General features: G+C 64.5%; 54 protein-coding genes, 2 tRNA genes and 1 pseudogene (2 of these 57 running past the window's edge). 16 read left to right on the top strand and 41 right to left on the bottom strand.

Annotated elements, in window-relative coordinates:
- Positions 1-544: the start of an ABC-F family ATP-binding cassette domain-containing protein gene (locus ACW9UR_RS12855; protein WP_458917389.1), read on the bottom strand. It extends 1313 nt beyond the left edge of the window; only the first 544 of its 1857 coding nucleotides appear in the window; the start codon lies at positions 542-544; the stop codon falls past the left edge of the window.
- Between the two features lie 133 nt (positions 545-677).
- Here ACW9UR_RS12855 and ndk point away from each other — a divergent pair, with 133 nt between their 5' ends.
- Complete coding sequence (gene ndk, locus ACW9UR_RS12850) at positions 678-1100, top strand: nucleoside-diphosphate kinase (RefSeq protein WP_458917388.1); 423 nt, start codon at positions 678-680, stop codon at positions 1098-1100.
- Here the strand turns inward: ndk and ACW9UR_RS12845 are convergent.
- Genes ACW9UR_RS12845 through purM form a run of 3 tightly spaced genes read right to left on the bottom strand, consistent with a single transcriptional unit; the run spans position 1097 to position 3061 of the window.
- On the bottom strand, positions 1097-1426 hold the full coding sequence (locus ACW9UR_RS12845) for a TfoX/Sxy family DNA transformation protein (protein WP_458917387.1): 330 nt from the start codon (positions 1424-1426) through the stop codon (positions 1097-1099). The genes ndk and ACW9UR_RS12845 overlap by 4 nt on opposite strands.
- A gap of 4 nt (positions 1427-1430) precedes the next feature.
- On the bottom strand, positions 1431-2024 hold the full coding sequence (gene purN, locus ACW9UR_RS12840; RefSeq protein WP_458917386.1) for a phosphoribosylglycinamide formyltransferase: 594 nt from the start codon (positions 2022-2024) through the stop codon (positions 1431-1433).
- Positions 2021-3061, bottom strand: coding sequence for a phosphoribosylformylglycinamidine cyclo-ligase (gene purM, locus ACW9UR_RS12835; protein WP_458917385.1), 1041 nt, complete (start codon positions 3059-3061; stop codon positions 2021-2023). Before purM ends, purN begins: the two co-directional genes overlap by 4 nt.
- Positions 3062-3195: 134 nt before the next feature.
- Between purM and ACW9UR_RS12830 the strand changes: the two genes are divergently transcribed.
- Positions 3196-3272: transfer RNA gene (locus ACW9UR_RS12830), tRNA-Ile, on the top strand.
- Positions 3273-3349: 77 nt separating this feature from the next.
- Here the strand turns inward: ACW9UR_RS12830 and ACW9UR_RS12825 are convergent.
- The 8 genes from ACW9UR_RS12825 to ACW9UR_RS12790 form a co-directional block, all read right to left on the bottom strand.
- Positions 3350-3682: a tyrosine-type recombinase/integrase gene (locus tag ACW9UR_RS12825; protein WP_458917384.1), complete on the bottom strand. Its 333-nt coding sequence runs from the start codon at positions 3680-3682 to the stop codon at positions 3350-3352.
- 205 nt (positions 3683-3887) lie between these two features.
- Positions 3888-4940, bottom strand: coding sequence for a glycosyltransferase family 4 protein (locus ACW9UR_RS12820; protein ID WP_458917383.1), 1053 nt, complete (start codon positions 4938-4940; stop codon positions 3888-3890).
- Positions 4937-6523, bottom strand: a complete 1587-nt coding sequence (locus ACW9UR_RS12815) for an ABC transporter permease (RefSeq protein WP_458917382.1) — start codon at positions 6521-6523, stop codon at positions 4937-4939. The genes ACW9UR_RS12820 and ACW9UR_RS12815 overlap by 4 nt, the downstream gene beginning before the upstream one ends.
- Positions 6520-7320 carry an ABC transporter ATP-binding protein gene (locus ACW9UR_RS12810; RefSeq protein ID WP_458917381.1) on the bottom strand — a complete coding sequence of 267 codons (801 nt, stop codon included), beginning with the start codon at positions 7318-7320 and terminating at the stop codon, positions 6520-6522. Before ACW9UR_RS12810 ends, ACW9UR_RS12815 begins: the two co-directional genes overlap by 4 nt.
- On the bottom strand, positions 7310-8308 hold the full coding sequence (locus ACW9UR_RS12805) for an ABC transporter substrate-binding protein (RefSeq protein WP_458917380.1): 999 nt from the start codon (positions 8306-8308) through the stop codon (positions 7310-7312). The genes ACW9UR_RS12810 and ACW9UR_RS12805 overlap by 11 nt, the downstream gene beginning before the upstream one ends.
- A gap of 26 nt (positions 8309-8334) precedes the next feature.
- Positions 8335-9264, bottom strand: coding sequence for a lysylphosphatidylglycerol synthase transmembrane domain-containing protein (locus ACW9UR_RS12800; protein ID WP_458917379.1), 930 nt, complete (start codon positions 9262-9264; stop codon positions 8335-8337).
- Complete coding sequence (locus ACW9UR_RS12795; protein WP_458917378.1) at positions 9264-10874, bottom strand: sulfatase-like hydrolase/transferase; 1611 nt, start codon at positions 10872-10874, stop codon at positions 9264-9266. Before ACW9UR_RS12795 ends, ACW9UR_RS12800 begins: the two co-directional genes overlap by 1 nt.
- 10 nt (positions 10875-10884) lie before the next feature.
- The gene (locus ACW9UR_RS12790; RefSeq protein ID WP_458917377.1) at positions 10885-11628 is read right to left on the bottom strand and encodes a CDP-alcohol phosphatidyltransferase family protein; all 744 of its coding nucleotides are present in this window, start codon (positions 11626-11628) and stop codon (positions 10885-10887) included.
- A 101-nt stretch (positions 11629-11729) separates the two neighbouring features.
- Between ACW9UR_RS12790 and ACW9UR_RS12785 the strand changes: the two genes are divergently transcribed.
- Positions 11730-12284 (top strand): cytochrome b, encoded by a 555-nt coding sequence (locus tag ACW9UR_RS12785; RefSeq protein WP_458917376.1) that lies wholly within the window; start codon positions 11730-11732, stop codon positions 12282-12284.
- A gap of 27 nt (positions 12285-12311) precedes the next feature.
- Here the strand turns inward: ACW9UR_RS12785 and ACW9UR_RS12780 are convergent, their stop codons facing one another.
- The 10 genes from ACW9UR_RS12780 to ACW9UR_RS12735 form a co-directional block, all read right to left on the bottom strand.
- The gene (locus ACW9UR_RS12780; RefSeq protein WP_458917375.1) at positions 12312-13049 is read right to left on the bottom strand and encodes an endonuclease/exonuclease/phosphatase family protein; all 738 of its coding nucleotides are present in this window, start codon (positions 13047-13049) and stop codon (positions 12312-12314) included.
- 141 nt (positions 13050-13190) lie between these two features.
- Positions 13191-13646 carry a CoxG family protein gene (locus tag ACW9UR_RS12775; RefSeq protein ID WP_458917374.1) on the bottom strand — a complete coding sequence of 152 codons (456 nt, stop codon included), beginning with the start codon at positions 13644-13646 and terminating at the stop codon, positions 13191-13193.
- Between the two features lie 52 nt (positions 13647-13698).
- Positions 13699-14511, bottom strand: a complete 813-nt coding sequence (locus ACW9UR_RS12770) for an XdhC family protein (RefSeq protein ID WP_458917373.1) — start codon at positions 14509-14511, stop codon at positions 13699-13701.
- A 14-nt stretch (positions 14512-14525) separates the two neighbouring features.
- Positions 14526-15716, bottom strand: coding sequence for a vWA domain-containing protein (locus ACW9UR_RS12765; protein ID WP_458917372.1), 1191 nt, complete (start codon positions 15714-15716; stop codon positions 14526-14528).
- Positions 15716-16582 (bottom strand): AAA family ATPase, encoded by an 867-nt coding sequence (locus ACW9UR_RS12760; RefSeq protein ID WP_458917371.1) that lies wholly within the window; start codon positions 16580-16582, stop codon positions 15716-15718. Before ACW9UR_RS12760 ends, ACW9UR_RS12765 begins: the two co-directional genes overlap by 1 nt.
- Positions 16583-16637: 55 nt before the next feature.
- Complete coding sequence (locus ACW9UR_RS12755; RefSeq protein ID WP_458917370.1) at positions 16638-19055, bottom strand: aerobic carbon-monoxide dehydrogenase large subunit; 2418 nt, start codon at positions 19053-19055, stop codon at positions 16638-16640.
- Positions 19052-19546, bottom strand: coding sequence for a (2Fe-2S)-binding protein (locus ACW9UR_RS12750; protein ID WP_458917369.1), 495 nt, complete (start codon positions 19544-19546; stop codon positions 19052-19054). The genes ACW9UR_RS12755 and ACW9UR_RS12750 overlap by 4 nt, the downstream gene beginning before the upstream one ends.
- A gap of 14 nt (positions 19547-19560) precedes the next feature.
- Positions 19561-20394 (bottom strand): FAD binding domain-containing protein, encoded by an 834-nt coding sequence (locus tag ACW9UR_RS12745; protein ID WP_458917368.1) that lies wholly within the window; start codon positions 20392-20394, stop codon positions 19561-19563.
- Positions 20395-20532: 138 nt separating this feature from the next.
- Complete coding sequence (locus ACW9UR_RS12740) at positions 20533-21687, bottom strand: MHYT domain-containing protein (RefSeq protein WP_458917367.1); 1155 nt, start codon at positions 21685-21687, stop codon at positions 20533-20535.
- A gap of 75 nt (positions 21688-21762) precedes the next feature.
- Complete coding sequence (locus ACW9UR_RS12735) at positions 21763-22356, bottom strand: DUF6512 family protein (protein WP_458917791.1); 594 nt, start codon at positions 22354-22356, stop codon at positions 21763-21765.
- Positions 22357-22570: 214 nt separating this feature from the next.
- Between ACW9UR_RS12735 and ACW9UR_RS12730 the strand changes: the two genes are divergently transcribed.
- On the top strand, positions 22571-24103 hold the full coding sequence (locus ACW9UR_RS12730) for a catalase (RefSeq protein WP_458917366.1): 1533 nt from the start codon (positions 22571-22573) through the stop codon (positions 24101-24103).
- A gap of 488 nt (positions 24104-24591) precedes the next feature.
- Here the strand turns inward: ACW9UR_RS12730 and ACW9UR_RS12725 are convergent, their stop codons facing one another.
- The 6 genes and pseudogenes from ACW9UR_RS12725 to ACW9UR_RS12700 all read right to left on the bottom strand — a co-directional run bounded on the left by ACW9UR_RS12725 (position 24592) and on the right by ACW9UR_RS12700 (position 28664).
- The gene (locus tag ACW9UR_RS12725) at positions 24592-24762 is read right to left on the bottom strand and encodes a hypothetical protein (protein WP_458917365.1); all 171 of its coding nucleotides are present in this window, start codon (positions 24760-24762) and stop codon (positions 24592-24594) included.
- Between the two features lie 815 nt (positions 24763-25577).
- Positions 25578-26507: a branched-chain amino acid ABC transporter permease gene (locus ACW9UR_RS12720; RefSeq protein WP_458917364.1), complete on the bottom strand. Its 930-nt coding sequence runs from the start codon at positions 26505-26507 to the stop codon at positions 25578-25580.
- A 1-nt stretch (position 26508) separates the two neighbouring features.
- Positions 26509-26853 (bottom strand): annotated as a pseudogene (locus tag ACW9UR_RS12715) (ABC transporter permease subunit); the annotation flags it as partial.
- 131 nt (positions 26854-26984) lie between these two features.
- Positions 26985-27176 (bottom strand): hypothetical protein, encoded by a 192-nt coding sequence (locus tag ACW9UR_RS12710; RefSeq protein ID WP_458917363.1) that lies wholly within the window; start codon positions 27174-27176, stop codon positions 26985-26987.
- 6 nt (positions 27177-27182) lie between these two features.
- Positions 27183-27395 carry a hypothetical protein gene (locus ACW9UR_RS12705; RefSeq protein ID WP_458917362.1) on the bottom strand — a complete coding sequence of 71 codons (213 nt, stop codon included), beginning with the start codon at positions 27393-27395 and terminating at the stop codon, positions 27183-27185.
- Positions 27396-27545: 150 nt separating this feature from the next.
- Positions 27546-28664: an alpha/beta hydrolase gene (locus ACW9UR_RS12700; protein WP_458917361.1), complete on the bottom strand. Its 1119-nt coding sequence runs from the start codon at positions 28662-28664 to the stop codon at positions 27546-27548.
- Between the two features lie 233 nt (positions 28665-28897).
- Between ACW9UR_RS12700 and ACW9UR_RS12695 the strand changes: the two genes are divergently transcribed.
- The gene (locus ACW9UR_RS12695) at positions 28898-30439 is read left to right on the top strand and encodes an OpgD/OpgG family glucan biosynthesis protein (protein WP_458917360.1); all 1542 of its coding nucleotides are present in this window, start codon (positions 28898-28900) and stop codon (positions 30437-30439) included.
- Positions 30440-30443: 4 nt separating this feature from the next.
- Here the strand turns inward: ACW9UR_RS12695 and ACW9UR_RS12690 are convergent, their stop codons facing one another.
- Both ACW9UR_RS12690 and ACW9UR_RS12685 read right to left on the bottom strand, forming a co-directional pair.
- Positions 30444-31511 carry a DUF389 domain-containing protein gene (locus ACW9UR_RS12690; protein ID WP_458917359.1) on the bottom strand — a complete coding sequence of 356 codons (1068 nt, stop codon included), beginning with the start codon at positions 31509-31511 and terminating at the stop codon, positions 30444-30446.
- A gap of 185 nt (positions 31512-31696) precedes the next feature.
- Entirely contained in the window at positions 31697-33358 is a 1662-nt protein-coding gene (locus ACW9UR_RS12685; protein ID WP_458917358.1) for an alpha/beta hydrolase, read from the bottom strand.
- Positions 33359-33454: 96 nt separating this feature from the next.
- On the opposite strand from ACW9UR_RS12685, the gene ACW9UR_RS12680 reads away from it, so the two are divergent.
- Together ACW9UR_RS12680 and ACW9UR_RS12675 are read left to right on the top strand one after the other, a co-directional pair.
- The gene (locus tag ACW9UR_RS12680) at positions 33455-34369 is read left to right on the top strand and encodes a dienelactone hydrolase family protein (RefSeq protein WP_458917357.1); all 915 of its coding nucleotides are present in this window, start codon (positions 33455-33457) and stop codon (positions 34367-34369) included.
- 60 nt (positions 34370-34429) lie between these two features.
- Positions 34430-35845 carry a cytochrome P450 gene (locus tag ACW9UR_RS12675; protein ID WP_458917356.1) on the top strand — a complete coding sequence of 472 codons (1416 nt, stop codon included), beginning with the start codon at positions 34430-34432 and terminating at the stop codon, positions 35843-35845.
- Positions 35846-35848: 3 nt separating this feature from the next.
- On the opposite strand, the gene ACW9UR_RS12670 is transcribed toward ACW9UR_RS12675, so the two are convergent.
- Positions 35849-36133: an ArsR/SmtB family transcription factor gene (locus ACW9UR_RS12670; protein WP_458917355.1), complete on the bottom strand. Its 285-nt coding sequence runs from the start codon at positions 36131-36133 to the stop codon at positions 35849-35851.
- 264 nt (positions 36134-36397) lie between these two features.
- Positions 36398-36471 (bottom strand) — tRNA-Gly (locus ACW9UR_RS12665).
- A gap of 168 nt (positions 36472-36639) precedes the next feature.
- Here ACW9UR_RS12665 and ACW9UR_RS12660 point away from each other — a divergent pair.
- Positions 36640-36906: a YMGG-like glycine zipper-containing protein gene (locus ACW9UR_RS12660; RefSeq protein ID WP_458917354.1), complete on the top strand. Its 267-nt coding sequence runs from the start codon at positions 36640-36642 to the stop codon at positions 36904-36906.
- A 93-nt stretch (positions 36907-36999) separates the two neighbouring features.
- On the opposite strand, the gene ACW9UR_RS12655 is transcribed toward ACW9UR_RS12660, so the two are convergent.
- Positions 37000-39036 carry an ASKHA domain-containing protein gene (locus ACW9UR_RS12655; protein ID WP_458917353.1) on the bottom strand — a complete coding sequence of 679 codons (2037 nt, stop codon included), beginning with the start codon at positions 39034-39036 and terminating at the stop codon, positions 37000-37002.
- Positions 39037-39210: 174 nt separating this feature from the next.
- On the opposite strand from ACW9UR_RS12655, the gene ACW9UR_RS12650 reads away from it, so the two are divergent.
- Positions 39211-40083, top strand: coding sequence for a sulfurtransferase (locus ACW9UR_RS12650; protein WP_458917352.1), 873 nt, complete (start codon positions 39211-39213; stop codon positions 40081-40083).
- A gap of 121 nt (positions 40084-40204) precedes the next feature.
- On the opposite strand, the gene ACW9UR_RS12645 is transcribed toward ACW9UR_RS12650, so the two are convergent.
- From ACW9UR_RS12645 to ACW9UR_RS12635, 3 genes are read right to left on the bottom strand one after another with little or no spacing between them, the layout of a single operon-like run.
- Positions 40205-41140 (bottom strand): methyltetrahydrofolate cobalamin methyltransferase, encoded by a 936-nt coding sequence (locus ACW9UR_RS12645; RefSeq protein ID WP_458917351.1) that lies wholly within the window; start codon positions 41138-41140, stop codon positions 40205-40207.
- A gap of 7 nt (positions 41141-41147) precedes the next feature.
- A complete protein-coding gene (locus tag ACW9UR_RS12640) occupies positions 41148-42086 on the bottom strand; it encodes a methylenetetrahydrofolate reductase (RefSeq protein ID WP_458917350.1) in 939 nt (312 codons plus the stop codon).
- 29 nt (positions 42087-42115) lie between these two features.
- Positions 42116-42415, bottom strand: a complete 300-nt coding sequence (locus ACW9UR_RS12635) for a virulence factor (protein WP_458917349.1) — start codon at positions 42413-42415, stop codon at positions 42116-42118.
- 157 nt (positions 42416-42572) lie between these two features.
- Here ACW9UR_RS12635 and metF point away from each other — a divergent pair, with 157 nt between their 5' ends.
- From metF to ACW9UR_RS12620, 3 genes are all read left to right on the top strand, one after another.
- Positions 42573-43475, top strand: a complete 903-nt coding sequence (metF, locus tag ACW9UR_RS12630; RefSeq protein ID WP_458917348.1) for a methylenetetrahydrofolate reductase [NAD(P)H] — start codon at positions 42573-42575, stop codon at positions 43473-43475.
- A 107-nt stretch (positions 43476-43582) separates the two neighbouring features.
- The gene (locus ACW9UR_RS12625) at positions 43583-44713 is read left to right on the top strand and encodes a Ppx/GppA phosphatase family protein (RefSeq protein WP_458917347.1); all 1131 of its coding nucleotides are present in this window, start codon (positions 43583-43585) and stop codon (positions 44711-44713) included.
- 3 nt (positions 44714-44716) lie between these two features.
- Positions 44717-45487, top strand: coding sequence for an RlmE family RNA methyltransferase (locus tag ACW9UR_RS12620; RefSeq protein WP_458917346.1), 771 nt, complete (start codon positions 44717-44719; stop codon positions 45485-45487).
- 27 nt (positions 45488-45514) lie between these two features.
- Here ACW9UR_RS12620 and ACW9UR_RS12615 read toward each other — a convergent pair whose 3' ends face one another.
- Positions 45515-45937, bottom strand: a complete 423-nt coding sequence (locus tag ACW9UR_RS12615) for a c-type cytochrome (RefSeq protein ID WP_458917345.1) — start codon at positions 45935-45937, stop codon at positions 45515-45517.
- Positions 45938-46537: 600 nt separating this feature from the next.
- Here ACW9UR_RS12615 and guaB point away from each other — a divergent pair.
- Positions 46538-47989 (top strand): IMP dehydrogenase, encoded by a 1452-nt coding sequence (gene guaB, locus ACW9UR_RS12610; RefSeq protein WP_458917344.1) that lies wholly within the window; start codon positions 46538-46540, stop codon positions 47987-47989.
- A 453-nt stretch (positions 47990-48442) separates the two neighbouring features.
- Entirely contained in the window at positions 48443-50128 is a 1686-nt protein-coding gene (locus ACW9UR_RS12605; protein ID WP_458917343.1) for an FMN-binding glutamate synthase family protein, read from the top strand.
- Positions 50129-50180: 52 nt separating this feature from the next.
- Here ACW9UR_RS12605 and ACW9UR_RS12600 read toward each other — a convergent pair whose 3' ends face one another.
- Complete coding sequence (locus ACW9UR_RS12600; protein WP_458917342.1) at positions 50181-51494, bottom strand: short-chain fatty acid transporter; 1314 nt, start codon at positions 51492-51494, stop codon at positions 50181-50183.
- A 151-nt stretch (positions 51495-51645) separates the two neighbouring features.
- Positions 51646-52158, bottom strand: a complete 513-nt coding sequence (locus ACW9UR_RS12595; RefSeq protein WP_458917341.1) for a GNAT family N-acetyltransferase — start codon at positions 52156-52158, stop codon at positions 51646-51648.
- Positions 52159-52426: 268 nt separating this feature from the next.
- Between ACW9UR_RS12595 and ACW9UR_RS12590 the strand changes: the two genes are divergently transcribed.
- Together ACW9UR_RS12590 and rnd are read left to right on the top strand one after the other, a co-directional pair.
- On the top strand, positions 52427-53053 hold the full coding sequence (locus tag ACW9UR_RS12590) for a hypothetical protein (protein ID WP_458917340.1): 627 nt from the start codon (positions 52427-52429) through the stop codon (positions 53051-53053).
- 9 nt (positions 53054-53062) lie between these two features.
- Positions 53063-54217 (top strand): ribonuclease D, encoded by a 1155-nt coding sequence (rnd, locus tag ACW9UR_RS12585; RefSeq protein WP_458917339.1) that lies wholly within the window; start codon positions 53063-53065, stop codon positions 54215-54217.
- Positions 54218-54310: 93 nt separating this feature from the next.
- Here rnd and ACW9UR_RS12580 read toward each other — a convergent pair whose 3' ends face one another.
- Entirely contained in the window at positions 54311-55207 is an 897-nt protein-coding gene (locus tag ACW9UR_RS12580; RefSeq protein ID WP_458917338.1) for a Hint domain-containing protein, read from the bottom strand.
- A 212-nt stretch (positions 55208-55419) separates the two neighbouring features.
- A protein-coding gene (locus tag ACW9UR_RS12575) for a hypothetical protein (RefSeq protein ID WP_458917337.1) crosses the window boundary here: on the bottom strand, positions 55420-55823 show its 3' portion. The gene runs 61 nt beyond the window's last position; 404 of the gene's 465 nt are visible here — the last part of the coding sequence; its start codon lies beyond the right edge, outside the window; the stop codon is at positions 55420-55422.

Below are 55823 nucleotides of genomic sequence, written 5' to 3'. Positions count from 1 at the left end.
TGCCCTCGAGGTCGAGGTAGTTCGTCGGTTCGTCGAGAAGCAGCACGTCAGGTGCCGAGAACAGCACCGCCGCAAGCGCGACGCGCATCCGCCAGCCGCCCGAGAAATCGCTGCACGGGCGCTGCTGCGCCGCTGCATCGAAACCGAGGCCGTTCAGGATCGAGCCGGCGCGCGCCTCGGCCGAATGAGCGTCGATATCGGCGAGCCGGGTCTGGATCTCGGCGATGCGATGCGGGTCGGTTGCCGTCTCGGCCTCGGCCATCAGCGCGGCACGCTCGGTGTCGGCGGCCAGCACCGTGTCGATGAGGCTGGTCTCGCTCGACGGGACCTCCTGCGCGACGCCGCCGATGCGGGCGAGGCGGGGCAGATCGATGCTACCGCCATCCAGCGCCAGTTCTCCGCGGATCAAGCGGAACAGCGTCGTCTTGCCGGTGCCGTTGCGGCCCACCAAACCTACCTTGTGGCCCGCCGGAATCACCGCACTTGCCCCTTCGAACAGGGGCTTTCCGGCAATGGCGTAGCTGATGTTTTCGATCCTGAGCATGTGCCGGGTTTGGAGACTTCCCGCGGGGCTGTCAACGGCGCCGCGCATTGGGGCTTTATCGGGCGCGCGGGGCGTGGTAGCTCCCGCGCGAAAACAATCAATACCAAGACACCACAGACAAGGACTTCCCGATATGGCGATCCAACGCACCTTCTCGATGATCAAGCCGGACGCGACGAAGCGCAACCTGACCGGCAAGATCAACGCCAAGCTGGAAGAAGCCGGCCTGCGCATCGTAGCCCAGAAGCGCGTGCACCTGACCCCGGCCCAGGCCGGCCAGTTCTACGCCGTCCACAAGGAACGCCCGTTCTACGGCGAACTGGTCGAGTTCATGAGCTCGGGCCCGATCGTCGCGCAGGTCCTGGAAGGCGAAGACGCCGTTGCCAAGAACCGCGAAGTCATGGGCGCCACCAACCCGGCCGAAGCCGCCGACGGCACCATCCGTAAGGACTTCGCCCTGTCGATCGGCGAGAACTCGGTCCACGGTTCGGACGCTCCTGAGACCGCTGCCGAGGAAATTTCGTTCTTCTTCTCGGGCCTCGAGTTGGTCGGCTAAGCCGGCGGTTCGATAACGCCCAAGGCATCAAGGGCCGCTTCGATCTCGGAGCGGCCCTTTTTCGTGCCATCGACAATTTCGTCGAAGCGCTCGCGAAGTTCCGCTTTCTCGGCCGGGCCGAGGTCGTTCCACGGCCGCCCCTGAAGCCCCATGACCAGCGCGTAGTAGGCGATGAAATGTGGACGGCTGCCGGCGGCCAACAGGCGTCGGTAGGTCTCGTCCGCACCAAGCTCGATCACCTGCTCGGCCGAGGTCAGCCCGGCCCGGGCGAAGCTCTCGACCGATTTCGGCCCCAGATTGCGGATCGTGTCGACCGGGCGGGCCATAGGTTTAGAGCAGGGCGAAAGGGGCACGGTCCCCGGCTGCAAAGCGGCGCAGCGCCTCGGGGTAGAGCCGGTGTTCGACAGGCAGTAATTTCTGCGCCAGGCTCTCGGCTGTATCCTCGGGCAGGATCGGAATCACCGCCTGGCCCAGGATCGGCCCGGCATCCAGTTCGGCGACCACTTCATGGACCGTGCAGCCGTGAATCGCCATGCCCGATTCGATAGCTCGCGCGTGCGTGTCGAGCCCTCGGAACAGCGGTAGAAGAGAGGGGTGGATGTTCAGCATCCGACCTTCCCACCCGCGCACGAAATCGGCGGTCAGAATTCGCATGAACCCGGCGAGGCAGACCAGTTCGACGCCATTGTCGCGCAGAACCGCGTCGATCTCGGCCTCGAAATCTGGACGAGACTTGCCGCGATGATCTACGACCGCGGTTTCGACGCCCAGTCTGGCGGCGGTCTCGAGGCCCTTGGCATCGGGACGGTTCGACAGGACCAGCGCGGCCTGGGCCGGGTGGCTGTCGTCCTGCATGCTCTCGACCAGACGGACCATGTTCGACCCGGTGCCCGAGATCAGGATCCCGACGCGGGTGCGGCTCATTTCACCGTGCCGGAGTAGCGCACGCCTGCGCCCTCGACGACCGATCCGATACGGAAGACCGTCTCGCCCTCGCTTTCCAGCGCGGCCTGCACGCCGGCGGCGGCATCCTCGGCGACCACGGCGATCATGCCGATACCGCAGTTGTAGGTCTTGAGCGCTTCGGCCTCGTCGAGGTTCGCCTCGTCCAGAAGCCAGCGGAACAGGCCCGAGAGTTCCCACGAGTCCAGGTCGATTTCCGCGCCCAGGTCCTGGGGCAGGACGCGCGGCAGGTTCTCGGTGATACCGCCGCCGGTGATGTGCGCGAAAGCATGCACGCCGCCCGCCGCCATCGCGGCGCGCGCAGCGGGGACGTAAATCCGGGTCGGGGTCAGCAGAGCCGCGCCCAGCGAGCCGCCTCCGAACGGGGCAGGGGCGTCCAGCGCCAGTCCGCTGCGCTCTATGGTACGGCGGACGAGCGAAAAACCGTTGGAGTGCACACCGTCCGAGGCCAAGCCAAGCAGAACGTCGCCTGCTTCGACATGGGCAGGCAGGACCGCGTCCCGCTCGACCGCGCCGACGGCAAAGCCCGCAAGGTCGAAATCGCCGGGCGCGTACATGCCCGGCATTTCGGCAGTCTCGCCGCCGATCAACGCGGCGCCCGCCCGGTTGCAGCCCTCGGCAATACCCTCGACCACGGCTGCGGCCTCGTCGACAGACAGCTTTCCGGTGGCAAAGTAATCAAGGAAGAACAGCGGCTCGGCCCCCTGGCAGACCAGGTCGTTGACACACATGGCCACCAGGTCGATGCCGACGCCCGAAAGCTGTTTCGCATCGATCGCCAGACGCAGCTTGGTGCCGACACCGTCGGTCGCAGCGACCAGGAGCGGATTCACATAGCCGGCTGCGCGCGGATCGAAGAAGGCACCGAACCCGCCTAGCCCCGCCATCGTGCCGGGCCGTGCCGTCGCGGCGGCCGCGGGCTTTATCCGCTCCACCAGAGCGTTCCCGGCGTCGATGTCGACGCCCGCCTCGGCATAGGTCAGCCGGTCCTTCGTCATGCTCTTCTGCCCTCGCAAAGCTTTCGGCGCGGTCTTAGACCATGCGCGCGGGCATGGAAACGGCCAATTGACCGGGTTCGCATTGCGCCCCCGGTTGACCAGCGCGCCAACCTGCCGTACCGGAGATGTCCAGCGGGCCTGTAGCTCAATTGGTTAGAGCAGAGCGCTCATAACGCTTTGGTTGGGGGTTCAAGTCCCTCCGGGCCTACCATCCGCTTACCTGCTATTGAAATAATTGGGTTTTTCGAGAAATGTGTCCAACCCCCTCGGGGGCATTGGACACCCTTTCTACCAATCGTAGCCTTCGAGCGCGTTCATGGCTCGTTCCGCTAGGCGGCGGCGCTCGGCGTCTTTTGTGTAGATTTCGGAGGTTTTGGCCTCGGTGTGGGCGAGCACCAACATCACCTCGTACTGCGTCATCCCGCGCTCGGACAGGAGCTCCGCGACCGACTTGCGGACACCATGCGAGGAGCGGTTGTTAGGCCCCGCCTGAGGGATCCAGTCACGGACCTTGTTGCCGAGAGCCACCGATCTCGCGAAAGGCTGGCCGTCAGCGCGCAGGACTAAGGCGTGGGCGTGAGCGACCTTCTGCGCCTTGATCGCCCATTCTAGCGGCGGCATCACGGAAGTATGACGGCGGCCGAGCCCTTTTTGCTGGTTGCCACTTGAGTTAGGTGCGGCCGCTCATCTTGATCATCTGGTTCGGCCCGAACTCAGACTGCATCTGAGACCCGGGGGGCCAGCGAATATAAGGAGCGTGTGGCAAAGGGGAACCATAGTGCCCGCCGGGTCAGGACCGTTCGTAGTCGGAAAATACAAACAGGACCTATTCCAGCTGATCCAGCACCCCCCCGGCGACTTCCGCTGTCTCCTCCCAAGTCGGAAGCTTCCCTCCTGCGTCAAATGCCTCTCGTGCCATCCTAGTACGCAGAGGCTCATCGCTCAGCAGCTTCCGCAGCGCGTCGGCGATGGCGGCGTCGTCGCCCACCGGTACGAGCAGTCCGGCTTCCTCTGGGACGGTCTCGGGAACGGCTCCCGTGCGGCAGCTGACGATCGGCAGGCCCCTTATGAGCGCTTCGTCGAAGACGATGCCGTAGCCCTCGTACTCGGTCGCCAGAGCGAAGATCGTGGCATTTGCGTAGAGTTGATCGAGCTCGCCCTGGGGCACTTCGCCGAACACTCGGAGACGCGGTCCGAGGTCCAGTTCCTTTTCCAGCGCGCGAAGGTCGTCGAATGCCGATTGGTCGTGCACGCGGCCGACGATCGCGGCCTGCCATTTCAGGTCACTCACCCGGGATAGCGCGCGCAGCAACGTGGCATGGCCCTTGCGGGCGTGGTGGATACCAACCGAGAGGATCAGCGGTGGCGTGACGGGCGAGGAAGGAATGTTCTGTCGGTCGGTCCCGGGGCGGGCGATCGTGATGCGGCTTTCGGAAACTCCATAGTCCGACATGAGGATCCTCGCCGTATGCGGGCTGGGCACGAGCACATGCGCAGCGTGATCCAGGTTCGCGCGCTCGGTCCGATAGAGGTGATCGCGTCGCTCTTGGGAGAGGCCGGTTTCCATTGCGAGCGGATGATGGATCATCGCGACCACTGGAGGACGTACCTGCGCCAGTCCGGCAGGGTCGATCGATCCGAATACCAGCCCGTCGAGGATCAGTGGGGCATCATCTGGCAACTCGGCAAGGACGCGTACCGACAGGGACATTTCAGCCGATGTCGGATCGGGAAACCCGGCGGGAAGCTCCACGTGCGTCACGGTTCGGCCCTGTGCTCGGAGCCCAAGCAGCAGGCGCTTCTCGTAGATGTAGCCGCCGGTCAGCGTGTCGATGTCTCCGGGTATCGCGAAGGCGGCGTTCCTGAGGGCTTTACTCATGTGATCTGCTCGCTGGCGTAAAGTGCAAGGACCCGCGTCTCGAGCGCCGCGACGCTTGCGTAGATGACCGCGGACAGCAGGGCAACTACGACGACAGCGCTCCAGAGCATGCCGTAATCCGAGAGCGACGCTGAGAGCGCCATCAGGCTGCCGATGCCCCGACCCGTCGCCAGCCATTCGACCACGGTGACGGCCAGTACCGCGGCCGGAACGGTCATCCGCGCTGCGGCGAAGAAGGCCGGAAGCATCGCCGGCAGTTGCGCATGCGCCAGCCGGGAGACCCGGCCCGCGCCGTAGCTTGCGAACACGTCCAGGACCTGTCCCGGTGCCTGCTTGAGGCCATGCAGGCAAGCGACAAGAACCGGGAAGAACACCATCACCGCGACCAGCGTGACGGTTCCGACCAGTCCGCGTCCGACCAGCAGTACCAACAGTGGGGCGGTGGTCACGATGGGCACCGAACGCAGCGCGATGGCGAGCGGCAGTGCGACCGCCCCGAGGGCCGGCACGATGGTCAGCGCGATGGCGAGCCCGGCTCCCATTGCCAACCCGGCCACATACCCGGGGCCGACCGTGACCGCAGTTTCGGTCAAGGCGGCACCGAGCGTGGCACGGTTTGCGGCGGCGTCCGCTTCGGCGAAGAGGAAGCGCCAGACGTCGTCGGGCCGCTTGGCGAAGAAGGCGTTCATGTCGAAGACTTCCAGCGCCGCCCACCAGCCCAGAATGGCGAATCCCAAAATGCTGAGGCTCATTGTCGCCAGTGCCAACAAAGGTGCGGCTGCGCGTCCGGATCGGGCCACAGGCGGCGGGGCTAGGATTACCGGTGGCGGCGCGTTCAAAACCGTGCGAGCCAGTATTCCGATCGCAGCATAAGCGAAGATCGACACCGCCGCAGCAATGGCTGCCAGCGCCCAGGTCGCCTCGACGTCAAGCGCGCGCATCGCACGGATGGTCAGCACGCCCATGCCGCGCTCGGCGCCGGTGAACTCGCCGACCATCGCGCCAAGAAATGCGGCCGGGGCGGCGATCTGCAGCCCGGCGAAAAGGTAGGGCAGGGCGGCACGCGCACGGACATTCAACAGGGCGGCCAGCCTTCCACGCCCATAGCTGCGCACCATGTCGATCCAACTGGCCGGAACCGCCCGCAGCCCCACGAGCAAGGGCACGAGGGTCGTGTAGTAGACCGCAAGCGCCGCCAGTGTGACCTGCGGCCCGGGGCCGGGTCCATAGAGTACGCGCAGTATGGGGCCGGTCGCGACCAGCGGCATGCAGAATACGATCAGCGCGAGGCCCAAGACGACCCGCTCGGACCTGGGCCAGAGGGTCGCGATCGCTGCGAGGATAACGGCGGCGAGGTTTCCGAAGACAAAGCCCGCTGCCGCTTCCGCCAGTGTGGTCCGAAGCGCCCGGGCGTAGAGCCCTGCGTTCTCGACGATATGCAGCACCACGGCCGAGGGCGCGGCGAGCAGATGGGCGCCGTCAAGCGACCTTGCCGCCAGTTCCCAGCCCAGCAGGATCAATCCCGTGCCGATGGCCGCCTGACCGGCATCGCTGCTAGGCGTGCGCGCGACCGCACTCGTCATTGGGCAGCCAGACCCATCGACCCCTGTGCCCGGCCTGCCGCAAGCGCCTCCGAGACGGCCTCCGCGGTACTGGCGAACTCGGTGGAGTGAAGCATGGCTGCCTTGCGGGGCCGCGGCAGGGTCACCGGGATATCGGTCGAAACTTTTGCGGGACGCGGCGAAAACACCAGGACCCGATCCGAAAGCATGACGGCCTCCGTCACTGAGTGCGTGACCAGCAAGGTCGTCGTTCCGCGTGCCTCCCAGATCAGCGGCAGGTCTTCGGCCAGTTGGTGCCGGGTCAGTTCGTCGACCGCGCCGAAGGGCTCGTCGAGCAACAGCAGCTTCGGCCGCGTCACCAAGCACCGGGCGATTGCCGCACGCTGGCGCATACCTCCCGAAAGCGCGCCGGGCCGGGTGTCGCCGAAGCCCTCCAGGCCGACCAGCCGGATCAACTGGTCCACCGCCGTCTTGTCCTGCTTCTGTCGCGCGAGTTTCTGCGCCAACGAGATATTGCCCCGAACCGTTCGCCAGGGCAGCAGCGACGGATCCTGAAACGCGACCGAGAGTTCCGCCCGCGCCCGCACCTCGGCCGGGGTCGCGTCGCCGATCCGTACCTTGCCGGCGGTCGGGTCTTCCAGCCCTGCGATCATCCGCAGCAACGTGGACTTGCCGCAGCCGGAAGGTCCGACAAGCGCGGTCGTCTGACCTGGTGCGAAACGTAGGTCGAGTGGGCTCACCGCCTCGGTCTCGCCGAACCGCTTGGCAAGGCCCGAGCATATGACTTCGGGCGGTAAGTCGCTCTTCTCAGCCGCCATGCACGTCTTCAAGGATCGACCGATCCCAGAGATCCGGCGTCACGTCGCGTCCCAGAAGCGCCAGTGTCTCGATGTTCGCGGCTACTGTATCCTCGGTGAACCAGCCAAACCCGTGTTCTTCGGTCAGGTCCGAGAACATCAGCGGCACCTGGCGCTGCGCCTGCAGTTTCTGCGTTTCGAGGTCGAGCCCGAGATCCGGGAAACGCTCGACGGTCAGTTGTGCGGCTGCGTCGGTATCTTCCCGACAGGCATCCCAGCCGCGGGTCTCGCCGCGCAGCAGTGCCACCAGTTCCTCGCGGCGGTTCGCGATGCTGTCCTCGGTCGCGATATAGGTCTGCGAATGCAGCGCGTAGCCATAGTCGGCCATCAGCATGGTCAGGCTGTCGACGCCCTGCATGGCCATGGCGACAGGGAGATCCGTTTCCCAGCAGAGCAGGCAGTCGACTTCGCCCGCCAGCAGCGGCGCGGCGGAGTATTGTGTTGGCACCATCTCGATCGCATCGATATCCACGTTGTTGAGCGTGCACAGGGCTTCGAGCACCGGGCGGTTCGCCAGCGCCATGCCGATGCGCTTGCCTTCCAGATCGCCCGGCTCGTTGACCGGGTTGGCGGGCAGCGAGGCGATTACGAACGGGTTTTTCTGCATCGCGACCGCGAGGATCTTGAACGGCGCGCCCTGCGCCACGGCGGCGGCGGTATAGTCGGCGGCCGAGATCCCCACGAGTGCGGTGCCGGAGACGACCGGCGGCTCGACCGGCGCATTCGGGCCGCCGGGGTCCAGTGCGACATCGAGGCCCGCTTCCTGCCACCAGCCGCGCTCCTGCGCAATGTAGCTGCCCGCGAACTGGACCGAGTGCAGCCAGGACAGTTGCAACCTGACCGATGTCTGCGCGCCGCTTGGACGGGCGCCGAGCCCCCAAGCGAGCCCCGCGGTTCCCGCGAGGCCGGTTCCTAGCAGCTTGCGGCGAGTGAATAGGCGCTGTGTCACGGGTACTCTCCTTTTTCCGGACGAGGTCAGGGTGTCAGCTTTGCAGCCGAGCGATCAAGGGTCGTTTCGGCTTCGGTTGGCCGACCGCGAGCGAGCGGCAGCAGACCGGGCAGGGACGAGGCGGCGACAGTCAAACCGAATGCCACGCTGGCGGCAAACGCGGCGGGCGGTGCGACTCCGGCAAGGGGGAGAAGGGCCGCCGCTGTTCCTTCGCGGAGACCCCAGCCCGAGATCGTGACCGGCAGGACCATTGTCAGCAGGATCAGGGGCACGAGCGTTACAGCATCAAGCCAGGTCAGGTGCACCCCCACGGCCCGGGCGCAAAACGCGAACGCCGCGAGGTTGCAGGCTGCGGTTCCAAGGCTGAGCGCAGCCTGCCGGGGCAGAACATCGGGGTTCAAAACGGCTTCGCGGAAGGCTTGCGCAACGCGAGGCACTGCGCGGGCAGCAATTGCACCGACGGCGATCCCCGCCACCCCCAAACCGCCGAGGCAAAGCAAAGCGGCCTGTTGCGGCACCGGAGTCTGGGAACCTGCAAGCAGGGACGCGAAAAGTCCTGCCGCGAACAGAGCCAGCAAGCCCAATTGCCCTGCCAGTCGCTCGAACACCACCGCCTGCGCGGCGATGCCGAGTCCAGCTTGGGACCGGCCGCGGACCGCGCGTCCGGCGTCCCCCAGCACGCCACCTGGCAGGGATTGGTTCAGGATCTGCGCCAGGAAGTACTCGGAAACCGCATGGCGGCGCGTGATCCGCTGCCCCAGCCGCGCCGCCGTCAGACGCCAGCGGGCGGCGGAGAGCAGAGTTTGTACGATCAGTGCCAGACCGCCCAGAAGCAGCCAGCGCAAATCCGCGCGTGCTAGGGCCTCGGCTACGGCTGACATGTCCAGCGTCGCCCAGAGCAACGCAAGGACGCCAAGCGTCGCAACGAAACGGAACAGGGGGAGCCTGCGACGCATCAGCCCGATCCCTGCGCTACGATGCTGCTGGAAAATGCATCGAGGAACCTGTCGCGAAATGCATCCATCCGCCAGACAGGCGCATCAGGCGCAGGAACCAGTCCTGCGGTCCATCCCCAGTCCCCGGTCATCGAGACCAGGTCGCGCGGGCCGATCAGGTGGATCGGTACATGCGCCGACTCCGACTGGGCCACGAAGGGGGCTGCCTGATGGTCGCCTAGCAGCACAATCAGCGGTGGGTCATCCGCACGCCTGGCCGCGTATTCAAGCGCCGCTTGCAGCGCGTAGTCGACCGAGTCCCTGTATTGGTCGCGGACCCGCTCGCGGTCGCGCCAGACCGCCTCGGGCGTATCGCCGGAGGTTGCCATTTCGTCGAATACACGCCCATCGCCGATCGCCTCCCACGGGACCATTTCCGGGACGGGAATCCAAGGGGCGTGGGAGGATATCAGCGCTACCTGAGCGAAGATCTGGCCCTCGGATCTGGCGAAGGCGCGGTCCATTGCAGCCAGCGTGAATTGGTCAGGCATGGTCACCCAGTTGAACGCCTGCCCCTGGTATCCGAGGTCCTTGGCGGCGAGTAGGGTATCGAACCCCATCCGCAAACCCTCGGGCCAATCCAGCGTGATCCCGGGCATCACCGCAGCCGTGCGAAAGCCTGCGCTGCTTGCAAGGTGATAGAGGCTCTGCCGCTCGCTCGCCAGAACCGCGGCGTGCCGCACGTGCCCGTCGATCCACAGCCCGTTTGCAAGCGTGGCATGGGACAGCCAGCTTTGCCCGCCACGCGTCGGCGCTTCGAGATAGCCGGACCGCATCGCGACGCCGGCGTCGCCCAAGGCGTGCTGAGCGCGCAACAGCGTTGTGCGGTGCAAGGACGAATAGCGCGGCACGTCGATGCTCGAGCGACCGTAACTTTCGACGAAGATGATCAAAACGTCCGTATCGATCCGGTCCAGAAGCGGCCTCCGGTCGGTCCAGCGATCCTGGCGGGCGGCGATCTCGAAGGCGCGCAGGTCTCCGACCGTCTTCTGCGCAGTTAGAAGTTTCTCTACCCCCACACGGGCCGTGAACGCGGTGCCGGGTGGGTTTCGGGGAAGCTGCCAGACCCGCATGGTGTGGCCGATTTCGGCAAATGCATAAACCGCCGCCAGGCTCGCGGCGATCGCCAGGACGGGCCGCAATCGACGCGAGGGTTCCAGCGCAGCCCAGCGTCCGGTTGCCCACCACAATGTCCAGGTGGCGACGCCGAAAAGCATTAGTGCCGCAATAACCGCCGCTATCAGGGCAAGCCATCCGGACGCCCCATGAAGCAAACGCATGCCAGCGACTGCAAGCGGCCAGTCGGCCACCGGGTTGAAGCTGCGATTGAATGCCGTGAACATGGCGAAGTCCGCCAGCTTCAGCACGATGATGACCATCAGCAAAGCAACCAGCAGTACTCGTACCGGCCGAGAGGCGGCGCGGGGTAGGGCGACGAGCAGCAGCAGGATCGCAGGTAGCTCCAGCGGAAACAGACGCAGTGCTCCCCAGGTCATCGCCCCGGGGTGGTTCGGCTGGATCAGGACCAGATGCAGCAGACCTGCGGCAATTGCCAATCCGAGAAGCCGCACCCAGACCACCTCAGCCCCGTTCCCGGTGCAGCCAGAGGATATCCCGTCCGAACGACCACGCGAGCGCTGCCGCGGCGATGAACGCAAGGCCCCCGGAAAGCGGCATGGTGATGATCGGCGCCTGCAGTGCGATCAACACTGAGAGCTGCAAAACGCAGACCGCCTTGCGAGAGAAGCGTTCGGGCAGGGGCGCGGCGAGCCAGGGCATGGCGAAGCTCGCCCCGATGAATATATAACGCGCCGTTCCAAGAAGCAGCACTTCGGGTCCGGCCTTTCCCGCCGCAAAGGCGAGCATGGCAAGCACCAGCGCGAACCCCGAGTCCACCTCCATGTCGAAGCGTGCCCCGAAGGCCGAGACAAGCCCTCGGTTCCGCGCGAGCCATCCATCGACCCCGTCGAGCGCAAGCGTGATGGAGGCGACAATGACCACGAGCCAGCCGGTCTCGCCGGCCACCAGCGGCGAGGTCAGCGCCAAGACCAGCGCCCCGCGCATCAGGGTGACTGTGTTGCACCAGCCGAAATCGCCGTGGGGATAGTGCCGCGCCACCTGGAGCCAAAGTCCGGCGACCGCCATTCCGAAGAGCCCCAGAAGCACGGGAAGAGCTACACCGTGTGGCAGAATCGACGCGGCAAGCAGCAGCGCACAAACTCCCAGCGCGGCGGCCCCGAGGAACTCCACGAGTACCCGCGACTGGGAGCGCGCAAGGCCATCAGGATCTGGCCCTGGACGAGTGATGTGCATAAAATCTGTCATGTCTGCGGAAAATAGATTTTGCCTGCTCTCTTCAAGTGCGGCAAGTTCCCTTTGGTACGGAAGAAACCCGGTCCACGAGGATCCGTGACAGGGAGCACAGAATGGCACGCAGCACGACCGGCTACACAAGGACTGCGCGATTTTTCCACTGGGCGGTCGCGATCGCGGTACTCGGAATGATCCCCGCGGGCGTAATCATGGTGCAGGAGGGGATTTCACGGCCGCTCCAGAACACGTTGTTCCTGTTCCATAAGAACACCGGGGTCGTCGTCCTGCTGGTCGTCCTTTTGCGGCTGGCATATCGGCAGATCGTGCCGCCTCCGCCGTTGCCGGCAAGCGTGCCGGACTGGCAGCGTCGCGCCGCAGCTTGGTCTCACCGGGTGCTTTACACGCTGCTGATCGTGATGCCCGTGGCGGGGTATGTCCGGGTGAAGGCGGGGGGCTTTCCGATTGAAATGCTTGACGCTATGGGCATGCCGTCTCTCGTACCCAAGTCCGAACTTCTGGCGAATACCGCAAAGGCCGTGCACTTTCTGGGCGGCCTCGCGATCGCTGCGCTGATCCTGTTGCACATCGGGGCCGCGCTTTACCATCTGCTGATCCGTCGCGACGGCGTGTTCAGCCGCATGTGGCGCGGCGGCGAACCCCTTGCCTGACCTCGAGGGGATCGGAGGCTGCCGCGTTCAGCTGTAAAGGTCGATATCAGCTATCAATGGCAGATGATCCGACGTCTCTAGGATTGCCTCGCTCCGGAGGGTTTGAAGTGAAAGGACTCGGGCTGGCGGGGTGCACATCACCCGGTCCAGGGGCAAGAATGGGCGCGCGGCGGGAAAGCTCGCCTTGGCCGGCCCGGTCAGCGGATGTCCGACGATCTGCCGAGCGAAAGCCAGCCCGCCCCACGGACGCCACTCGTTCAGGTCGCCGATAAGGATCGTCGGCTGTTCGGGGCGCCGATGCAGGTACTGTCCGATTGTGCGCATCTGGGCGATACGCAACACCTGAGAGAGCGACAGATGCGTCACGATCAGGCGGAACCGTTGCTCGTCTCGTTGCAGGTCGAAGATGCACGCACCCCGGTGATAGACGCCGGGCAGATCCAGGATCTCGGCATGGATCACCCGGATGGAGGGGTGAAAGAGGACGACCGAGCCAAGGAAACCGTGGCTCTGTTCGCTCCAGCGCAGCGCGCGGTCGGCTTGCGCGTGCCGAAGCCCCGTTCCCGTTTCAACCGCCGCCAGATTCAGGAATCCGTGGTGTGGCCTTGCTTCGGCATCGGCTTCGGTCAGGGCCAGGACCTCGCACCCCTCATGCCAGACCTCTTCGATGAGCGTCCTGAGCGTACGGTCCGGATCGATCCGTCCATCCCGGCCGCGGCCGCGATGGACGTTCCATGTGAGGCATCGCAGATCGCCAGGCGGCATCAAGGTCCTTCTCGGATCGACGGCGGGCTTCCGCACGCCTCCCAAGCCGGGTACCTTGATGAGCTTTCCGCGCGGACAGTGTTTTCTCTAGCGAAACTCCGTCCGGTAGTTAAGGAGTCCCTCGCAAAAGTGCGGGCCGGATCACGCCGCAGTTTCCTTTCGGCCCACCTGCTCGGCAAGATTGTCAAAGAACTTGGCCGAGAGCTTCTTGGCGGTACCCTGGATCAAGCGGCTTCCCAATTGAGCGACCTTACCTCCGATCTGGAAGGTCGCCGTGTAGCGCAGGATCGTATCGTCGCCGTCCTCCTCAAGATCGACGTCCGCGCCACCCTTCGCAAAACCGGCCGCTCCGCCCGTGCCTTCGCCGGCGAGAGTCATCCGATCCGGACCTTGGGAGGTGTCGAGCGTGACGGTTCCCTTGAAGCGCGCCCTCACGGGGCCGACCTTGAGCGCCACCGTCGCGTTTAGCTCGCTTGGGGATGTCTGGACGAGTTCCTCGCATCCCGTAATGCAGGCCTTCAGGATGTCCGGATCGTTCAGGGCATCGAACAGCTCCTGTTTCGGGGCGGCAATCCGGATCTCGTCGGTCATTTCCATCGGTCGGTCCTTCGTTACTGGCGGTCAAACAGGTGGCTGGAGCCTACTGCGCTCAGGCGAGCCGTTCATCGTGCCCGATGTCCGCGGTCCGGCGGTTGCGCCAGACCACGATCTCGGCCAGCACTGAGAGGGCGATCTCGTGCGGATCGACGCCCCCAAGATCGAGACCCGCGGGGGATTTCAGGACTCGCGCCCGATCTTCGGACAGCCCTGCTGCGATCAGCTTTCCGGTCAGGACCTGAGCCTTGCGCCGGCTGGCCACCATCGAGACACGCTCAGCCGGGCTTTCCAAGGCTGCACGCAGCGCTGCCAGATCGCCCTGGCCTTGGGAGGCGACGACGATGAAGTCGGTTTCGGTGATAGCAAGCGCCGAGAGATCTTTTCCATCAAACCGATTGGCCTGAGGCGGGGCACCATCCAGCGCCTCAGGCACCGCGACGCGAAAGCCTGCCAGCGCGGCATGCGCGGCGAGGGCGCGGGCGATCGGTGTGGTCCCGAAGATCACGACTCGAGGCGGGTGAGCATAGGGTTCGATCAACAGATCGACGGTGCCGCCGGAGGGGCAGCCGCTCTTGTAAAGATGCGCACCGTCCTGGTCGGTGACCGAGACGACCTTGTCGGACGGTTTCACCCGGATCACCCGGGGCGCCCCGTCCCGCATTGCCTCCTCGGCGGCCTGCCGTACCGCACGCTGGACGCAGGCGCCGCCCAGGTGTCCGAGGATTTCGCCGCCGCTGGTCACCGCAGCTTTCGCGCCTGCCTTGGCAGAGGTCGCGTCGGCGGTGCGCATGACCGTCGCGACGCAGAACGGCGCACCGGTCTTCCTGAGCCTCTCGATCGTGTCGAAGATGTCGAACGTGGGCATGCCGGATCCTCCGTTCAGAGCTTGGCGAATTCCGCTTCGAGCGCGGCGAGCGACTCGAGCGTGTTGGCGGAAAGATGTGCGTCCAAATACGGCTGGGCCGCCGCCATGGCTGCCGCAACGGGGGAATAGTCTTTCCAGCCCTTGAGCGGGTTCAGCCAGACGATTCGACCCGACTTGCGGCGAAGCCGCATCAGCGCACCAGCCAGCGCGTCCGGATCAGAGCTGCAGTAGCCGTCCGACAGGATCACGACGACCGTTCGCCCGCCAAGCGCCCGGGCGCCGTGGCCGTCCAGAAAGGTCGTGAGGCTGCCTGCGATATCTGTTCCGCCGCCGAAACCTTCAGCCATCAGGGAAAGCCGGGCGGCGGCCCGCAACGTGTCGCGGTCCTTGAGCGCTTCCGTGACACGCATCAGCCGCGTGTGGAACAGGTAGGCGTCGGTCCGGGTGTCGGCAGCCACCAGGCCCTTCAGGAAGGCCAGGAACACCCGCGCGTAGATCGTCATGGAGCCGCTGACATCGCAAAGCGCAACGATCCGCATCGGTCGTGGCGGCTTGACCCGCCGGTAAAGGTCGATTGGCTCGCCGCCGCGTGAGAGGCTGCTGCGCTGGATCCGCCGCATGTCGAGACCTGCGCCGCGGTTCCCCGCCTTGCGTCGGCGCGACCGGCGGTCGCGGATGGCCTTTGCGAGTTTGAGCGCCGCCGCTTCGGCCTCGCGAAGGCTGCGCTCGTCAGTGAGTTCCCGCAGGTCTCGCCGCGAAAGGTTTTTTGTCCGGGTGGCGATCAGGCGCCCATCGATACCCTCGGCTTCCGTCGTGTCATCGTCTGCCTCGATGGCGTGGTCATCGGAGGACGCCTCGTCACCGGATCCTTCGCCGAAATGGTTCTGCCACAGGATCGGGCGCGCGGACTGCACCCGAACGTTCTCGGACGGGGAAGTTCCGGCACGCTGCTTTCCGGCGTTGAACCAGTACGCGTCGAAGAGGTCGTCGAACTTGCGCCACCCTTCGGCATCGGGGACCAGCAGGGCCGCCAGGGCGATACGCGCCTCGGCCGGATCCAGGGGGTCGATCTGCGCGAGCGCCGCCAGCGCGTCGCCGGTCTCGCGCGGGCCGAGCTTCATGCCGTTCATCCGCAAGTGCGCGATGAAGCCCGACATACGGTCGGCCAGCCCTTCGGCGCGGGTTGGGAACCGTGTTACCCCCATCACGCCACCTTTCCGATGAGCCGGTCCATGACCTCGCGCGGGGCGGCATCCCGGTCGGCGGCGGTCTTCAAAAGGCAGACTAGCGTCGCCTGAACCACGGCGGGGTCCTGCGCCATGTCGTTGACGCCCAGACCGGAGAGGGCCGCCGCCCAGTCCAGCATTTCGGCGATACCGGGTACTTTCTCGAGTTCTTCGCGCCGAAGCGCCTGCACGACGCCGACGATCTGCCGGGAGAGACGGCTTTCCAGCCCGGGCATTCGGGCCTTCAGAATCGCCAGTTCCGTCTCGCGGTCCGGATAGTCGATGTACGAATAGAGGCAGCGGCGGCGCAGCGCGTCCGAAAGGTCCCGGGTCCCGTTGGCGGTCAGAATGACAATCGGCCGAGATGTCGCGCGGACCGTACCGAACTCCGGGATCGTGATCTGGAAGTCGGAAAGGATTTCCAGAAGGTAGGCTTCGAATTCCTCGTCGGCCCGGTCGATCTCGTCGATCAGAAGGACCGCCTGTTCGGGCTCGGAAATGGCCTCGAGGAGTGGACGCTTCAGCAGGTAGGTTTCGGAGAAGAGGGCGTCCTCCTCCGTGCCGCCGCGGGCCTCGGACGCGCGGATGGCAAGCAACTGCCGCTGATAGTTCCACTCATAGATAGCGTGGTTCGCGTCGAGGCCTTCATAGCACTGCAAACGGATGAGCCGAGCCCCTCTCATCTCGGATAGGGACTTGGCGATCTCGGTCTTTCCCACGCCCGCAGGGCCCTCGAGCAGCAAGGGCCGCCCGAGGGTCAATGCGAGGTGCAGCGCCATCGACAGCCGGTCGTCGGCGACATAGCCCTGCCGGGCAAGGCCTGCTTTCACGTTCAGATGGGTCATTTGCGCTTTACGGGCGCGCCCGGCGGGTCTGCGGGGCGCGCTCTTTCCCTTGAACTCAGCCGTGCAGGCCGAGCTGGTTGGCGGTCTGCCACACGCGCCAGTGGTCGTGCGGCATGTGGCTCTGCGTAAGACCGAATGGCCGGAACGCGTCGTGAACCGCATTCGAGAAACAGGGCACGCCACCCACGTTCGGGCTTTCGCCCACGCCTTTCGCGCCGATGGGGTGATGCGGGCTGGGCGTTGTGGTGTAGTCGGTCGTGTAGTTGGGCGTCTCCCACGCGGTCGGCAGGAAGAAGTCCATCAGCGTGCCCGTCTTCACGTTGCCCATCTCATCATACGCGATCTCCTGGCCCATGGCGATGGCGAGCGCCTCGGTGAGACCGCCGTGGACCTGCCCCTCGATGATCATCGGGTTGATCCGGGTGCCGCAATCGTCCAGCGCATAGAACTGGCGAATGTCGGTCTCTCCGGTGTCCACGTCCACGTCCACGACGCAGATGTAGGCCCCGAACGGGTAGGTCATGTTTGGCGGATCGTAGTAGCTGACCGCTTCCAGCCCGGGCTCAACACCCGGAATGGCCTGGTTGTAGGATGCGAAGGCGATCTCCTTCATGGTCTTGAAACGCTCCGGCGCGCCCTTCACCACAAACCGGTCGATATCGAACTCGACATCGTCGTCGTGCACCTCGAGCAGGTATGCCGCGATCATTTGCGCCTTGGCGCGGATCTTGCGCGCGGCCATCGCCGTGGCTGCACCCGCAACCGGCGTCGAGCGCGACCCATAGGTGCCGAGGCCATAGGGCGCCGTGTCGGTGTCGCCTTCCTCCAGCGTAATGTCATCCGCCGGAATGCCGATCTCGCTGGCGATGATCTGGGCGAAAGTGGTGGCATGGCCCTGGCCCTGACTGATCGTGCCGAGCCGCGCGATCGCCGATCCGGTCGGGTGGATGCGGATCTCGCAGGAGTCGAACATGCCAAGCCCGAGGATATCGCAGTTCTTGACCGGCCCGGCACCGACGATCTCGGTGAAATGGGTCAGTCCGATGCCCATGAGCTTGCGAGTCTTGCCGGCCTTGAAGTCCTCGACCCTCTGGGCCTGCTCCTTGCGCAGACCCTCGTAATCCACGGCCTTAAGCGCCTTGTCCCATGCTGTGTGATAGTCGCCGGAGTCGTATTCCCAGCCGAGCGCGGACTGATAGGGGAATTGGTCGGCCTTGATGAAGTTGATCCGGCGCAGCTCGGCCGCGTCCATGTTCAGCTTCATCGCCAGAACCTCGATCATCCGCTCGATGAAATAGGCGGCCTCCGTGACCCTGAACGAACAGCGGTAGGCAACACCGCCCGGCGCCTTGTTGGTGTAGACGCCATCGACGGCCAGATAGGCGACCGGGATGTCATAGGAGCCGGTGCAGATGTTCATGAACCCGGCCGGGAACTTGGTGGGGTCGGCGCATGCGTCGAACCCGCCGTGATCGGCGGTTGTATGACACCACAATCCCGTGATCTTCCCATCCTTCGTCGCCGCGATCTTGCCCTGCATCCAGTAGTCGCGGGCGAAGGCGGTGGACATCAGGTTCTCCATCCGGTCCTCGACCCATTTCACCGGCTTGCCGGTGACGATGGAGGCGACGATCGAGCAGACATAACCCGGATATACCCCGACCTTGTTGCCGAAACCGCCGCCGATGTCGGGCGAAATCACCCGGATGTTGTGCTCGGCGATCCCCGAGATCAGCGCTGCGACCGTGCGCACCGCATGTGGCGCCTGGAATGTGCCCCAGAGCGTGAGCTTGCCCGTCACCGGATCCATCGAGGCGACGCAGCCGCAGGTTTCGAGTGGGCAGGGGTGCGTGCGGTGATAGTAGATCATCTCCTCGGCCACGACGTCGGCCTCGCCGATGACCGCTTCAGTGGCGTCCTTGTCGCCCTGTTCCCAGGTGAAGATGTGGTTGTGATGCTTGCGCGGCCCGTGCGCGCCTTCTGTCTGGCCCTGGAGATCCTCGCGCAGGACAACGTCGGACTTCAGCGCTTCAAACGGGTCGACGATGACCGGAAGCTCCTCGTATTCCACTTCGACCAGTTCGACGGCATCGGCCGCGATATAGCGGTTCTCGGCGATGACGAAGGCAACCTCCTGGCCCTGGAACAGGACCTTGCCGTCAGCCAGAACCATCTGCTTGTCTCCGGCCAGCGTAGGCATCCAGTGCAGGCCGAGCGGCTCAAGGTCCGCTGCGGTCAGCACGGCGACGACGCCGGGCAGGGCCTTTGCGGCGTCGGCGTTGATGGATTTCACCCGCGCATGTGCATAAGGGGAGCGGACGAAATCGCCAAACAGCATGCCGTCGAGTTTCAGATCGTCGACATAGTTGCCCTTGCCCTGCGTGAACCGCACGTCCTCCACCCGCTTGCGGGCGCAGCCCATGCCCTTGAGATTGGCCGAGCGTTCTTCGGGGCTCATGGTCTGATCGTTCATTCCGCGGCCTCCTTCTGGGCGTTCAGCATGTCGGCCGAGGCGAGGATCGCCTTGACGATGTTCTGGTAGCCGGTGCACCGGCAGAGGTTGCCTGCCATGCCGAAGCGCACCTCCTCCTCGGTCGGCGTCGGGTTCTCCTGAAGCAGGCGGTGCGCGCGGGTAATCATGCCCGGCGTGCAGAAGCCGCACTGAAGGCCGTGGTGTTCACGGAACATCTCTTGGATCACGCCCAGGCTGCCGTCCTCGTTGACCAGCCCTTCGACCGTGGTGATCTCGGCGCCGTCGGCCTGTCCCACGAAGAGTGTGCAGGCCTTCACGGACTTGCCATTCATGTCGACCGTGCAAGCGCCACAATGCGAGGTCTCGCAGCCGATGTGCGGGCCGGTGATCTTCAGATCCTCGCGAAGAAAATGGATCAGAAGCGTTCGCGGTTCGGCGAGCGCTTCGACCTGCTTGCCGTTTATCGTCATCTTGACGTGCATCTTTGCCATCCGGTTGTCCTCCCTCAGCCCGCGCGGCTCATTGCGCGGTCGATGGCACGCCGCAGGATCACGCCGGCCAGGTGTTTCTTGAACTCGACGGGGCCTCGATTGTCTGCCACTGGGTCGATCGCGCCGATCATCGCCGCGACGCAGCCCTCGACGTCGCCGGAGCCGAGCGCCGAGCCTGCCTCCGCCGACCAGATCGGTGTGTCGGCGAGATTGGTCATCGCGACCGAGGCGGAGCCGTTCCCGCAAAGCACAGCCGCAGCTGCCGTGGCGTAGTCGCCGATCTTGCGTTTCTGCTTTTCATAGGCGTGTCCCATGCCCGCGGCGGGGCGTGGTATCCGGATCCGGGTGAGGATCTCGTCGTCCTCGCGGGCGGTGAAATAGGCCGCCTCGTAGAACTCCCGCGCCGCGACTTCTCGGGTCCCGTCTGCGCCTTGCAGTTCGAAGACAGCGCCCAGGCATTGCATCAGCCCCGGCATGTCGTTGCCGGGATCGCCGTTCGCGACATTGCCCCCGATCGTACCCATGTAGCGGACTTGCGGGTCGGCGATCTGCAGCGCGGCCTCGCGTATCAGCGGCACCGCCGCCGCCAATGCGTCGTCCGTGATCAGTTCGTGCTGAGTGACCATCGCGCCGACCGTCACCGAGTCCGCACCGATCTCCACACCCCGTAGCTCCGCTATGTCCTGCAGGTCGACCAGGTGCCCCAGTTCCGCCATACGCAGCTTCATCGTTGGGATCAGGCTATGCCCGCCCGCGACCACGCGGGCTTCGTCCCCATGCGTCTGCAAGATGGAGATGGCCGACGCGATGTCGCTCGGCCGGTGGTACTCGAACCCGGCTGGTATCATCTTCGTTTTCCTCCCTGCGGCCGCTTGCCGCGGCCTTGCCACCTATGAGTGCGGGGAAGGAGCGCCCCAGCCATGCCAAGGAAACGAAGAACGCCATGTTTTGCACGAAATGCGAATGAGTCGCACGAGTTGCGTGCGTCAAAGCCCCAGCGCTTCGCGCACCGCGCCCATCCGCGAGCGGCTGACCGGCACCTTCACTCGCTCGTCCGCGCCAGAGAAGTACAGCGCTCCGCTGTCCTTGGTCCGCGTAAATTCGGAAACATGGGCCGGGTTCACGAGATAGCTGCGGTGAGCACGGATGAACCCGGCGCTGGTGAGCCTGCTTTCCGCATCGGTGATCGACCACGGGCAGAACAGCTTCTCACCGCCCGAGTAGAGCACGGTGTAATGCCCCTCGGCCCGGATTGCCGCAATCGCCGCACGCGGCGCAAACCGGGTGCGACCGTCCTTCTCGTAGGGCACACCGGCGGCGGCCCCGGTCTCGCTCGCGATCGGCTCGGCGGAAGACTGCGGCTCGGGAACAGGCGTAGCAGTCCTGGCCTGTGGGGCAGGCTCTCGCGCGGGGGCAGGGGGCTCGGCACCGGGAAGCTCGAAAAACGTCACCCCCGTCAGCAGAAACGCACCGCAGAGCAGGAAGGCCGCAACGGTTACTCCCATCGCGAGCGTCTGGTTGCTGAGGACGGGGCCTGTTCCCGTGGCACCTTCGTCCGCGAGCGTAAAACCAGTTTGCCAGATGGCGAAATAGTGGACGGCTACGACCGCGGCAGCGAAACACACCGTGCCGAACAGGATGTTGCGGTTCGAGCGCCGGTCATAGGCGACCCAGATTGCCAGGATCGACAGGATCACCGCCGCTACCGTCGAAAGCAGGTAGTCGGTGAGCCCGTTCACTGGCTGGCAAACCTGCATCCCCATCATGCCGACGAAATGCATCAGCACGATGCCAAGCCCCATGATCGTGCCTGCCACAACGAAGCTTGTATGCGATCTGGGCAGGAAGTGGAGGATCAACAGGGCAAGCCCAACCATCAGGATCGCGATCAGTGCCGAGATCAGGGTGATCAGCGCGTCGTAGTAGAAGGGATAAGGCAGCTGGAGGCCCAGCATCGCGACGAAGTGCATCGACCAGATGCCTCCGCCGAGCGCGACCGCCGACATCACCGCGACGAGCTTGCGGCGTGCGATCGGTTGGGCCGACGCTCCCTTGGTCAGCGACAACCCGGTGAACCCCGCCATCAGGGCGACGGCGACCGAGGCGAGAACAAGCCAGGAGTTGTGCGATACGTCCAGCACCGGTCCGGATCCGTGTAGTCAGGAATGCCGCTCACGCTATCAAAGGTTCTGTGCCCCGGCCAGATTTGCTCGGCGTCAGGTGTTGCTTTCTCGCGGGACGGGGTCCTTCGCGCCGACGCTTTCCTCGGCCGGAATCCCCCGGATCTGGGTGCGCGTCTCGATGAAGAGCCAATGCTTGGGCGGGTAGTACGTGAAGAGGCTGTACGCGACCAATTGCAACGTCAGGAGGACCAATCCGGCCCGCCTGAGAGCCTGGCTCTGCAACACGCCCGAGGACAGGAGCGAGACCGACAGCAACTGCCCTGCCACGATCGCCGCCACGAAGGTTCCAATGTCCAACGGCAGCAGGTTACGCCCGAGAATGGCCGTGTAGCTGGTGAAGACCATCACGATCAGCACACCTGTCACGAGGAGGGTCACTCCCTTCGCGGCAAGAACCCGGGATCGTTCTTGCCCTGCCGCAAGGGGAGCGACCAACGCCCAGAGCACACCGGGCCAGAACGCAAGCTTCAGGTGCTCCCATACCGACTCGTTCACGGCCGCGACGACCGCCAGCGGCCGCCAGCCGCCAATCCAGTCGAAAGCGAAGTGCAGCGCGGACCCCAGGGCGATCATCAAGCACGCGCCCAGCATTTCGACCCGGAGCAGACGTCCGAACGTTGGCGTCATGTTCACCCTATTGCCACCGACCTCGCAGAGAGATGCCTGCCAACTCAGACTAACGCAATTGTTGCGCCAGACCATCGTTGCGCCAGGTAACAGGCTCTCCGCCGGACTTTCTCGGCTGCAGGATTTGCCAAGGACATCGCTCGCGGCGAGGAACTTTTCCTGCCGAGCCGTCATTTCCTCTACTGTCCCATCCATTAGTCAGAGGCCCGCTGCCATGACCCGCGATACGTCCGTTCCCCCAACCACCACCGACGCCGGCATCCCCGTCCAGAGCGACGAGCATTCGCTCACCGTCGGGCCGAACGGCCCGATCGTCCTGAACGACCATTACCTTCTCGAGCAGATGGCCAACTTCAACCGGGAGCGCATCCCCGAGCGTCAGCCGCATGCGAAAGGCGGCGGGGCCTTCGGTCATTTCGAGGTCACCCAGGACGTTTCGCGCTATACCAAGGCAAAAGTTTTTCAGCCCGGTACCAAAACGGATGTCCTCGTGCGCTTCTCGACGGTCGCGGGCGAGCGCGGCAGCCCGGATACCTGGCGCGACCCGCGCGGATTTTCGGTGAAGATGTACACCGAGGACGGCAATTTCGACATGGTGGGGAACAACACGCCGATCTTCTTCATCCGCGACCCGATGAAGTTCCAGCACTTCATCCGCAGCCAGAAACGCCGCGCCGACAACGACATGCGCGATCACGACATGCAGTGGGACTTCTGGACGCTGTCACCCGAAAGCGCCCACCAGGTCGCCTACCTCATGGGTGACCGGGGGATCCCCCGCACATGGCGCGAGATGAACGGCTATTCCAGCCACACCTACTCGCTGGTCAATGCCGACGGCGAGAAGTTCTGGGTGAAGTTCCACTTCCACACGGACCAGGGCGACGGGAATGCCTACCTCAGCCAGGACGAGGCCGACCGGCTTGCCGGCGCCGATGGTGACTACCACAGGCGCGACCTGTTCAACGCGATCCGGGGCGGAGACTTTCCGAGCTGGACGTTGAAATGGCAGATCATGCCCTACGAGGACGCCAAGACCTATCGCATCAACCCGTTCGATCTAACCAAGGTCTGGCCACACGCGGATTACCCGCTGATGGAAGTCGGCCGGATGGCGCTCGACCGCAACCCGACCGATTTCCACAGCGAGATCGAACAGGCTGCCTTCGAGCCCAACAACATGGTGCCCGGTATCGGCCTGTCGCCGGACAAGATGCTCTTGGCACGTGGCTTCTCATATTCCGATGCGCATCGGGCGCGGCTCGGGGTGAACTACAAACAGATCCCGGTCAACAAGCCCCAGGCGGCCGTCTTCAGCTACTCCAAAGATGGGGCGATGCGCACCGAAAAGGTTTCGGATCCGGTTTACGCGCCGAATTCCTATGGTGGCCCGGCGGCGCAGCCGGACATGACCGGCGAGGCGGGCCTGTGGCACGCCAACGGCGACATGGTCCGCCAGGCCTACACGCTTCGCGAGGACGACGACGACTGGAGCCAGGCCGGCGCGCTGGTTCGCGACGTCATGGACGATGCCGCCCGTGACCGTTTGGTCTCCAACGTCGTCGGGCATCTCTGCGACGGTGTGAGCGAGAAGGTCCTGCTCCGAGCATTCGAATACTGGCGCAATATCGATCGCGAAACCGGCAACCGTATCGAAAAGGGTGTGAGAGAGAAGCTTGGTGGAAAGTCCGATCAGCCGGGGCTGTCCTCTGCGCTCAGCATCGGCCATCGGGCAGCGGCGGAATAGGGGCTGAGATCTCGCCGGTTGTAAGCTTGGCTGGGCTTGTCGCTGATCGACATGCCCAGCCAGCTGACGCGCGCCGCAGTCACCAAAGCCGTGACCGGAGTGCCCGACCGGCTTGAGCCGAACGGGCAGGACTACGCGCGTTCCTTGAGTTCGTAGCCGACCGCCCAACGCTCTACCGGATCGTCGAGGAAGCGCGGTTCGCCGATCCCGAAGCGTACAAGGCCTATTTCATCGGGTTCGCCCAGGCCTATGCTGCACAGCTGTCCGAGGCGGCGAGTGCGGGGCGGGTCTCGGGTGGCGATCCCGAGATACGGGCCTAGGCGCTGATGGGGATAGCTAAGACATTGGGCGAGCGGTTCGTGCTCTGGGATGACGCACCCTAGATCGACAAAGTCGTCGAGGAGGCCGACCCGGCGAATGCAAGCGCATTGGCGTCGAAACGGCTGATCTGGGACCGTGCGAGGCTTGATTTGGTCGAGACGCGTCTTTCAGCCGAGGCCTTCGTCGCGCAACTCGATACCCCGGTATACAAGGATGGCATGGCGCACTTCCTTGAGAAACGGGCCCGGGCGCATGTTTGAGCGAGTAACGGAAATGGCCGCGAAACGGGCCGAGATATCATCCAATGCGGTTGCCTTCGGCGACAGTTCGACAGGCACCGCCTGGACGTTCCAAGACATAGACGATGCGGCCAACGCAGTCGCGGTTGGCATGACAGGCGCGGGCCTCGATGAATGAGACCGTATCGCCATCCTCTGCCTCAACCGTACCGAATTCTTCATTCTGTTTTTCGCCCGCCAGAAAACGGGGATCATGCTCTGCCCGCTGAACTGGCGACGGCCTGCAGGGGAGCTGACCGGCTAGATGGCGAGCTTTGGCGCCGAAGGCCCTGATGTACGATGGCGCCTTGGATGACCTTGCGACCGACATTTAGAACAAGACGCCCATCCAGCTCTTCAGTATTGAAATTCATTTCGCACGCTGGACCGCGGGAGGCGCAGCGCGGCTGGGCGCGGACTTCTCCGCCGCCCGCCCTTGGTACTTTATGCTAACCTCACGCATTACCGGCCAGCCATCGGTTGTAGTCCCGACGGCACAGTTGTCCTAGGCCAACGCGGTGGACATATTGCAAGCGAGGTGGATGAGCGCCGAGAAGAGTTCTGTGATTTCCTGCCGATGTTCCGTACTGCGGGGACTAACCGTTTTAAGCACGCGCATTCCTTATGGCCGGGTGTTCGACCTTGCTGCCGAAGTTCGACGAGCTTGTTTCATCCCCTCAGTGATCTGCGCAACATCGGCCGCACTTTGGCCGATCGGTCAATAATCCCGGTTGCTGGAATTGCTTAGGGTCATCCAAATGTCCACGCTCATTCCCCCCGCAAGTCAGGGCCGAAGCCCTCCACGTATAGCCAGGCGATCGAGGCGCCAATTCACCGGCTCACCAGCAGCACCCGGTGCTTACCAAAGAATATTTTTACGAGACATCTGGCGGCGGCGTACAGCGAGGGTGTGTCGCCAGCCCATCCGGCAGCGGGACGATCAAGTCCTCGATCACCGCGCCATACATCGTGCCCATGCCGCCGATAACCACCATCAGCAGGATGTCGAGCATGATCTCGAAGGAGAGGGTCGTGTCCGGCCCGACATAGCGCAGCCAGATCGCGAAAAGGCTTCCGGCAACCGCTGCCACCGCCGCTGAAAGGCAGGTCGCGAGTGTACGGTAAAAAACCACGCGATAACCGATCGCCTCGGCCCGGAAGTCGTTCTCGCGGATCGCCTGGAGCACGCGTCCGAAGGGCGAGTTCACGATGCGCAGCGGCAGCAGGAACAAGGCCAGCGAGGCGAAGAACACGAGGTAGTAGTTGAAGAGCTTGCCGTTGATCCGTACGCCGAAAACCTTGCCCGGCCGGAAGGCCGGCGTCAGCTCGCGCGGGATCGAGTAGTTCAGCCCGTCTTCGCCCCCCGTCAGCGCGGAAAGCTGGCTTACCAGCACCGCGACCGCCGAGGCGACGGCCAGCGTGTTCATCGCGAAGAAGTTCGCCCGGACCCGCAGCGAAAACAGCCCGATCACCAGCGCTAAAGCGGCGGCCGCCAGCGCACCCAGCACGGTACCGACCAGCAGCGCATCCCAGCCGCGCCCCTTATGCGTAGAGGCCAGCGCCACACCGTAAGCTCCGAGGCCGAAGAACATCGTATGCGCTAAGCTGACGATCCCGGTGTAGCCGAGCAGCACGTCGTAGCTCGCCACCAGCACGATGAATATGCAGATCCGCGCCGCCGTCTCAAGCGAGCGGACGCCCGGAAACAGGAACGGCGCAAAGGCGAGGCCCAGAAGGATCACCAACAGGATCGCCGTCAGGATGAGCGAGCGCGGCCGATCGCCGGAAAGCAGGTTAACCATCATCTCACTTCGTTTTCACGACTGGCATCATCCCCTGCGGACGCCACATCAGGATTGCCGTCATCAACGCGATGTTCGACACCAGCGCCACTTTGGGCTCCAGAAACGCGATGTAGTTCTGCAGCAGGCCCACCAGCAGCGCGCCAATAAAAGCGCCCTCCACCGAGCCGAGTCCGCCGATGATCACGACGATAAAGACGAGGATCATCATTTCCTCGCCCATGCCGGCGGTAATGACCTCTTGGTACAACCCCCACATCACCCCGCCGAGGCCCGCCAGCGCCGAGCCTGCGATGAATACGCCGATAAAAACCCGGCGCAGCCAGTAGCCCAGCGCCTCGACCCTCTCGTCGATGCCGAGTTCGCGCACCAGCAGGGGAACGCCGTAATCCTTGCCGTCCTGTTCCGCGATCCGGAAGTGATACATGGACTGCAACGCCCGATTGACCTTGGCGCAGAAGCGCATGGTGTCCTTGAGCGTCATCCACTCCATGCCTTCCGTCGCGCCGAAAAGCGCCTTGGGTCATCGACTCCGCCGATATTTTTGATCGCCTCGAAGATCGCAAAGCCGGCCGCCATGCCGCCGGCGGTAGAGAAATCGGGCGTGGTGCCGAAGTGCTCGATGTATTGTACGACCAGCCAGTCGTTCGCGTCGTTTCTCGGATTTTCCAAGTAATATTAAGTCGCGCCCTTCAAGACGAGCTTTACGCCGAGGATCTCCATCGTGCCGTCGATCGCGTATTCCAGACCCACTATCAGGGCAGTGTGCGACTGCGCGGCATAGCCCTCAAGAGCGCCGGTCTTTTGGTAGGCAAGAGCGGTCCAGATATCGGCGGTGGACGAGCCTGCGATCAGCAGGGCTGCAATGCCGGGTGCCGTCATTTTATTCAAGATGAACGCCCTCCCCGAATGTGATCTCGATTACAAATTGTGAGGAATGAAACAATATTCACATCGAAGAGTAGGGACTTTCTGGGCCTTTAACTTCAGTGGTTAGGGAGCATGCAACTCCGGGCTAGACGCCGAGAGGATGCATTAAGGTTAGCTGCCGCCGCGAACCACCTGGATCGGCGCGTTTCCGAGCAGATCATCAAGCGCAGTCCGGTTCATTCTTCCGTACTCCGGGATCGCGTTCAGCCCGCGCCCGATAAGCTGGACCACCTCGGGTGAGCCGGCGAACTTGGAATGGCTGTCTGTCCGGGAATCGTTGATCTCGGTTAGGTCGATAGCGGTCACTCCAAGGTTCGCCAGAGCCTCGGCGTCGGCGGCCCCAACGCGCGGAACGCCTCCGGCGAGGAAACGCGAGGCCCGGAGCGCGTAGTCATCCTTTGAGAGCAGGACGAAGAACCGATCGAAAGTTGTACGCATCTGCCCGACCTGAGAGCGGAACAGATCGATGTCGATGTCCGGCGAGGCAAGCACGATGGTCCTCAGCCGGCCGGTCCGGTCGAACTGATTCAACTGCGCCGCATCTACGATGGCCTCCATCGTCAGGAATCCGCCCATCGAGTGCGCAAAAATGTGGTAGTCCTCGGCCTTGGTCCTAGTGACAATATGTGCAGCATCCAGCACAAGCGGGCGTGCCACCAGCGCGCTGTTCAGGTCGTAGACATAGCGCGTCGTCTTGCCTGCCGAGGCCCAGGTGAACAGGATCGGAACACCCTCGAACCCGCTGTCCTCGACGAACTGGGCGACCCTCAGGATCGCTTCGGTGGTGGTGGTGTTGTAGCCGTGAACGAAGAACAGGGCGTCCCGGTTCTCTCGGCTCCGGCGGTCGAACTCCCGGTTCATCGCCGAGATGAATGCGGTGTCGTTCGCGTAGATTGCGGGGCTTACGATTGCGAACTCGGTTCGGGGATCGGGCGGCAGTTTGCGCGGGCGCTCGAGATCGCCCTCGACATGGGTCGGCGGGATCGAAACCTCCACCGAGGCTAGCCCCAACTCGTCGGCGCGCAGATCCGAGAACAGTGCCCCCACGACTTCGCTATCTTCGCGCGTGGTCGCGATGAACACCTTGTGCCGGGTCGCGCCCGGAACCGAGGCGACAGGAACCTCCGGGTTGTCGATGCCGACGATCTCGGGCGGGACGGAGCAGGAGGCCAGCAGAAGGCACAACGCGCCTGCGATGGCGCGGACGGCGCGCGAAATGTCGGTGGTCATGCGATCGGCTCCCAGGTCGCGGTATGCGCAGTTGCAGTTCGTTCGAGTGGCCCGGGTCCGGACCTCACCTGCCATCAGCATACACTGGCCTCTTCCCGGAAAAACACATTATCTGGAGCGCTTGCGCGGAAACTGGAGTGCGCTGCATGAACACGCGGATTTCATTCCATTCCGACCGTGGTTTCGGCAAAGATGCAGCCGTACCGGCGAAGACTCGGCGATGGGGAGGTATCATGGACGGTCCGCGTAGTTGGTCACTGGGTTTGCTCTCGGGCATGTCGCGGCGTGGGTTCCTCGTGTCCTCCGTCGCGGCGCTTGCCGTTGGACAGGTTCGGGCACAGGAGGTGGCTACCGAACCCTCTCTTCTCGAAATGGCCATGCAGTTGCGAGATCGACCCTACGTCCCGCCATCAGGCGAGCTTCCGCCGCCGTTCGCCGGGCTCGATTACAATGCCTTTCGCGCAATCCGGACAATGCGCGGGCATTCTTCATTCCTGCCGCTCGGGGACGACTACGCTTACGACCTGCTGCCGCCGGGGCTCTACTTTCCCGACCCCGTGACCGTCGAGGCCCCCGATGCAGAGGGCTTTGCCCCGGTCCCGTTCTCGCCCCGGCTGTTCGAATTCGACGCGCGCTATTTCACTTCGGTGCCGCAGGAGGCGCCGGGCGCAGGGTTCTCGGGGCTGCGGGTGCGGCATCCTCTCAACGATTCCACGGTGATGGACGAGTTTCTCGTCGTGCAGGGAGGCAGCTATTTCCGGGCAATCGGACGTGCGATGGTCTACGGGCTGTCCGCCCGCGCGGTCGCCCTCGGCACCGGCGGTCCCACGCCCGAGGAATTCCCGCGCTTCACCCAGCTGCGCTTGCTGAAACCTCGCGAGGGTAGGGCGCGCCTCGAAGCGGTGATCGACAGCGCCTCGCTGACCGGGCACATGTCGCTCGAGGCCGAACCGGGCGACGAAACCCGGCTCTCGGTCACAGTAACGCTGTTCCCGCGCCGCGAGATCGCGGACGTCGGCATCGCGGCGTTGACGTCGATGTACCTGAAGGGGCCGCTGCGGAATGCCGTGTCAGACGACTTCCGCCCCGCGGTTCATGACACCGACGTGCTGGTAATCGAGAATGGCGCGGGCGAAACGCTCTGGCGGCCACTGTCGAACCCTGCTCGGGTCGAGACCTCGGCTTTCGGTGACGTCAACCCGCGTGGGTTTGGCCTCTACCAGACCGACCGCGACTTCGGCGATTTCGAGGACGCCGAAGCACGCTACCATGACCGGCCCTCGGCCCGTGTCGAGCCGCACGGCGACTGGGGCGCGGGCGCTGTCATCCTGGTCGAGATCCCGACTGGCGACGAATTCATGGATAACATGGTAGCATTCTGGCGGCCCGAGGCCGTGCTGGCGGCAGGCAGCGAACACGCCTTCTCCTACGATATCGTCTGGACCCGGCAACCACCTGCACAGCCGGGGCCTGCGCAGATCATCGGCGCGCGCGCAGGGCGCGTGCACGACCGGCCTGGCGCGTTGCGCTACGTCGTCGATTTCGATCACCATCCGGAAGAGTCCGTGGCCGATCTGACCGCCAGCAACGGCGCCGAAATCGACGGTGTCGCCTCGGTGGCACTACCTGATGGGCGGCACCGGGTGACCTTCGTGCTGCTGCCAAACGATGCTGATGCTGCGGAACTGCGCCTCGTTCTTCGCACTGCGGAGGGTATGCCCGCCAGCGCCGTATGGCTGCACCGCTGGACGCCGGCGCGAGACGGCGGGGTTTGATCTGTCAGTCGCCAATGGAGACAGCAGGCGCCGAGGAAACCGTGTCGGTACCAAGCTCGATCTGGGCTGCGATCCGGGTCTGGTATCTGAAGACCACGGTATATTCCGGCCCGAGGACCTCGAGAACCGGCTCGCGCAAAGGCGTATCGCGGAGAGCATCGGGCAGCATGTCCGCCACGGATGCGATCTGGTACTGAGCCTCGATTGGTAGGTCCACGATCAGCCAGACCTCGGCGAAATCGCGTCGGGGCCTGACATCGACACGCAATAGTTCGACCGAAACCGGATCCGACCAGTCGCGGATCACTGCGGCAAGGGCCGCTTCCGCGCGGGTCTCGTGGTACCTGTTCACCGTGGAGGCGATCAATTGCGCTGCGATCAATCCCAGGAATCCCAGGATTGCGATCAAGCCAGCCGAAAAGCCCACGACACGTTTGTGCAATCTCGCCCGGAATGCGGAACGGCTGCTATAGACGTAGACAGCGCAGGCAGACAGGATGATCGCACCAAGGTTGGTCGCGAACAGGAGCGCCGCCTCGTAGGCGTCATCCATCTCGCCGTAGTAGAGCAGTATCCCGGCCGCACAGAGCGGCGGGACCAGCGAGACACCGATCGCAGCACCGGGAAGCAGGCTGATCTCGGATCTCTGGATCTGAACGTAGGCGCCGGCGATGCCTGCCGCGAGGGCGACGATCAGCTCTTCTGTGCCGGGATCGGTGCGGGCGATCACTTCGGACGGAATGATTATGCCGCGCGGCACATCAGATACGAACACAAGCACCCAGGCGAGCGCCACGCTTGCCGATGCGGCGATGCAGACGGTTAGCAAAAGCAGGAATGCGCGCCGCGACCAGCCCATTACCATCGCAGCCGCGATCCCGAGAATGGGAGTCATGAGCGGGGCGATCAGCATGGCTGCGATCACCACGGCGCCGGAGTTCCGAAGCAGGCCCATGGTGGCTATCACGACCGAAAGCGAGAGGAGCATGGCGAACCTCTGCCAGTAGATGTGCGGCTGCACGCCCTCGAACTTGAGGATGTTCCGGGTCGTGCTGATGGCCTTTACTGTCATCCGGCTAAATCCCGCACCGTTCGTCAGACCGTCACTATATCGACCTAAGACGCAGGCAGACCAGCAACTCCTTCACGGATGAATAGAATTGCGACAAGCCGGGCCGGATAAAGACCGGAGTCAGCGCACCTCTCGCCAAAAGGCAAGGTGACCGGTGCTTCCGAGGTATGAGTTTGGCAAAGCGGTCACCACGGTGGCGGGCGTGCGGCGAAGACCTCGCGCAGTTCGTCGGCGCGAGCGTCAGACCAGCCCTCAGGGTCGGTCAGGGCCGCCCAGGCGTCGATGTAATCGGCGTAGTAGTAGAAATGCCCGTAGCCCTCGAAGCCGAGCGCCACGATCATGTCCAGCCCCACCTGGAACGCGGTCACGAACGGATACCAGCGCATCTCGGGCGCGACATCCGGGGCTCGCGGTTCTTCGGTCAGCCAGGCCGGAGGCCGCCAGATCGTCGCGCTGTCGAAGACCACGATCGGATCGCTGCCATAGTTCAGCATCACGAAACGGATCGGGCCCCAGGGCGAAGCCGCATCCTCGAGGACGTTCTGCTGGTTCGTCACCCGGATCAGCGAACCGTTCCCATAGGTCGGCCGCCACGCCGGGCTGTCCGGGTTCCGGTTGCGGCGGACATAGCTCCAGATAGGGCTCAGGAAAGGCGAGCCGGCCCAGAACGCGCCGTCGAACGGATCGCCCAGTGTGTCGAGAAAGGGCAGGGTGTACTGGCTATTCATCGCGCCCTGGCTCAGCCCATGGAAGTAGAGCTTGGGGCGGTCGTCTTCGGGCAGGGCGCTCCAATGGTCGTAGATCACGTCGAACAAGGCCTCGGCCTGTTCCAGCCCGTACTCTACCTCGGCCAGGATCGACAGAACCGAGGTCAGGTAGGAATATTGCGCAGCGACATGCGCCGTATCTCCGCCGAACATGAAATCGATCACGTCATGTGATCCCGGATCCATCCAGCCGGTACCGACGGGCGTGGTGACGATCAGCAACTCACGCTCGAACCCGCCGGTGCGGATCAACTCGGCCAGCGCCAGTTCGGCCCGTTCGCGCGCAGTATCTGCCGAGCGTCGCCCGACATAGACCCGTACCGGCCGCGTGGCTTCCTCGCCGGTGAAGGCTGCGATCTCGGCGGGGTCTGGCGTTCGGGTGATGAAATCCCGCCCCTTGTTGCCCATCGCATCCCAGTCGATCAGCGAGGCATCGCTGCCGGTCATCATCGGATCGGTCGGTTTCACCTGCTCAGGGGCGATCAGTGCGTCCGTTGCCTCGAACGAGGCATCGGCGATTTCGAATGCGCGGCGAACCAGGACGCCGTCGATGGCAGCCCAGAAGACATAGGCCGCCAGAACGACCCCCAACACCGGCCCGACACGACCCGGCAGGACCCGTCGCAAAGCGCGTCCGGCACGGTCTGCGAGTACGACGAACACGGTTCCGGCCAGCCAGAGCACTGCGAACACGGCCAGCGCGATCAGCAGGATCAGCACGCGGTCGCCGGTCTCGACGGGGGGCGCGTCGATGGCGCGCCGCGTGGCGTTCTGCCAGTCCGGTGCGGCGAGCATTGCGAGGACAACGGTAACCAGCGCGGCGGCGAACATCAGGCGTTGCGCTGCACGGCGGATCCGAGGGTTCCCTTCGGGCAGCCGCATAAACAGCCAGACCCAGCCGAGCGCGGCCCCGATGGCATAACCGATCCCCGCCGATATTCCAGAAAGTGCGCCCTGCCATTCGGGTGGTCTCGGGATCAGTGAAGGCGTCAGCGAAGCGGCGAAGAACAATGCCGCCAGCAGCATCCCTGGTGGAGAAATGCGCCAATGGCTCCGCCGTTCAGGTTCCCGATCCTGCATCCCGGCCTCCGTGTATCCCGCGCGGAGTCTAGGGGCTGCAAGCCCATGCGCCAACGGGGCTTTCGCCCCCTTTGAGGTAATGTCACACTGCTATTCATGACGGGTTTGACGAAGCGGGGAAGACGGCTGCGCTGGCTCGCCATCGCGGCAGCCGGGCTGGTGCTCGTCGCCTTGGTCATCGTATCGAACATGGCTGGACAACACACCGGCGCGCTTGTTCAGGCGACCGCGCCCGAGACGCATGCCGAGCGGCTTCGACCCTACTACACGGTGCACGGTGTCCCTGAGAATGGTGGCCAGGTCCCGGTCGCCTTGCTGTTTTCCGGATGCGACGGTCCCTCGGACAACGCCGCCCGCTGGGCGGACAAGCTGGCTGAGGCCGGCTGGGCCTCGGTCGAGGTCGATAGCCACACACCGCGCGGACTCGACGAGATGAACCTCTGGCGTCTGGTTTGCAGCGGGCAGGCCTTGCCGGGAGTCGAGCGGGCGGGAGATGTGGCGGTCGCAATCGCCGACGCCCGCGCCTTGCCCTTTGCCGATCCCGCGCGGATTGCGCTGGTCGGCGCGTCGCATGGCGGTTGGGCCGTGCTGGATTTCCTGGCCTTCGCCGGGCGGGGCGAGGTGCCCCCCTCGCTGACCGAATGGCCGGAAAGCCTGGTCGAAGATCCGCTGGACGGAGTGGTCGGGGCCGTCATGCTTTACCCTTACTGCGGCTTGCTGAGCGAGGCGGGCGAAACCGCCTGGCAGGACCGCGTACCGGCGCTGTTCCTGCTGGTCGAGGACGATACGATCACCGACGAGGAAGCCTGCCTCGACCTCGTCCGCGCGGCCGAAGCCTCCGGTGCACCTGTCGAGCACCACGTCTATTCCGGGACCACGCATGGGTTCGACCAGCAGAACAAGGCCCCGCTCAGCACGCTGGAGTTCGACCCGGGCGCGACGGAGGACGCGTTGCGTCGCATCAGTGACTTCCTCGCTCGGGTAACCTCTGAAGGCTCCGTGCGGCATTGACCTTCCGCGTACGCTGGTAGACGGTCCAGACGCTTTTTACGTGATGCAGGACACGTGCGGATGGACAGCCGGATTGAAGGACGGGGGCGGAGCAGCGGGCAGGGGCCGCAGACGCGCGACAAGAAGGACCTCTTTCGCCCGGTCGCACCCGTCGTTTCCACCGAAGCTCCGGGCTGGCGCGCGCTGATCCGCGGCATCCGCCGTGCCGATTTCTCCCATTTCCCCGCCGAGGCCTATCGCAAGCGCGTCTTCGCCGCTCCGCTGCGCGGCCGCGAGTTGTTGATGCCCCGCGCACCGCAGCAGGTCCGCGAAGTGCTGGTCTCCGAATACGAGAACTACCCGAAAAGCCAGGTGATGCGCCGCTTGCTCGCGCCACTGATCGGCAACAGCATGTTCATCACCAACGGCGAGACCTGGAAGCGCCAGCGCCGAATGGTCGACCCGGCCTTCGAGCTGTCGCACCTGAAAGAGTTCATGCCCCTGATGCAAGGCGCGGTCGACGACATGATCGCGCGCATGGGTCATGGCGGCGAGATGGACCTCGACCAGGAAACCATGCGCGTCGCCGCCGACATCCTCTGCCGCTGCGTATTCTCGGAGCAGGTACACCCCGGGATGGTCGACGAACTGGCCGAGACCTTCCGCGACTACCAGGCGCTTGTACCGGCGTTCCTCATGCTCGAGGGCGTGAACCTGCCGCGCTGGGTTCTGCCGATCCGGCTAGCGCGCGCTCGGCGGGCGGGCAACCGCATCCGGGCGCAGATGCGGGCGCTGATCCGCCAGAGGTTGGAAAGCGGCGCGCGCCCGACGGACCTGCTGACCACGCTGATCGAAGCGCATGACGAGGAAACCGGCCACCGCTTCACCGAGACCGAACTGGTTGACGAGGTTGTCTTCTTCTTCCTTGCAGGGCACGAGACCTCGGCCAGCGCGCTCAGCTGGTCACTGTATCTGCTGGCCAACGACACCCACACTCAAGACCGTGCCCGCACCGAGGTGTTCGAGCATCTGGGGCAGGGACCCGCCGACTTCTCGGGGCTCAGAAAACTGCGCTTCACCCGCGACGTGTTTCGCGAGGCACTGAGGCTTTATCCGCCCGTGACAGCCTATGTTCGCGACGCTGTGGGTACCGCGAAACTGGCAAAGCGCGAGATCAAGCCGGGGGACCTCGTGGCGGTCACCCCGTGGTTCGTGCACCGAAGCCCGCGCAACTGGTCGCATCCGGACCTATTCGACCCGGACCGGTTCCAGACCGATGCCGGAAAGCAGTCCATGCGCGACGCCTATGTGCCCTTCAACACCGGCCCGCGCGTCTGCTCTGGCGCGGCATTCGCCACGCAGGAATCGCTGTTGGTGCTGTCGGCCGTTCTGGCGCGCTATCGGCTTCACCCGGTCAAAGGAAAAGAGCCGCAGCCGGCCGCGTGGTTGACCCAGAGGTCGCGCAACGGCACCTGGCTGCGGCTCGAGCCGCTATAGGGATCAGTCCCGGAACACGTCCTGCAGGACGTCGACGAATTGCGCGACGCGCGTGTCGCTCAGCCGGTAATAGATCGTCTTGCCATCACGCCGGCAGGCCACGAGGCCTTCCTGGCGCAGCCGCGCAAGCTGTTGGCTGACCGCCGCCTGCCGCGTCTCCATCAGGGTCTCGAGCATGCCGACGGATTTCTCGCCGGTCGAGAGATAGCGGAGAATGGCAAGACGACCCGGATGACCCGAGGCCTTCAGGTAATTGACTGCGAGTTCGGTGTCGAAACGGCGGTCCAAACGTCTTGGTCCCGGGGTTACGACATCATCGCTAAGAGGTTTTGGCACAGATTTCATACCACTTCCGCGTATTCGTTGTAATTGCGCACCCAGGGCAGCGGCCCGTACGGACCAGCCACCTCGCGCCCCCAGTTCTGGTAGGGTCGGGGATGATGGTGGCGAAATCATGGTGCGACTGTGTTCATGCCAAGAGTGCGCCGAGAACTCGTCCCAGATCCCCTGCATGGTTTACGATTGGTAAAGGAAAAAGTGCGCCGCGGTCACTGGAGCGGGTGAAGGGAATCGAACCCTCGTCGTCAGCTTGGGAAGCTGCTGCTCTACCATTGAGCTACACCCGCGACGCCGTTCTGAGTATCTGCGCCTGTGCAGCCCGTCAAGCTTGCTCGACAGCGACCGGACTGCTGGTTTCCGCGCGTTGCAGCGGTGCCTCGGAACCAACCGCGGTGCGGCACGTTGAGCGCGCGACGGGAAGGGAGACCCTCCCGCACGAAACAAGGAGACGAACCATGACGAAAGCACCGATCCTCGCCGCCGCGCTGTCCGCCACCGCTCTGCTGGCGGCCTGCGATACCACCGAGCAGAACGCCGCCGCAGGCGGTCTCGCCGGGGCCGCGATCGGTGCGACGGTAGCAGACGACGACGTGAAGGGCGCAGTCATCGGCGGCGCAATCGGGGCCGCCGCCGGAACGCTGATCTCCGAAGCGCAGCAGCCTGGGCAGTGCGTCTACCGCGACAGTGCGGGCCGCGAGTACATCGCCGACTGTCCGAACTGATAGTCCGGAATACTGCAACGAGCCCGGCCCCACATGCGGCCGGGCTTTACCATTTCTTTCCAGGATATTGTGCGGCGTTGTGGGGGCGGCGTGTCAGCCTTCGCGCCGCCGTCGGCGCCGCTGGCCCCGGTCCGAACCCGGGGCAGAGAACGCCACATCCGGCAGGATGGTCTCGCCACGCAACCTCGCATAGGGCGCACTGGCATGCGGGATGTGGTTGGCGGCAACGAAATGTTCCTGGAAGCGCGGCTCGACAGCGGTCTCGACCTTTTCGATCTGCGTCACCAGCACCTCGATCTCTCGTCGCGCCGCGGCATTGAGCAGGGCGATCCGTGCGCCCGTCCCGGCGGCATTCCCCGCCGATTGAACCTTGTCCAGCGCGCAATCCGGGATCATGCCCAGCACCATCGCGTGCAGCGGGCTGATATGCGCACCAAACGCCCCCGCCAACACGATCCGGTCGACCTCGTCGACTTCCAACTGGTCCATCAACAACCGCGCCCCAGCGTAAAGCGCTGATTTCGCTAACTGAATCGCGCGGACGTCGTTCTGCGTTACCGCGATCCGGGGGCCTCCCGCTGCTGTTCCGTCGAACAACAGATAGGCATGTGTCCGGCCTTCGGGGGTCAACCGTGTAGTGCCGGTTTCCTCCGGTCCCCCGATAAGCCCGGCCGCATCTACCAGCCCTGCGATCCGCATCTCGGCCACCGCCTCGATAATCCCCGAGCCGCAGATCCCGGTAATGCCGGTGGAGGCGGTCGCGGTCTCGAATCCTGGCTCGTCCGACCACAGATCGCAGCCGATGACCCGGAACCGCGGCTCCTTGGTCACCGGATCGATCCGCACGCGCTCGATCGCGCCGGGTGCCGCCCGTTGGCCCGAGGATATCTGCGCACCCTCGAAGGCCGGCCCGGTCGGCGACGAACACGCCAGGACCTTGTCCTTGTTTCCCAACAGGATCTCGGCGTTCGTTCCTACGTCGACGATCAATACCAGATCCTCGGACCGGTTCGGTGCCTCGGAGAGCGCCACCGCCGCCGCGTCCGCACCGACGTGTCCGGCGATGCATGGCAGCACGTAGATCCGCGCGTCCGGGTGCAGCGTCAACCCGATCTCGTTCGCCCAGAGCGTCAGCGAGGTCGCGGTCGCCAGCGCGAAGGGCGCCTGTCCCAGTTCGGTCGGATCGATCCCCAGAAGCAGGTGATGCATCACCGGGTTGGCGACGAAGACCGCTTCGAAGACCAGCTCTGGATCGACCATCGCCTGCACAGCCAGTTGCTGGACCAGCGCGTTGATCGCATCCCGCACGGCGCGCGTCATCTCGTCCGCGCCGCCGGGGTTCATCATCGCATAGCTGACCCGGCTCATCAGGTCCTCGCCGAAGCGGATCTGCGGGTTCATCAGCCCGTCCGAGGCCACGACTTCTCCGCTTTGCAGATCGCACAGATGCCCGGCAACGGTGGTCGAGCCGACGTCGATCGCTACGCCATAGATGCCGCCGTCATAGAAACCCGGCCAGACCTGCATGATCCGGGCCGAGCCAAGGCCCCGTCCATGATAGACTGCGCAAGTCACCTTCCAGCCGCCCTCGCGCAGCGCCGGTTGCAGCATCTGCAGCGTACGAAGGTCGCCCACGACATGCGCCAGGCCCCATTGCTCGGCGAGCGCCCGCTCCAGCCGCTCAAGATCGCCACTGGGGTTGTGGATGTCCGGCTCCTCGACCTCGACGAAATAGAGCCGCGTGGCGGGGTCCAGCACGATGTCCCGCGCCTCGGCGCGCTTGCGGACCACCTGCCGGTGCACCTGGCTTTCGGCTGGAACGTCGATTACCACGTCCTGCTCGATCCGCGCCTGGCAGCCCAAACGCCGGCCTTCGGCCAGGCCACGCTTCGACCGATAGCGCTCCTCGACCGCGTTCCAGTCCGAAAGGGCATCCTCGGCGACGGTCACACCGTGCTTGGGGAACTGTCCGTAGGAGGGCTGTACCTGGCAGCGCGAACAGATGCCGCGCCCACCGCAGACGCTGTCGAGATCGACGCCCAGCTTCCTGGCCGCATCCAGCACCGGAGTGCCTACCGGGAACCGGCCTCGCTTGCCCGAGGGAGTGAAAATGACCAGGGGATCCGTCATGTGCCTGCTGCCCGTCGCTATCCTGCTTACCGGTATGGGCTCATTGTTCCGCCCGTGCCAAGGCCGTTTCCGCCGCCCGGTTGCCCGTTCGCGTCACGCAGACGTGATCGCCTCATTCAACAGCATCTTCGGTCGCGCTATATGAACCTTGCATCCAACCTGAGGGAGCCGATCATGCGCACTCTTCTGACCATTGCTACCTACCTGACGGGCGCGACCGCCGCGCTGGCCTGGGGGCCCCTTGCCGAGCCCGGCGAAGAAGCCCAAGCCGAGCGGATCCTCGACATCCGCAGCCCCGAGGACTTCGCCAAGGGCCATCTGCCGGGCGCGGTCAACGCGCCCTATGGTGACTGGCGTGGGCCGGCAGACAACCCCGGCGAGCTTATTGACACGGCCACGCTTCAGCAGCTGCTGCGCGACGCAGGCGTCGAGGACGGCCAGGACATACTGATCGTTCACCAGGGGGACAGTACTACCGATTTCGGCGCAGCCGCACGGGTCTACTGGACCCTCAAGTCGGCAGGGCTCGACTCGCTCGCCGTCCTTAACGGCGGCTACGCGGACTGGGTTGAAGCCGGAAATTCGCCCTCGACCGAAGCCGCGAGCGTCGAGCCCACCGAGATCGATGTCACTTGGGACAACAGCTGGACCATCGATCGCGCCGGCGTGGCCGAGGTCGTGGATGGCAAGTCCGGGGCAGTGCTCATCGACGCCCGCCCGCATGAGTTCTTTACCGGGGAGACCAAACACGACGCAGCCTCTCGGCCTGGCACGCTCGCCGGCGCGCTGAACCTCGTGAACACCGTCTGGTTCGGCAACGGCGATCCGCGCATCGACGCCCCGCAGGAGATGATTGACCGCGTGAAAGCGCTGGCTGCGGAGAATGGTGACGCGCCGCTTGTCAGCTTCTGTAACACGGGCCACTGGGCGGCGACCAATTGGTTCGCGGCCTCCGAGCTTGCCGGGATCGAGGGCGTGAGGCTCTACCCCGAAAGTATGGTCGGCTGGACCCTGTTCGGTGGCGACGTCGCCAAGGGCACCAACTGAGCCGGACAAAAAGCGGGCGCTCCAGTCTCTAGGCGCCCGCCTTCCACTTTCTCAAAATATCCCCGCCGGAGGCATCCGGCGCCGGCCCGAGGCCCCAAGCCCCGTTAACCGGTCGAAGGCGTCAGGCGCTGCGCCGCCGACGACGCCCCTCGCGGCCTGCGCGGGCGCCTTGCGGAACCTCGCCCTCGGCAAGTACCGGCTTGTTCGCCCGGATCCAGGCCGCTCCATGCGGGTCATTGTTCATCAGCAGGTTCGCGGCACGGATCGCGTCCATCTCGGCGGGGCGGACCGGGTTCATGATCGCGCTGGTCATGCCCGATGCAATCGCCATCGGCAGGAAGGCCGCGTTGATCCCGTGCCGGTTCGGCAGGCCGAAACTGACGTTTGACGCGCCGCAGGTCGTGTTGACACCCAGTTCCTCGCGCAGGCGGCGCACTAAGGTAAAAACTTGCAGCCCAGCGGTGGCCATCGCGCCGATTGGCATCACCAGCGGATCAACCACGATGTCATGCGCGGGGATACCGAAGTCAGCGGCGCGCTCGACGATCTTCTTCGCCACAGCAAAGCGCACGTCCGGATCCTCGGAGATCCCGGTGTCGTCGTTAGAGATCGCCACCACCGGTACGTCATATTTCTTGACCAGAGGCAGCACCAGTTCCAGCCGCTCTTCCTCGCCGGTCACCGAGTTCACCAACGGCCGGCCTTCGGCGGCCTCGAGCCCGGCTTCCAGCGCGCCAGGCACGCTCGAATCGATACAGAGCGGCACGTCGACCAGCCCCTGCACCAGGTCGATCAGCTTGCGCATAAGCGGCGGCTCGGTCTCGTTGGGATTGGGGTTGGAGTTGTAGACCACGCCTGCATTCACATCGAGCATCGTCGCCCCGGCGGCCACCTGCTCGAGCGCGTCCTTCTCGACGGTCGAGAAATCCCCGGCTTCCAGCTCGGCGGCCAGCTTCTTGCGCCCGGTAGGGTTGATCCGTTCGCCGATCACGCAGAAGGGCTGGTCGAAGCCGATGATAGCGGTCTTCGAGCGGGACGAGACAATCGTTCTGGTCATTTGGGCCTCAGGCGCGGGCGGCGGCGGTGGAACCGGCGGGACGGCCGGCGGCGTTCATGAACTCGGCGGCGCCGGGAATGCCCCCCAGCGGGAAGACATGCACCGCCTCGACCTGGAACTCGGGATGCGCGGCCTTGTGCGCGGCAAGGTCCTGCAAGATCTGGTCAGGCGTAAAGGGCAGCATCAGCTTGGTGATGTCCGCCGCGCGGCGCTGGAGCACCCGGATCGAGGGGCCGACCCCACAGGTCATGGCAAACTTGATGAGCGTCTGGAGCTTGGCCGGACCCGCGACGCCGATGTGGATCGGCAGGTCGACACCCGCTTCACGCAGGCGGTCGGCCCAGGCGATCACCGGCTCGGCCTCGAAGCAGAACTGCGTGGCGATGGCCATGTCGGCGTCGGTGCGCTCGGCGAAGTCCGACTTCCAGCGCAGCGCCTCCATCACCACCTGCTCACCGCCCTTGGGATCGATGTCGCGGTTGCCCTCTGGGTGGCCCGCAACGTGCAGTCGGGCGAAGCCGCGCTTGTCCAGAACGCCGCTTTCCATAACCTGCATCGAGCTGTGGAAGTCGCCCACCGGCTCGGACACGCCGCCGGCGATCATCAGCGCCTGCGAGACGCCGACATCGGCATAGCGCGCTGCCCAGTCATCAAGCGTGGCGCGGTCCGGGATGATCCGGGCGGGCAGGTGGGGCATTACCGTGAAACCCTCGTCAACCAGCCGGGCGGCGGTTGCGATCATGTCCTCGATCGGCGTTCCTGCGATATGGGCAACATAGACGCGGGTACCCTCGGGCAGGATGGCGCGGAAATCCTCGACCTTGGCGGCGGTGCGCGGCATCACCTCGATCGAATAGCCCTGGACGAAATCGGCCAGTTCGCCGCTCGCGCTGGCCGGCTGGGCGGCGCGAGCCGCCTTGCGTCCAAAGGGCAGGATTGTCGCCATGTGCCGTATCCCTTCTTTCAAGCCGTCGCTCAGGATTCGCGTCCGCCGTTTTCGACCAGCGCCCGCAACTTCTCCGTTTCGTACGCGGCATCGAGGCGCGCCGCTTCTGCAGAAGCGACATCTTCCGCGTCACCTTCGACAGAAAAAGGCTCCGCGCGGCGCCATTCGGCCAGGTATGCGTCGGTATCGCGTGCGCCGGATTTCATTGCAGCACGGTCGATGGCCTGCTCGAAACGCTCGGGCAGGGGCCGTTTCACGGCCTTCCGGCCTCGACCCACGATCACCTGGGCGGGAATGTCTCGCCAATAGACGATGGTCACGTCGGGCATGGCTCCTCCTTCGTGGGTGGTCGTTTTCCCGTTTCACCACAGATATGTGGAATATTCGCCCTTTGTCAGCCCTGCGCGGTAATAACCAGTTCAAAATCCCGCGCGGATGGCGCATATTGTGCGGCAGCGACAAGCTTTGACGGTAGGACCGACGCTCATGACCGATACTTCGACGACCGCGGGCAAGCAGCCCGTGACGCTTTCCTTCGAGTTTTTCCCGCCCGCCACGACCGAGGCCACGCTGCAGTTGTGGCGCTCGGTGGAACGGCTAGCGCCGCTGGACCCGAGCTTTGTCTCGGTGACATACGGGGCAGGGGGCACAACGCGCCAACGCACCCATGCCGCGATACGCACGATTCAGGACCGCGCCCACCTCGCCGTGGCCGGACACCTGACCTGCGTCGGCGCCAGCCGCGAGGAAACCCTCGAGGTGGCCGAGACCTATCGCGCCAACGGCGTGAACCGGATCGTGGCCCTGCGGGGCGATCCGCCCAAGGGCGCCGACAAGTTCGAGCCGCACCCCGACGGCTTCCGCTCCGCCGCCGAACTGGTCGAGGCGCTGGCCGAGCGCAATTTCGACATCACGGTGGCCGCCTATCCGGAAACCCACCCCGAGGCCGCCAGCCCCGAGTCGGATGTCGAGAACCTGAAGCGCAAGCTGGACGCGGGCGCCGACCGGGCGATCACCCAGTTCTTCTTCGAGATCGACCACTTCCGCCGCTTCCGCGACCGGGTCGCCGCCGCCGGTATCGACGCGCCGGTGATCCCCGGAATACTGCCGATCGAGAATTTCACCCGCATGGCCCGCTTCGCCCGTGCCTGCGGCACGAACGTTCCCGACTGGATGGAGACCGCCTTCGGCAACGCAGCGACCGAAGAGGACGCCTTGTTGCTGGCCGCCTCTATCGCGACCGAGCAGTGTGATCTGCTGATCGGCGAAGGTGTGGATCACCTGCATTTCTACACGCTGAACAAGCCGAACCTGACCTACGACGTCTGCCGTGCGCTGGGGTGCGAGCCCAAGCCGCTCGGCTGGGCCGCGGGTACCGGCGCCGCCTGATTTCGGCGCTGCACCCGGGGGAACGCTTGCGCGATCCTGCATGCCTGATGTAGCGTGATCGCAAATGGTTGTGGCACCTGGGCCGCAATCTACCGATTGGCTACATAATGGCGCAGAGAACGCACGTTCCTGCGCAGGAAAAACCAAAGCAGGCCCGCACCGGCGGGCCGCGCCCGCCTGCGCAGGCGTCCGGCGAGCTTTATGCCGCGCTGGACCTGGGCACGAATTCGTGCCGCATGTTGATCGCCGCTCCGAACGGCGCACAGTTTCGTATCGTCGATGCGTTCGCGAAATCCGTGCGTCTGGGGGCCGATCTGGAACGCACCGGCCATCTGTCCAGACCCTCCATCGAACGGACCATCCGTGCGCTTCAGGTGTGCGCCAGCAAATTGCGCAAGCTCGAAGTGCAGAACTCCCGTCTTGTCGCGACCGAGGCTTGTCGCCGGGCACTCAACGGCAAGAGCTTCCTTGCGCAAGTCAAGAAACGCACCGGCCTGCAACTGGAGCTGATCCGCCCCGAGGAAGAGGCACGCCTTGCCGTGATTTCCTGCGCGCCGCTGGTCGCACCGGAATCCGAACACGTGATGGTCTTCGACATTGGCGGCGGCTCGACGGAACTGGTTTGGATCGACCTGACCGATGTCGACCCGTCAGAGCGGGTGGATGCGGTTATGAAGCTGGACATCCGCAACCGGGCCAGCAATACGCACAAGCCGGGCCAGGCGCGGATCGTGGATTTCATCTCGGTCCCGCTGGGTGTGGCGACGCTGCACGAACGGTTCGACGATGTGGATGACGAAAGCGCACGCTTCGCGCTGATGAGCTGGTATTTCGAGGAGCATCTTTCCAAGTTCGCGCCCTATGTGGACCTGGATGTTCTGGAGGGCGTGAACGGCTTCCAGATGATCGGTACCTCCGGCACTGTGACGACCGTCGCCTCGGCCCACCTGGGCCTGCGCCGCTACGACAGGCGCAAGGTGGACGGGCTGACCCTGACCGAGCGGCAGATCGAGAATGTGATCGCGCGGCTGATGTCATTGGGGCCGGACGGGCGGCGCAATGATCCGTCGATCGGCAAGGACCGGGCAGAGCTGATCGTCTCGGGCGCGGCGATCCTGCAGACCCTGTTGCGGATCTGGCCGACCGACCGGCTGGGCGTTGCGGACCGGGGCCTGCGGGAGGGCATGCTCTTGTCGATGATGAGCCGGCGCGGTGCGCTGCGCACACGAGAGGAATAGACGATGGCCAAGAGTGGCGGTGGCTCCAAGGGTGGAGCCAAAGGCGGAGGTGGCGAACGGCGCGGCTCGGGGCGTGGTCAGCGCGACCTGAAGGTACGGGTCAAGACCGCACGCGGGCGGCGGATCAGCTCGGTCCGCTGGCTGGAGCGGCAGCTGAACGACCCCTATGTCCAGCGCGCCAAGCGCGAAGGCTACCGGGGTAGGGCGGCCTACAAGATCCTCGAGATCGACGACAAGGCCCGGTTCCTCGTGCCCGGCGCTCGTGTCGTGGACCTCGGGTGCGCCCCCGGTGGATGGGCGCAGGTCGCGGCGCACCGCGTCAACGCGCTCGGCGAGAAGAAGGGCAAGGCCGTGGGCCGGGTCCTCGGCATCGACATTCAGGAGGTCGAGCCGCTGGAAGGGGCCGAGTTCCACGTGCTCGACTTCCTCGAGGACGGGGCTGACGACAAGATCAAGGAATGGCTTGGCGGGCCAGCCGATGTGGTGATGTCCGACATGGCCGCCGCCAGTTCGGGGCACAAGCAGACAGACCACTTGCGCATCATCGCGCTCTGCGAGGCCGCCGCACAGCTTGCTCATGACATCCTGGTTCCCGGTGGAACTTTTGTCGCGAAGGTCCTCGCCGGTGGTGCCGAGAACGACCTGCAGGCGCAGCTCAAGCGCGACTACACCAGCGTGAAGCACATAAAGCCGCCCGCAAGCCGCTCTGACAGCTCAGAAAAGTTCGTGCTTGCGACCGGCTTCCGGGGCCGGAAGGACGAACAGGCGGAGTAGGCGGCTATGCCATCGGCTCGGTCCGGATCATTCCGTCTGGAGTGACGCGATATACTCGATCAATGCCAGGATCCGGGCGCGGGCAAATACCTCGGCTTCTTCGGCCATCGTGTCCGGATTGGCCCCCTCGGCACCCCGGGTCATATAGCGCAAGCCCCAAGCCGGCATCTCGCGGGTGCCGTGTGCGCCCAACTCGGCCGTCCCGTCGATGCTCTCGTAGAGCCGGGTCACGGGAAAGACGCCACCGTTCTGCGTCTGCAATTGCGTCAGGTCCGGCAGCGCGGTGTTAAGATAGCCCGCGAGCGGCCCGTCTCCGGTCCCATCGATGCCGTGGCAATAGGCGCAGCTGTTCATGTACTCGGTCTCGCCAAGGCTCTGAGCTTGCGCGCCACTGTTGAATACAAACCCGGCGGTCAGAGCCGCCGCCAATATCACGGTCAGAAACTTCATGCCGGTTCCCCTTCCTTCTCATTTGGGTGAGCGCATAGCCACTGAAGTTCTGCCCAGCCGCACCGCATATGCTCGCCGAATGGCATGCAGTTTCCGGGAAGTGGCAGCATCGCGCCTTGTCCTGGGTCAAGGTCAAAGACCGGGCGGAATGCCCGGCCGCGAACGGACTGTCATTGCGAGAAAGGTGTATCTTTCATTGATCTGATACAGCTATTCGCTCGATGCTCTGGGGCTTGCGCCCATCACCAGCGCTGGCGGCTGACGCTGATCCATACGGTTTCGATCCCGGCAACCGTCACCTTGCTGAACCCGGCGGGGTTGACCTGCGTGGCGTGATTGGCGGAGCTCTCTTGGCGCGCTAGGAGCGATCGCCTCGACCGCGCCTGCCGGCGAGTAAAACTAAACCGACCGCGCCGCTGGGTCGCGTACCGCAGGATTGAGCCCAACGGCAGAGCCGTTCTGGGCGCAAATCGCTCGGACCAAATACTGCCGCCGGCCTGATCGGTATGGCGGCAGCACCGTCCTCCGCGGGGGGCTTTCCTTTTCCCCGGCGGCGTGAAATAGGAAAGCGCCAACACCGATGTCCCCGAGGAGTGCGCTATGGAGATTCGTGAGGCCCTGACGTTCGACGATGTACTTCTGGTGCCCGCCGCGTCGAGCGTTCTTCCCGCGACAGCTGACACCCGCACGCGTCTGACGCGTGCCGTAAATCTGAACATTCCGCTGGTCAGTTCCGCCATGGACACCGTGACCGAGGCCCGCATGGCCATCGCCATGGCGCAGTCGGGCGGTCTCGGCGTGCTGCACCGCAATCTCGATGTCGAGGAACAGGCCGCGCAGGTCCGCCGTGTCAAGCGGTTCGAAAGCGGCGTTGTCTACAACCCGATCACGCTCGATCCCGACCAGACGCTAGGTGACGCCAAGGCCCTGCAGGAGCGGTATCGCATCACCGGGTTTCCCGTTGTGCGCGACCGCCGCGTTGTCGGCATCCTGACCAACCGCGACATGCGCTTCGTCGAGGACGAGGCGACCCCGGTGCACGCCATGATGACCTCGGAAGGCCTCGCCATGCTGCGCGAGCCGTTCGATCTCTCCGAGGCGAAAAGCCTGATGCACGCCCGCCGGATCGAGAAGCTTCTGGTCGTCGATGACCAGGACCGGCTGACGGGGCTGCTGACCATCAAGGATATCGAACAGGCGGTGCTGAACCCGCAGGCCTGCAAGGACCCGCTGGGCCGATTGCGTGTCGCCGCTGCCTCGACCGTAGGAGACAACGGGTTCGACCGTTCGCAGGCGCTGATCGATGCGGGCGTGGATGTGATCGTGATCGACACCGCGCACGGCCACTCGGCCAGCGTCGGCGAGGCGGTGACCCGGATCAAGAAGCTCTCGAATGACGTGCAGGTGATTGCCGGCAACGTCGCGACGTCCGAAGCCACCCGCGCGCTTATCGACGCTGGCGCGGACGCAGTGAAGGTCGGCATCGGCCCGGGCTCAATCTGCACCACGCGCATCGTCGCCGGTGTAGGCGTTCCCCAGTTGACCGCTATCATGGACTGCGCCGAGGCCGCATCAGCCAGCAGCACGCCGGTTATCGCTGACGGTGGTATCAAGTTTTCGGGCGATTTCGCCAAGTCGATCGCCGCAGGTGCAAGTTGCGCCATGGTGGGCTCGATCCTCGCCGGCACCGACGAGGCCCCGGGCGAAGTGATCCTGTACCAGGGCCGCAGCTTCAAGGCCTATCGCGGCATGGGCTCGGTCGGCGCCATGGCGCGCGGCTCGGCGGACCGCTATTTCCAGAAAGAGGCCTCGGCCGACAAGCTGGTTCCCGAGGGCATCGAGGGCCAGGTCCCCTACAAAGGCACCGCGAACGCAGTCGTTCATCAACTGATCGGCGGCCTGCGCGCCGCCATGGGCTACACCGGCTGCGCCACCGTCGACGAGATGCGCCGTAACTGCAACTTCGTCCGGATTACCGGCGCCGGGCTCAAGGAAAGCCACGTCCACGACGTGCAAATCACGCGCGAAAGCCCCAACTACCGTATCGGCTGACACGAATTGGTCTCGCCGGTCGGAGGTTCTTGCTCCGGACGGCGATAGACCCTGTCGCTCAAGCATCCGTGGATTGGTTGCTTGCCTCGATAGTTGTCGCCGAGAGCCGGGGTGCGGTGGTGGAGGGTACCTGAACGTGAATACCCTTGGTGCTGTCGGGCTATGACGTTTAAGTCATGTCGATCCGGTTCTTGAGTGCCGCTAGATTGAATCGCTTGCTTTCAGGCCTGTCGACCCAATTCCGGTGCGGGTTCTCGTCATTGGCCTGTTGTTGCGGTCGCTCTCCGTCGCAATCATCTCCAAGATGAAGGCGCTTGCTTGGTTGAAGCCTGGGAGTAGGATTTCTCTTTCACCGAGTTCAGTGACGGTGAGCACGGCGATGAAAGCACCGCAGATTTCCGTTATGACTGGTCACAAACGCCCCTGCGGACCGAACGAAACGAGGCTTACCGTATGACCCAGATCCACTCGCTAGTCCGATACTCCGGCCTCGCCATTGTCGCGGTGCTTGCCGCGCTGTTTCTGGTGATGGGACTTGCGGTCGACAGTTGGTTCTTCTTGTTTTTCGCGGTGTTCGGGGGGCTCACTGCGCTCGGGATCAGCGACCTGATTCAGGAGAAACACTCGATCCTGCGAAACTACCCGGTTGTCGGGCATCTGCGGTTCCTTTTCGAAAGCATCCGGCCCGAGATCCGCCAGTACCTGATCGAGAGCGACCGTGACGAGGCGCCCTTCGCGCGAGAAAAGCGCAGCCTGGTCTACAAGCGTGCCAAGGGCGTCGAGGACAAGCATCCGTTCGGCACGTCCGAAAGGGTCTACGATTCCGGCTACGCCTGGCTCACCCACTCCGTGATGCCGGTGACGATCGAAGACACGGATTTCCGCGTGAACATCGGCGGACCGGAGTGTGCGCAACCCTACAGCGCCTCGATCTACAACATCTCGGCGATGAGTTTCGGCGCGCTCTCCGGCAACGCGATCTCGGCGCTGAACAATGGCGCGCGGATGGGTGGATTTGCCCACGACTCCGGCGAGGGCGGGATCAGCCGCTACCACCGCGAGGGCGGCGGGGACCTGATCTACCAGATCGCCTCGGGCTATTTCGGCTGCCGGGATGCGGCAGGGCGTTTCGATCCGCGGAAGTTCTCGGATCAGGCCAGTAACCCGCAGGTCAAGATGATCGAGGTGAAGCTCAGCCAAGGCGCGAAGCCTGGTCACGGCGGTATGCTTCCTGCCTCGAAGATCAGCCCCGAGATCGCCGAGGCGCGCGGAATTCCGATGGGCCAGGACTGCATTTCTCCGGCGGCGCACGGCGCGTTCTCGACCCCGGTCGAAATGATGCGGTTCATCGGCCAGTTGCGCGAACTGTCCGGCGGCAAGCCTGTCGGCTTCAAGCTCTGCATCGGCCACCGGCGGGAGTTCATGTGCCTCGTCAAGGCGATGCTGGAGACCGGGATTGCTCCGGACTTCATCGTCGTTGACGGGAAAGAGGGAGGCACCGGCTCGGCGCCGCTCGAGTTCGCGAACCGTGTCGGTATGCCGATGCTCGAGGGGCTGGCCTTCGTGCACAACACGCTGCGCGGGGCAGGGCTGAGGGATCAAATCCGGATCGGCGCGGCGGGCAAGATCATCACTGCCTTCGACATCGCCCGCGCTTTGGCGCTTGGGGCGGACTGGTGCAACTCGGCGCGCGGCTTCATGTTCGCGCTCGGCTGTATTCAGGCGCAGTCTTGCCACACAAACAAATGCCCGGTCGGCGTTGCGACACAAGACGCGCGGCGACAGCGGGCGCTGGACGTTGGAGACAAGAGCACCCGCGTCGCGCGTTTCCACCGCAACACACTAAAGGCTCTGGGAGAGATCGCTGGGGCGGCTGGCCTTTCGGATCCGGGTAATTTCCTGCCCTATCACTTCATGTTCCGCACAAAGGACAACGAGTTCATGGACGGCAACCAGGCATTCCCATACCTGCCCAAAGGTTTCCTGCTGACCGGGGACCATGCCGAGGATCTGGAGGAGTGGCACCAACGCTGGGCGCGGGCCTCGGCCGAGAGTTTCGCGCCGCCCGAGATTCCTCAGGGTCCGTTCCCGAAGGTTGCAGTCGGCATTCACGCGGTGGAGGGGACGGCGCACCCGTGAGACGCGCCATCCGGGCCGGGTACCGCTGTTTTGCGGTACCCGGCAAGAGGTGTCAGAGAACCAGCAGGTAGCCGCCCACGACGACGCCGACGACTAGCAACTGCACCACGCAGAAGCCCATGATGTCGCGCGCCTTGAGCCCGGCGATGCCCAGCATCGGCAGCGCCCAGAACGGCTGCAGCATGTTCGTCCAGGCATCGCCCCAGGCCACGCCCATCGCGACGCGGGCAACGTCGGCGCCAAGCGCCTCGGCTGCTGGCAACATGACCGGCGCCTGCACCGCCCACTGACCGCCCCCGGAGGGGACGAAGATGTTCACGATCCCCGCGGCGATGAAGCTCCAGAACGGCAGGGTGTCGGCGGTCGAGATCGCCGCGAACCAGCCCGAAAGGCTGGCCGCGAGGCCCGAGCCGGTCATGATCGCCATGATGCCCGCGTAGAACGGGAACTGGATCACGATCCCCGCCCCGCCTTTCACGCCGTCGTCGAGCGCGCCCAGAAGGCTGCGCGCGGTGCCGTGCAGGGTGATGCCGAGGAACAGGAACAGGAAGTTGATGACGTTCAGGTTGATCCCGCCGCCTGCAAGGAAGTGCTGCGCCAGCCACAGCAGACCCGGAATGCCGATGGCCCACATCAGGATACGGCTGTTCTCCATTCGCTCGGCAGGTGTCGCACCCGAGCCCAGTGGCTGGACGGGCTCGCGGTCCTTCAGCTGTGCGGGATCCACCAGAACGAACTCGTTCTCCTGGGGGAGCATCATCCGGTTCACCAGCGGCACCAGGACGAACAGCGTCGCGACGATAATCAGGTTCCAGCTCGAGAAGATCGTCTCGGAGGTGGGGATCAGGCCGATCTGCGCCTCGGCGAAGTGCTCAGGTGTCGAGATCGCCAGCGGGATCGAGCCTGAGATGCCGCCGTGCCAGATGATGAAGCCGCTGTAGGCTGCGGCAACCAGAAGTCGGTAGTCGACCTTGACCTTGCGCGCCAGCTCGCGCGCGAAGATCGCGCCGACGACAAGGCCGAAGCCCCAGTTGATCCACGATGCCGCCAGCGAGACGACCGACACCAGAAGGATCGCCGATCCCGCCGATCCGGCAAGGCCCGCGACCTTCGACAGGAGCGCCCGGACCGGCGGCGAGGATGCCAGGATATAGCCGGTCACAAGGACCAGAAGCATCTGCATCGCGAAGGTCAGAAGCGCCCAGAAACCGTCGCCCCACATGCGCAGGACCTCGACGGGAGAGGCGCCCTCGAACGCGATCGCCGAAATCGCGGCGACGAGGGTCAGGATCAAGACGAAAATGAAGGCATCCGGCAGCCACCGCTCCATCATGCGGGTGGCCGGCCGGGACAGGAAACGCAACATTCGGGATTCCTCCGGGTATGGTTGTGTGGCCTCCATACCGACCCGGGCGGCGCCATCGCAATACCCGCCTGAGGGGTGCGGACGCTGTAGATTCCTCGTGGCGAATTGTTGCGCCGACCGCGGATCTAACGCAGTTGGATTTCGTCAGTAACTACTTCGAAGCAATCTTGTTAGAGCTCGGATTTTTGTTGCTAAATATATAATCTTGCAAAGGTATTTCAGCGATTGCCTCGGTGCCCCTGTAGCGGATCCTCCCGCCCGCACTTCTGACCAGTGCAGCGATTCTCTGGTTCCCGCTCGAGAATGTCAGATCCGCGGTCTGTGCGCCGAGCGCGCGCGCTCGCCTCAGCCCTGCGTTGAAAAGTGCCCGTCCCAATCCGCGCCCCTGGTAGGCGTCTTCAACCGACAGCGCGATCTCGGCACGGTCACCGTCGAGATAAATCTCCAGGCTCCCGCGCAACTCTCCGTATTCGTCGAGTCCTATGACCGCATCGGGTCTGACCCGCGACGCCACCGCGAGGATCCCGCGATCCTGAACCGCAGACAGAAAGCGGAACCAGCGAGAACGCGCGCCTAGCCGGGCCCAGTGGGCAGCCAGACGTTCCCGGATCGAGGGCATCGATCCCGTCAGTGGGGTTGGACTGAGTGTACTGTCGAAAGCCATGCCTGCTCGTTTCCCGTGCTTCGCTGCAATAGATCGTTCAAAGGGGGACGCAGGGAAGGCCATTCGGGTGAAAGCGGCTTTGCCCCCCTTTCACAGCACCGCGGTTACGCATTCTTAACTTGGGTACAGAACAACAGGGGCGACTGGAGATCTGCTCGCCATGACCCAAGCCCGCTGCGCTTTTGAACCGCAACAGACGACGATCTTAAGGCCAGGGGATGGTCCGGCACCTCGGACCCCGGATCCTTCGGCCGAGATCGCGTCTGCGGTGCGCGTGCTTCGGAACCTGCCGCGGCTGATGCTGGACGATCTCAAACGCGCACCCGATCATGTCCGAAGGCCCTGCGAGGCGGCGCTCGCGGTATTCTCGGCACAGGCCGACCGTATCGAATCGGCGCTTCGCCGTTCGGAGGAGGCGCTGCTGTCGGGCGAGCGCCACGTCCACCCGCCGGATCTCTCGGAATTGGCCGCCCAAGTCTGCACGGCGCGCAGCCTCAAGCGCGACCACCCAATCGGTTGCATGGTGGAAGCGCCCAACGCGCGGATTTCCATCCACTGGTTCACAGCCCTGATCGAGGGACTGATCGACCTCGGCGCCGAGCGGTTGGTCGGTCGTGCCGATCAGGGATTCGCGCTGCGCGTGTTCTCGGGCCCGGACGCGTTGCGCCTGTCTCTGCTCGAGAACGGCGGAACGGCGCCATGCGCCAACGAATTCATCGGCCCCGAGGCGGGACTTGCCGCAGCGCACCTTTGGTGGCTTGCCAACACGCTGAACGCCGATCTTGAATTGGGCCCGGGTCCGGGCGGTGCCGGAAACCGGGTGACTATATCGCTGCGGCTTGATGCTCGCGGCAGTGCAATAGGTAATGGTCAACCGGAAACGGCAGCGATATAACGCGGTTCCATGAAAACCATTACCACGACGGACGCGCTCGCGGCGTTCTGCGCGCGGGCCAGCGGCCAGCCATTCATCACCGTCGATACCGAATTTCTGCGGGAGCGCACGTATTACGCGCAGCTTTGTCTCGTGCAGCTCGCCATTCCCGGCGATGCCGAGGATGACGCCGTATTGGTCGACACCCTCGCCGACGGCATCGATCTGTCGCCGATGTACGCGGTGTTCGACGATCCCTCGATCGTCAAGGTGTTCCACGCCGCGCGGCAGGACCTCGAGATATTCTTCAACGCGGCAGGGCGTTTGCCAGCGCCGCTTTTCGACACACAGGTCGCTGCAATGGTCTGCGGTTACGGCGAACAGGTCGGCTACGAGACGCTGGTGCGCAAGATCTGCCAGACCGGGCTCGACAAGTCATCGCGCTTCACGGACTGGAGCCGTCGGCCACTCAGCGAGAAGCAGAAGGCCTATGCGCTGGCCGACGTAACGCACCTGCGCCAGATCTACCGGACGCTCGCCCAGCAATTGGCTGAGAATGGACGTGCTGCGTGGCTCGAAGAGGAACTGGCTGCGCTGACCAGCCCCGAGACCTATACCCAGCGGCCCGAGGACGCGTGGAAGCGCGTCAAGACCCGCTCGAACTCGCCGCGTTTCGTCGCCGTCGTACAAGCTCTCGCGGAACTGCGGGAAAAAATCGCGCAGCAACGGGACGTTCCAAGAAACCGTGTGTTCAAGGATGACGTGATCCTCGAGCTTGCGGCCACGCGCCCAACGAAAGCGGACGACCTGGCCAAATCCCGGCTGTTGCAGCGAGAAGCGCGACGCGGCGATCTGGCTGACGCGATCCTCGCAGCCGTCAATGCCGCGCTAGCCTTGCCGAAAGAGCAATTGCCGGACCTGCCGCAGCCAAAGGTCCGCAAGCCGGGGCAAGAAGCGCTCTCTGACCTGTTGCGCGTCCTACTGAAGGCGCGAGCTGAATCCTCGGGTGTAGCGCAGAAGCTGATCGCCACCAGCTCCGATCTCGACGACATCGCCAGCGGCGAGGAGTCCCATGTACTTGCTGGCTGGCGGCGCGAGGTGTTCGGCGCGGATGCGCTGCGACTGCGAGACGGTCAAATTGCCCTCGCAGCCGATGGCGATCAGGTTCGGGTGGTGGAACTCTGAGTTCGGGAGAGCGCGGTCGGCGTCACCTGCCTCCAGGGGTTGGAAACGGTGACGCCGGCCGCAACCGGCGCCGGGGGTCTTGGCGCCGGCAGGTCAGGCGACCAGTGCTTTGGCCTGATGCGCTGTCAGAGTCGGACGGCAGGCATGGCCGTAGGTTGCAGGGTTGTCGGCAAGCTCGGGGAAGAGCTGCAGAACCTCGGCCCGCGTATCCTGGTCGAGGTCGGCCAAGCCGGTTTCTCCCGGATGGTAGCTTTCGCTCGGGACACCCTCCGATTCGACGATCTGATGAGTGTCGAACAGGATATGATAGTAGGTGACCTCACAGGTGCGATCCGGCCGGATCTTATCGCCGTTCACCAGGTCGCGCGCGGCCACCAACACCTCGGGTTCACCGAACATCACTTGTGCGCGCCAACCGGTAAGCAGCATCCGGTGGCAGGGCGATACGCGCAGTTCCCGATCATTTCCAATCGCACCGGGGCTGAACACGATGGGTGCGAAAGCGCCTGGCATCGCCAGGTGACGAGATCCGATCCAGCGCAGGGGCTGCAAGCCGGCATCGCGTGTCTGAACCAGATCGCCTTCGGAGAGTTCCTCAATCAGTCTCGGACCTTCCGAAGTCCGGATACGCGTGCCCTTTGCGAAGCAGGTGAAGGTCAGCGTGATCGTGTCGGTATCGGTTTCGACGACGACTTCATTTCCGCCCAAGTCGACTTCCAGAAGCCCGGCTGAAACTTCGATTTCGACGGTATCACCGATGCTAGCAGTGCCGTTCGCGATAAAGCTCCATTCTCCGGTAACCGGATTCTCGAATAGGGAGCCGAACTCGCCGCCTGACAAGACGGTGAAGTCGTAGTCTGTGAGAAGCGCACTCAGGACCTCGGCGTCGTAGTTGCCGAGTACGGTGCCATCAATCTCGATGTCCAGCTCGAGATCGGGATCGCCGATGGACGTTTGCCCATTTGCGCTATCGTAGATGTTGAGAACCATGGCCGCTCCAATCGGGGAGAACGCTGGCCGAGACCTGTTCACAATCCGCCAGCGCGTTTCAAATGCTAGGGGACGCCTGAACCAGCTAAAACACGCGGCTTATGGAGTATTTTCTATGCTTTGGGAAAAGCGTGCCGCAACCTCAAATTAACCAATCTCAAGGTGCATTCAACCCTTAGTTGGCTTCAGCCCGGTCATTCGGGCCGTCTGACTTAGCGTGCTAGGCTGACAGTGTTCGTTCGCGACAGCACCCGGAAGCCCCGCACGTTGGCGAGTTCGCTGTCCTGGATGAAAACCGCCGCCGTTAGTTGTCGGCTTCGCGGCGCACCGACCGGCTGGGGAACCTCTGGCGGGAAGGCGCGGAACGCGAAGGTAACGATACCGTTGCTGTCGGGTGCGCCCCCGTAGGCGGGCAGCAGGATGGACCCATAGTAACCCTGCGTCGGCGCGATCGAGGTCGCCCGGATAAGAAGGCCGCGCAGCGCAGGCTCCGGTATCACCGAGGCGAGACCGTCCATCAGAACCGACCCGTTGGCACCAACAGGGGCTGATATCTCCTGGACTGAACGTCCGCCGATGACCGCGCCCTGCGCGACATAGGTTGTCGTGCCCGCCG

The organism is Halovulum sp. GXIMD14794, from assembly GCF_054457455.1.
Note: the sequence above shows the minus strand (reverse complement) of the source record. Positions and strands in the feature narration are given on the sequence as shown.

Bases quoted from the DNA above. Each gene is read 5' to 3' on its own strand.
- ACW9UR_RS12700 (WP_458917361.1), bottom strand. From the start codon at position 28,664: ATGACCACCGACATTTCGCGCGCCGTCCGCGCCATCGCAGGCGCGTTG.
- ACW9UR_RS12675 (WP_458917356.1), top strand. From the start codon at position 34,430: ATGGACAGCCGGATTGAAGGACGGGGGCGGAGCAGCGGGCAGGGGCCG.
- ACW9UR_RS12655 (WP_458917353.1), bottom strand. From the start codon at position 39,036: ATGACGGATCCCCTGGTCATTTTCACTCCCTCGGGCAAGCGAGGCCGG.
- ACW9UR_RS12780 (WP_458917375.1), bottom strand. From the start codon at position 13,049: ATGCCGCCTGGCGATCTGCGATGCCTCACATGGAACGTCCATCGCGGC.
- ACW9UR_RS12640 (WP_458917350.1), bottom strand. From the start codon at position 42,086: ATGGCGACAATCCTGCCCTTTGGACGCAAGGCGGCTCGCGCCGCCCAG.
- ACW9UR_RS12720 (WP_458917364.1), bottom strand. From the start codon at position 26,507: ATGATGGTTAACCTGCTTTCCGGCGATCGGCCGCGCTCGCTCATCCTG.
- ACW9UR_RS12650 (WP_458917352.1), top strand. From the start codon at position 39,211: ATGCGCACTCTTCTGACCATTGCTACCTACCTGACGGGCGCGACCGCC.
- ACW9UR_RS12845 (WP_458917387.1), bottom strand. From the start codon at position 1,426: ATGGCCCGCCCGGTCGACACGATCCGCAATCTGGGGCCGAAATCGGTC.
- ACW9UR_RS12770 (WP_458917373.1), bottom strand. From the start codon at position 14,511: ATGCCCACGTTCGACATCTTCGACACGATCGAGAGGCTCAGGAAGACC.
- ACW9UR_RS12750 (WP_458917369.1), bottom strand. From the start codon at position 19,546: ATGGCAAAGATGCACGTCAAGATGACGATAAACGGCAAGCAGGTCGAA.
- purM (WP_458917385.1), bottom strand. From the start codon at position 3,061: ATGACGAAGGACCGGCTGACCTATGCCGAGGCGGGCGTCGACATCGAC.
- ACW9UR_RS12735 (WP_458917791.1), bottom strand. From the start codon at position 22,356: ATGACGCCAACGTTCGGACGTCTGCTCCGGGTCGAAATGCTGGGCGCG.
- ACW9UR_RS12800 (WP_458917379.1), bottom strand. From the start codon at position 9,264: ATGCGTCGCAGGCTCCCCCTGTTCCGTTTCGTTGCGACGCTTGGCGTC.
- purN (WP_458917386.1), bottom strand. From the start codon at position 2,024: ATGAGCCGCACCCGCGTCGGGATCCTGATCTCGGGCACCGGGTCGAAC.
- ACW9UR_RS12785 (WP_458917376.1), top strand. From the start codon at position 11,730: ATGGCACGCAGCACGACCGGCTACACAAGGACTGCGCGATTTTTCCAC.
- ACW9UR_RS12595 (WP_458917341.1), bottom strand. From the start codon at position 52,158: ATGGCTTTCGACAGTACACTCAGTCCAACCCCACTGACGGGATCGATG.
- guaB (WP_458917344.1), top strand. From the start codon at position 46,538: ATGGAGATTCGTGAGGCCCTGACGTTCGACGATGTACTTCTGGTGCCC.
- ACW9UR_RS12755 (WP_458917370.1), bottom strand. From the start codon at position 19,055: ATGAACGATCAGACCATGAGCCCCGAAGAACGCTCGGCCAATCTCAAG.
- ACW9UR_RS12615 (WP_458917345.1), bottom strand. From the start codon at position 45,937: ATGAAGTTTCTGACCGTGATATTGGCGGCGGCTCTGACCGCCGGGTTT.
- ACW9UR_RS12690 (WP_458917359.1), bottom strand. From the start codon at position 31,511: ATGACAGTAAAGGCCATCAGCACGACCCGGAACATCCTCAAGTTCGAG.
- ndk (WP_458917388.1), top strand. From the start codon at position 678: ATGGCGATCCAACGCACCTTCTCGATGATCAAGCCGGACGCGACGAAG.
- ACW9UR_RS12815 (WP_458917382.1), bottom strand. From the start codon at position 6,523: ATGACGAGTGCGGTCGCGCGCACGCCTAGCAGCGATGCCGGTCAGGCG.
- ACW9UR_RS12790 (WP_458917377.1), bottom strand. From the start codon at position 11,628: ATGACAGATTTTATGCACATCACTCGTCCAGGGCCAGATCCTGATGGC.
- ACW9UR_RS12825 (WP_458917384.1), bottom strand. From the start codon at position 3,682: ATGCCGCCGCTAGAATGGGCGATCAAGGCGCAGAAGGTCGCTCACGCC.
- ACW9UR_RS12820 (WP_458917383.1), bottom strand. From the start codon at position 4,940: ATGAGTAAAGCCCTCAGGAACGCCGCCTTCGCGATACCCGGAGACATC.
- ACW9UR_RS12680 (WP_458917357.1), top strand. From the start codon at position 33,455: ATGACGGGTTTGACGAAGCGGGGAAGACGGCTGCGCTGGCTCGCCATC.
- rnd (WP_458917339.1), top strand. From the start codon at position 53,063: ATGAAAACCATTACCACGACGGACGCGCTCGCGGCGTTCTGCGCGCGG.
- ACW9UR_RS12765 (WP_458917372.1), bottom strand. From the start codon at position 15,716: ATGGGGGTAACACGGTTCCCAACCCGCGCCGAAGGGCTGGCCGACCGT.
- ACW9UR_RS12635 (WP_458917349.1), bottom strand. From the start codon at position 42,415: ATGCCCGACGTGACCATCGTCTATTGGCGAGACATTCCCGCCCAGGTG.
- ACW9UR_RS12645 (WP_458917351.1), bottom strand. From the start codon at position 41,140: ATGACCAGAACGATTGTCTCGTCCCGCTCGAAGACCGCTATCATCGGC.
- ACW9UR_RS12600 (WP_458917342.1), bottom strand. From the start codon at position 51,494: ATGTTGCGTTTCCTGTCCCGGCCGGCCACCCGCATGATGGAGCGGTGG.
- ACW9UR_RS12580 (WP_458917338.1), bottom strand. From the start codon at position 55,207: ATGGTTCTCAACATCTACGATAGCGCAAATGGGCAAACGTCCATCGGC.
- ACW9UR_RS12685 (WP_458917358.1), bottom strand. From the start codon at position 33,358: ATGCAGGATCGGGAACCTGAACGGCGGAGCCATTGGCGCATTTCTCCA.
- ACW9UR_RS12760 (WP_458917371.1), bottom strand. From the start codon at position 16,582: ATGACCCATCTGAACGTGAAAGCAGGCCTTGCCCGGCAGGGCTATGTC.
- ACW9UR_RS12730 (WP_458917366.1), top strand. From the start codon at position 22,571: ATGACCCGCGATACGTCCGTTCCCCCAACCACCACCGACGCCGGCATC.
- ACW9UR_RS12625 (WP_458917347.1), top strand. From the start codon at position 43,583: ATGGCGCAGAGAACGCACGTTCCTGCGCAGGAAAAACCAAAGCAGGCC.
- ACW9UR_RS12775 (WP_458917374.1), bottom strand. From the start codon at position 13,646: ATGGAAATGACCGACGAGATCCGGATTGCCGCCCCGAAACAGGAGCTG.
- ACW9UR_RS12620 (WP_458917346.1), top strand. From the start codon at position 44,717: ATGGCCAAGAGTGGCGGTGGCTCCAAGGGTGGAGCCAAAGGCGGAGGT.
- metF (WP_458917348.1), top strand. From the start codon at position 42,573: ATGACCGATACTTCGACGACCGCGGGCAAGCAGCCCGTGACGCTTTCC.
- ACW9UR_RS12660 (WP_458917354.1), top strand. From the start codon at position 36,640: ATGACGAAAGCACCGATCCTCGCCGCCGCGCTGTCCGCCACCGCTCTG.
- ACW9UR_RS12695 (WP_458917360.1), top strand. From the start codon at position 28,898: ATGGACGGTCCGCGTAGTTGGTCACTGGGTTTGCTCTCGGGCATGTCG.
- ACW9UR_RS12605 (WP_458917343.1), top strand. From the start codon at position 48,443: ATGACCCAGATCCACTCGCTAGTCCGATACTCCGGCCTCGCCATTGTC.
- ACW9UR_RS12810 (WP_458917381.1), bottom strand. From the start codon at position 7,320: ATGGCGGCTGAGAAGAGCGACTTACCGCCCGAAGTCATATGCTCGGGC.
- ACW9UR_RS12745 (WP_458917368.1), bottom strand. From the start codon at position 20,394: ATGATACCAGCCGGGTTCGAGTACCACCGGCCGAGCGACATCGCGTCG.